This window comes from Streptomyces sp. NPDC048275 (assembly GCF_040652275.1).
Taxonomy (GTDB): Bacteria; Actinomycetota; Actinomycetes; order Streptomycetales; family Streptomycetaceae; genus Streptomyces.
Genome location: NZ_JBEZLR010000060.1, coordinates 1 through 56614, shown reverse-complemented (window position 1 = coordinate 56614; position 56614 = coordinate 1). Strand labels below are relative to the sequence as shown.

Sequence of the window (56614 nt, the reverse complement as noted above, 5' to 3'; positions counted from 1 at the left end):
GATCTTGCCCAGTGGCCGGCCGGGTCCGGGGTGGAGGTAGTGCGTCAACAGCAAACGAGGTGTGCCCTGGCCGAGTTCGAGTCCGGTCTCCTCGGTCGCTTCGCGGCGGGCGGTCTCCAGCGGGTCTTCCCCGGCGTCGGTGTTGCCTCCGGGGAACTGCCACAGCCGGTTGCCGTAGACCGAGCGCAGCTGGACGGGCCGATCGTCCTCGTCGCGGACGTACAGGCAGCCGTACGCCGTATGGTGGGGCACCGTCTGCGCATACTCCGCAGGCGTCATGGGCAGGGGGTGGCCGGGCCGCCCGGGACGGTGGTCGAACTCGAACGCCAGGGGGCCAAGTGCCTCCTTGTCCGGCGGGTAGATGCGGCGCAGGTCGGCGAGCTGCTCCGCGGGTGCGGCGTCAGGATTGATGCGTGCCGGATCCTCCGCGTCAAGAAGCTCGTCGAATGAGGCGTACGAAGTGGCCCGCTTCACGATGATGTCGAGTTCCCGACCGCTGCCCTCTTCGTGGAAGACGATCGTGTCCCCGGCTTTGACGTCGGCCTTCTTGGGCGTGCCGACGCGTACCTCTGTCGTCTTGCGTCCCGACTCTACCTGGACGTAGTAGCGCTCCAGCAGGTTGAAGTGGTGCTGCCGTGACGCGGCGGTCGCGGCGGGGCCAGTGCTCCGGGTGTCGGCCGGGGTGTGCTGGGTGCTTTCGGTCGGGTGGCTGCCCTGTGGCGCGGCCTCATAGAGGTGCGGGCCACGCAGGACCACGAAGGCCAGGCCCTCGGCGTCGTGGCGTTCGGCGGTGGACCAGCCGGCCTGTAGCTGGAGCAGTTCTTCCTCGTCGAGCGCGATGCCGCGCCGCTCGGCCGGAGTGTCAGCAGCGAGCGGCGTGATGACCACGAGGGCGCCGCCCAGTCGCAGGCGATGGCCGAGGGCGCGCAGGGTCTGGTCGCGGGTGTTCAGGAACGGGTACACGAACCGGAGGGTGATCAAGTCGTAGCCGTCGGCGTGCAGCGGCGCACAGTCGTCGCCCTCAACGTCGAGACACAGCCACCGGATTGCCTCCCCGTGTCGGGTGGTGGCCTCGGCGAGGGCGGTTTCGGACCAGTCCACGGCGTCAACGGAGTAGCCGAGCGAGGACAGGTGGGCCGCGAGTTCACCGACCCCGCACCCGACGTCGAGGGCCCTGCCCTCAGCTGGTGCCGGCACCAGCGTGGCCAGCAGCGACCTTTCGTCGTTGCTGAGTTGGCGATAGCGGCGGCCGTCGGTGTAGCCGCGGTCCCATTCTCCCTGTGTGGTGAACATGTGCGGGGGACGTCCTTCCCGGAAGCGGTGGACTCAAGGAAGCAGCGCAGAGGGGCCTGGCCGAGGCCGGCGAAAGGGAGGCGGCCCGGCGTTTCCCAGCGCGCGGGGTGGCTGGCGTGAAGCCCAGCCCATCGCGGTGTAGGGCGTGCCGGGGGAGTTGGCCTCCAGAGCGGCTCGGGTGTAGTCCACGGTCGGATCGGGCAGTGCGGTCAGCGGCCACCAGCGCCACTCGGTACAGCGATCCGGTTCGAGGACGGTCGGCTCGCCGTTCCACCGGGACGCGGCGAAGAAAAGCTGGATGCGAGGAATCGGACTGCCAGGGTCGAGCAGGTCGAGGGTGTGCACGAGCGACAAGTCGCCCTCGGCGATGGTGAGTCCGATCTCCTCCTCTGTCTCCCGGATCATGCAGGCCATCGCGGACTCGTTCTGTTCGCGGTGTCCGGCCAGGAAGTGGTGCTCCAGGGGCGCGTAGGCGGAGTCGGGATGCCGCAGCCCGAGCAGGATCTCGCCGTCCCGTTCCAGATACAGGTGGACGCCGATGACCTTCGGGACCGTCTTCGTGCCGGTGTTGCGCATGCGCAGCACTGGCAACTGCCCGGCGGCACCGTCGCCTGTGCGCGGGCCGTCCTGGTGGTGGCGGATGACGGCCGTGGCCTTGGGGTCCATGGTCAGATACGGGATCTGCACGGGATCGGTCCAGCGCAGCATCATGCCCTCGGTGAGGGGTAGCAGCGCGGGGTCGCCGTTCCACGTCCCGGCGTACACCTGGATCCGGCTGATGAGCCGGTCGTCCGCGTGGGTGTTCTCGATGACGGCGAGCGGGACGAGGCCGGGGATGTGCAGCCCGGCCTCTTCCAGCAGTTCGCGGGCGATCGTGTCGTCGAGACTCTCGCCGGGTTCGGGATGGACGCTGGGCAGGGACCACAGTCCGGCGCTGCAGTTCTTGTTGGCGTCCCGCAGGTGCAGCGTGCGGTCACGGAATCCTCCATCTGTACAACGGGCGAGGGGTGTGGCCGCCGCGCCCCGGGGACGGGGCGCGGCAAGTGGTTTGGTCAGCGGTCGGTGGACAGGGCCAGGAGTTCGGCGAACAGGCCGCCGCCGTGAGCGAGTTCGTCGTACGTTCCGTGTTCGGCGATCCGGCCGTGTTCCATCACGATGATCCGGTCGGCGATCTTGGTGTTGACCAGCTGGTGGGTCACTACGATCGTGATCCGGCCTGCCGCGATGGTCTTGATCTCTTCGAGGATGGCGTGCTCGCCGCGGGCGTCCATCTGGCTGGTCGGCTCGTCCAGGATCAGCAGGCTTGATCTGCGGTACAGGGCCCGCGCGCACGCCAGACGCTGCCACTGCCCGCCGGACAGTTCCGTCCCGCCCCACAGCTCCCGGGCCAGCAGCGTATCGAGACCGTCGGGCAGCTCCTCGACAGCCTCGCGTAGCCCGACCTCCTCCAGAGCCCGCCACACCAGGTCATCGCCCAGTTCGCGGGGCTGGCCGAGGGTGACGTTGTCGCGGACGGACAGCGGCCACTGCGCGAAGTTCTGCGGCACCAGCCCGGACAGGTCCCACAGGCTGTCGGGGTCGAGGTCGGCGACGTCGCGTCCGTTCCAGGAGACGCTGCCCTTGTCGGCCAGGAAGATGGCGGCGAGCAGCCGGGTGAGAGTGGACTTCCCGGAGCCGTTCTCGCCGACCACGGCGAGGATCTCGCCGCTGCGCACCGCCAGCGACACCCCTGCCACTGCCGGGGTGTCCTTGCCTGGATACCGGTAGACGACCTCGTCGAGGCGGATCTCCTCCACCGGCCGGCTCGGCGTGAACTCGCCGCGGTTGGGGGCGCGTTCAGCGGCGTAGTCGAGGAAACCGCCCATGTCCGCGAGGTAGAGGGAGGTGTGGAACATGGCTGCGCCGTAGATGACGAGCTGGTTGAGGGCGGCGAGCGCGGTCTGCACGGCGACGACCGCGGTCGCGGCGATCGACGGCTCGATCCGTCCGCTCCCCGCCAGCCAGGCCAGCGCCGCCCAGGTGGCGACGAGGAAGATGCCGCCGATCGACGAACTGACCAGCACGATCCGCAGCATCCGGGGGGCAGCGGCGAGTGTGCGCGCGTCGATCCGCTCGGAGATCGACCGGTACCAGAACACCAGATACGAGGTCATGCCGTTGGCGCGGATCTCGTCGGTGAACTTCACGCTGGTCGCCCAGCCGCGCAGGTTCTGCCGGACGTTGCGGTCGCCCACGTTGGCGTAGTGGGTCTCGTAGTTGACGCGGGCGTGCAGGACGGCGCCCACGCCGGCGGGGACGACGGCGAGCAGCAACAGCGGCAGCAGCAGTGGGTGCAGCACCGACAGCACCCCGCTCGCGCTGACCATACGCACGACGGCGGCGGTGAACCGGGTGGCGTCCTGCACCATCACGTGGCTGCGGACCACCCCCATCTCCGCCGCCTCCTGCCGGTCCGCGCAGCCGTCCTCCGCCCGCGCGGCGGCCTCCATCCGGCACACCGCCGCCACCAGGGCGCAGTCGGACTCGGTCGTCAGCCGCGGGGTGATCCGGCCGTCCGCGTACGAGGACAGCGCGGTCGCCACCCGCCCCACCGCCGACGCGCAGGCGATGACCAGCAGGGCTGGCAGCGCCTGGTGGAGCCGGTCGGCCACCTTGCCGTCGGCCAGGATCCAGTGCATCGCGCGGGAGGTGGCGGTGAGCAGAACGGCGGCACTGACGCCGATGGCCAGCTGGCAGCCCGCCAGCAGCTGCACTGCCCGCCAGTCGATCGCCCACGCCATCCGCGCGGTCTGCGCCAGCACCGACGGAAGCCGTCGGCACATCTTCGCAAACGACGCATCGGTCAGAGGATTCTTGGCGTACCGGCCGCCGTAGCGCAGCTCGGCAGGCGGCGGAGGCGGCAACCGGCGCGGTGCCGCTGCGTCAGGCGCCTGGGATGTGGGCTCGGCGCTCACCGGCCACCTCCCCTCGCCCTGTCCCTAAAACGGAAAGCAAACACAAACGGCCATGGGGCCGTCGGGGATCATTCGGAGCAGCCTGAACTACGGGCAACTGGGCACCTCCAGCACCGACTTGGGAGGATGGTTGATGATGACCGGAACAACGACGCGACGTCCGGCTTCGAACGCACGTGTTTGAGTCGTATCCCCAGCCGCCCAATCTCGCGGCACGCAAGCCACTGGCCGTTGATTCAGGCGGGCCTACCAGACGGTAGCGGTGGCCGAAACGCCGACAACCGATACGGATGCGGCCGATGAGGCGGGTGGGATGACGGCACGTTCGGGACGCGGTCGAGCTCGGAGCGGCTTGATCAGCGCGACCGGGCGGCGGGTTAGGCACCGGTGAACCCGCGTCGGAGGTCTTGGCCTGTGTGGTGTTTGGCGGAGGCTGCCCGCCTGCGTCGAGGCGCGATGCCGTGCGCTCGCTCCAGCCAGCGCAGCAGCTCCTGCAACTGGCTGACCAGCACCAGCAGGTGTTCGTACGCCAGGTCTGCCCGCGGCCGGCAGCTAGCCCGGTGCGCGGCCCGTTCGATCAGCTCGTGGAGTTCGGAACGCTCCCTCTCACCGAGCCGGGCGGCGAGAGCCCGGGCGTGCAGGATCAGGGTGGGGGCGAGCGCCTCCACTGTGGTGAGCGTGTCGGCGACGGCACGTGGGGCGGAGACGATGCCCCGGTTTGCGATGCTGTCCAGCTCCCGCCGCGCATCAATCAACGAAGCGGACACATCCGTGTCTGCCGTACGCGTAGCGGGAGTTGTGCTTGTCATGGAGGTGCTCCGTGTCGGTTTGGTAGGGGGTAGGGGACGGAAGGCCGTTGCGAGTGACCTTTTCCACGGCCTGCCGCGCTGTCTGCAGGCCCCGCACGACGCGTGAGGCTTGGACCGGGTGGCAGGGTCGTGGAGGTAGGCCGTCGGGGCCTTTCTCGGCGGGTTGTCGTGCTTCAGGGCGGGGAGTGGGCGCCTGGGGCTAGGTGGCTGTGCTGGTGGGGAGGAAGAGCGAGGTTTTGGCGGCGAGTCGTTCGGACCACTGGATGGGAGGGGCGCCGAGCTCGGTTTCGGCCAGGCGTTGGCGCTGTACCTCACCGGTTCCGGCGGGCGAGTAGGTGTGCTGGACGTCCCGCCACAGCCGCTGGAGGGGGTAGTCCGTTCGCAGGGCGTGGGCGCCGTGCAGTTCCATGGCGTCCTGGCCGGATTCGGCGGCCCACTTGTGGTTGAGGTACTTGGAGTTGATGAGCTTGTCGTCGCAGCTCTGGCCGTGGTCGAGCATGTGCACGGCCCGATGGGCGAGCTCGCGGCAAGCCATCAGCCGGGACTTCATGGCGCCGACCCGGTCGCGGAGGACGGCAAGGTCGGCGAGGGTGCCGTTGTAGCGGCGGCGTCCTTCAAGGAAGCTGGCGGTGCATTCCATGATCGCTTCGTGGATGCCGAGGGACACCGCGGCGAGGTTGGGCCGGCCGTAGAGGATGCTGCTGCTGTAGGCGATGTCCTTGCCGTCGCCTACGTTGCCGATCACGTTGGCCTCGGGTATTCGTACTCCGTCGAAGGTGAGCCGGCCGAAGCTGAAGCCGTGCAGGCCGAGGGCGGGTCTGTGGGGTTCGACGGTAAGTCCCTTGCGGTCGTGTTCGACGAGGAAGGCGGTCAGGGCGCGGGAGCCGGCGGTGTCGGCGGAGGCGGTGCGGGCGACGACGCAGTGGACGTGGGCGATGTGGCTGTTGCCGATGTGGACCTTGCTGCCGTCGATGATCCAGTCGTTGCCGTCGCTGCGGGCGGTGGTCTCCATGCCGAGCACGTGGCTGCCGGTCTCTTCTTCGGTCACCGCGATCGACAGCAGCGTGTCGCCGGAGGCGACCTGGGGCAGCAGCAGGGCCTTCTGCTCGTCGCTTCCGAAGTGGATGATCATCGATACGGGCAGCTGGCTCGCCTGCAGAATGGCGCCGGCCGCGCCCGAGGACCGCGCCATGCTCTGGACCATGAGGGTCTTGGCGAGATGCCCCGCGTGCATGCCGCCGTACTCCCGGGAGATCGTGGCGCCGAACCATCCCTGCTCGGCCATGAGCAGGGCCAGGTCGCGTTCCACGGCGTGAGGGGAGGACTCCATGCGCTGGACTCGAGGGGTGACTTCCGCGGCGGCGAACTCGTCGAAGTGCCGGATCAGAGCTTCGTAGTCGGGCGTGAGATCCGGAGTCGTGGACGACGTCGTGGGCATCGTTGTCTCCCCCTCGGGGTGGTGGTCGCGGGTGGTGCGGCCGGGCGCGCGGGTGCTGCTACGAGCTGGTACGCCGGTAGAACTCGGTCATGAAGAGGTCGCGATAGTGGTCGATGAGCGTCCACAGCGGGCGACCTTCCGAGCGGTCACGCGGCTCGGTGCCGACCACGCAGACCGTGCCCCAGACATGGTTCGTGCGTTCGTCGATGAGAGGGGCTCCTCCATACACGCGGACCCCGATCTCGTCGACGACCGGGTTGCCGGCGAAGTCGTCGAAGTCGAGAACGTCGGTCAGTACCAGCGAGCCTCGGCGCTGGACGACGTGCGGGCAGAAGCCGTGGGTCAGCGGCATGGTCCGGCCCACTACGGGCAGTTCGCCTCCGGTGGGGTTGGCGAGACCGAGGAAGAACTGCTGACTGCCAACCCAGTTGAGCATGGCGTACGGGGTGCCGGCCGCGTTGGCGACCTGCTGGGCGAATGCGTCGAACGCGCCCACAGGCGGAGCCGTGGGGTCGAAGAATTCGGGCAGGTGGCTCTGCCAGTCGACGTCGTGGCCGGTGGTGGACAGGAGATCGGACGGAGCGTGGGGGTTCACAGCGGTGCTCCTTGAAGAATGTTGGCAGGGGCATGTGAGCGGGTGAGCGCGTGGTCGATGAGACGGCCGAGTACGCCGGCCGCATCCGCCCTCTTGCGGGCATCGCACAGCACAACCGGAACCGTGGCCGGCAGGGCGAGAGCTGACGAGACTTCGTCGGGGTCGTAGCGGCTGGCCTCGTCGAACTCGTTCACGGCGACCAGGAAGGGCAGACCGAGCCGCTCGAAGTAGTCGACCGCGGGAAAGCTTTCGTCGAGGCGGCGGGTGTCGACGAGGACAACCGCGGCGAGGGCTCCTCGGGTGAGCTCGTCCCACATGAACCAGAACCGGGTCTGCCCTGGCGTGCCGAACAGCATCAGGACGGTGTTCAGCTGCGGGAACGTGATCCGGCCGAAGTCCATGCCGACAGTGGTCGCCCTTTTGTCGAACAGCAGCGTGAGATCGTCCACGCCCTCGGAGGCCGCGGTGATCACGGCCTCGGTACGCAGCGGGGTGATCTCGGAGACGGCGCCCACAAACGTGGTTTTGCCGACCCCGAACCCGCCAGCGACAACGATCTTGACGGAGGTGGGCTTCGCGCCGCTGAGCCGGCGTGGCAGCCCGAGGTCAGAGCTTGAGGAGTCCATTGCGAAGGGCCTTCAGGAGAGCAACGTCGGGAAGGTCAGTGGAGCCCGTGGCGGTTACGGCGCTCAGCGCACCGATGTCGATCAGCCGGGACATGAGGATCCTGGTGATCTGGAAGGGCAACCCGATCAGGGCGCCGATCTCAGCGACGGCCAGGGGCTGCTCCTGGCACAACGCCATGGCCTGGTCGGCTTCCGGCGGCTGGCCGGAGGGCGGTTCTCCCTCGGCCCACAGCAGCGTCTCGATCTGTAAGTCGTGCGTGGGCTTGGTCTGGCCGCCGGTCAGGACGTAGAGGCTGGGGGCCTCGGTGTCCTCGACGGTCCAGGCCGGGCCGCTTGCGGCCGCCATCTCACTGGCCGTCACCGGAAGAGACCCCGCCCACGCGTGCCGGTGTGGCCAGCAGCTCGCCCATCCGCTTGATCAGGTTGACCATCGCGAAACCGACGGCTCCCTCGTCCGCACGGGTGTTGGTCAGCACGCCCAACACGCTTTCGACCTTGTCCGGGTCGCGTCCCGCGTTCCGCGCCACCACGGCCGGCGGGCTCCCGGCGCTCATGATGAACAGCAGGAAGCTGGTCTTCCTGATAAGGACCTGCTCGACACGGCCCTCGCCGTCGTCGACGCCGTGAGCGATCGAGTACAGGCCGTTGATCACTGCGGCCAGGCGGTCCGCCAGTTTGCCGTCCATGCTCGGTCCCGCATGAGCCAGTCGCAGGCCGTCCTGCGAGCCGAGCAGGACTCCGGTCACGTCGGGCAGCTGGGCCAAGTCGTTGAGGAGCTCGTCCACAACCACTTCCGGCTGGACTGTCGTGGAGTCGGTGGTCATCGCAATTCTCCGTATCTCCGTACGCTGTACGGACTGGTGCTCAGGCGCGAAGCCAGGCACGAAGGATGTGTGGGGCGCGCTGCGGGGGCTAGCTCGCGCTCCCCTCGGGCGGTTGCGCCTCGCTGTCTGCCTCGCCTTGCTCCGCGCGATGCACGCCCTGGGCGAACTTGCTGACGAAGGCCGGATCCGGCGGCGCGAGCGAGACGGGGGCGGCCTCTGGCTCTGCAGGGGCCGCACGCTCATGGACCGTTGCCTGTGGTGTCCGCTGCGGCAACCGGGGGCGATTGTCGGGTGTTGCTCCCGGCGGAGGCGTTGCCATGGTCGCCGCCGAAGCGACGGGTTGCTGAACTGGGGCGCGCTGCGCGTCACGGTATGGCAATGGCGCCATCCGCGCCGGGGCCGGCGGACTGGGCCTGGGACCGCCAGTCGGCCGGGGGCCGGGGCGCCCCGCGAGTTGCGCCGCCGTGCCCGGTATGGCGGCAACGTATGCGTGAGCCTGTGACGGTGCCGCCGGCTCGTTCTGCCAGAGCAGGAGTTTGTCCGGTACCACCACGAGCGCCGTGGTGCCGTGCATGAGATTTTTCTGCAGTTGCACTTGGATGCCGTACCGGCGGGCGAGTTTGGCCACCACGAGCAAGCCGGTCTGGCGCTGGGCTAGTTGCTCAGCCAGGTGCGTGTCCTGGGGATCGGCCAACATCCGGTTGCAGCGATCGAGTTCGCCCTGGGCCATACCTATGCCCCGGTCCTCGATCTCCACGGCCAGACCCGCGGTGACCCTCGTCGCACGCACGGCGACCTTGCTGTCCGGCGGCGAGCAGAGAGTGGCGTTCTCCTCCAACTCGGCCAGCAGGTGGATCAGATCGGGACCGGCGAAGCCTGGTATCTGCACATCCAGGGTGGATGCGTGCATGCGGACCCGGGCGTACTTCTCGATTTCCCCCGACGCGCCGCGCAGCAGGTCCACCAGCCCGATCGGCTGGTTCAGCGTGCGTGCCTTCACACCACCCAGAACCGCCAGCCGTCCAGCCGACCGCCGCATGCGCTTGAGCAGATTGTTGACGTCGAACACGCGATACAGCACGTCCGGGTCCTGGACCTGCTTGGTCAGCTCCGTCACGATGCCGAGCGCGCGTACGAGCAGCAGGGTCAAGCCCCCGGCGAGATAGACGAGCGCTTGTGTCAGTTCGGCCTGCCGGCCGTTCACCACCGCCCGCCAGGCTTCTGCGTGAAGCTGGGCCAGGGCGGCTTCGGCTTCGTTCCACGGGTTGCCGTCGGAGTTCGCCTGTGCCGCGCTGAAAACGGGAGCGGAGGGCCGCTCGCCCCGGTCGAGCTGCTCCAGGGCGCCGCTGATGTTCTTGCGTCCCTCGTCCACACCGGATTTGAAGTGCTGCAGCCAGCCATGCACTGAATCGCTGTACTCGCTGCGCTGCCGGTGTAGCTCAGCCGCAGTGCGAACTGCCAGCCAGTCTGCGGTGATCAGCACGGTCAGACCAGCCGCTGCTACCGCCGCCACTATGGGCCAGTCATCCACATGGAGGCGGGCCACTGTGCCGACGGCAGCCGCCATGCACAAGATCGCTGAGGTCAAGAGGGTGGGCATGAGCACCAGAAACCGCAGCCGCAGGCGCAACCCCTTCTCGGTGCGTAGCGGCTCGGCACCGTGCGCGCGCCGTCGCTGGCCACGTCGGCGACCACTTGGACGCGGGCATGACAGATCAGACATTGGTGGCCTCGCGGAACGTGGTCCGGACACGGGGGACGGGATGGCGGGCGGGGATCGGAGGAGCAGTGCACCGGCGCAGGGCGCGGGAACAGCGGCGACCATGCCGGGACTCGGGTGGGAGTGACCGCCGGGGCACGCGTACCAGACCGCAGCCGACGGGGGAGGCGGCGTACGGTCCGGGTCCACGGGGGTGCCCCGGCGGCCGGTCTATATACGGATCCCGCTGATCGTCTCGGCCACGCTCTCCATGACGCGGCTGATGGACGGAGCGAGGGAGCTGTCGTGGAGATAGAAGCCGAGGAGTACGGCCGCCACTGCGTGGCCGGCCTTGAGGCCGCCTTTGCGGATCAGCAGCCACCCCACCACGGCCAGCACAAGGATCAAGGAGACAGTGATGCTCACGGAAGTGGGTCTCTGCTGAGGGTGTGTTCCCGAGGAGCCCCGCGAGGCCAATCGGCTTAGCGGCGATGACCGGCGAGGGTACGGGAGTTGAGGCGGCTGCGCAGCTGGTGGCCGCGATGGCCCAGGTGCGGCCGAGACGGGCCGTTTTGCCGGCTGAGGCGGGAAACAGGGCGGGCACGGTGTCCTCCGGGTGCGCAGACTTGTCGTCTTGCGTCTTGTCCGCGACGCCCGGGTGACCGTTTCCGGCCTTCGTTGATTTTACAGGTAAACCAGGGAGGTAATCGATGGTCTCAGATCAAAAGCCTGTGAAAAATCCATGATGGACGCGGGTGATGGCACCCAGAGCCGGAAATACCACTGCGCTGCGAACTCGATGGCGTTGGTCAACCGGGCGGAAATTCACGCCTTGCCGTGATGGCATCGGAATCCGCTGCCGGCAAGTTCTTCGTGACCTGGTGCTGCCGCCAGTTCGGCACGGCATTCAGGTCGGGCATCCCGGCGTTGGAGGCATTTAGCGCGGCGCAGTTGAGGACCCCGCAGGCGCGGGCCCAACAGATCGTGGTCGCTCACGCCGGCGGGCTCGACGGCCAGCTTGGGGAGCCAAGGCATGTGTTTATCCAGCGGTGATGCAGGTGCCTTGGCGCGGTGGACCATCGGGACGTTGCGGGCTATTGCGGGCGTCATCGGATCAATTCCTGCGCGGCCAGTCGACGATGAGTCGGCTATTGGGCTTGTCGATTACGAAGCGCGGTTCGGATGACGTCAGTTGGTCGCGGGCGTCGCCGACGGCCATGCGGAAGCCGGGTTCAGGTGCGTTGTTGCCCCAGCGTTGGTCCCACTCGTTGATCTCAGAGGCAACCTGGTCGGCAAGCTCGGCGGCGCGCGGGCCGTGGCCGATAACGCCGATCTGCCAGAACGTGCCGTGCTCGTCCTCGCCTTCCTGCTTCGTGAGGTAGGCCAAGGAGTCATTGTCGAGGGCGGCCATAGAGCCCCAGCCGAAGTTCGGGATGAGGCTGGAGCGGGACCCCGGCATCCGGGACAGGCCGTTCGGCAGCACGTATGCCAGATACAGGTAGAGCCACTGGTAGGAGTCGCCCTTGCGGAACTTCACGTTGGTGTAGATCTCGGCCGGGGGCTGGTCCAGGACGGTGCGGATCGCCTCGCGGTCGACGTTCTGCTCGCTGTAGGTCTCCAAGCGCACGTCGCCTTCACCTGCCATGTCGACCATGGTTCGGACGTCGTCGCAGACGCCCTTGCGCAGGGGGACGAACGTCATCATCTCGGTTGAGGCCGTCCGCCAGGTCTGGCCGTCGCGTTCAAACGCGAAGCTGCGGGAGATGCTGCCGCGAATCCGCATCGGGATGACGAGGCGCCCACCGGGGGCGAGCTGGTCGAGAATCCGCACAGGGATGTCCCCGGCGCCGACCGTGAACTGGATGCGTTCGAAGGGCGCATGCTCGGGCAGACCGGCGGCGCCGTCGCACAGTGCGACGGTGACGTTTGCGGCCCCGGCCTGAGCGAGGTTCTTCCGCGCGCCGTCGACGAGGTCCTGGTCGACATCCACGGTCCACACATGGCCTTCGAGAGCCACGAGTTCTGACAGCAGCCGGGCGTTGTAGCCGGTGCCGGCCCCGGCTTCGAGGATCTTGTGGCCGGGCTGGGCGCCCAGTTGTTCGAGCTGGGCGGCGACGATGGAGGGTGCGGAGATACAGGAAAGCATCGCGCCCGTCGCGTCGTGCTTGATCGCCACGGCGTCGTCGACGCAGGCGCTCTGAAGGTCGACACCGGGGAGGAACCGATGGCGATCGGTACCCCGGAATGCGGCGATAACTTCCGGGGTGCGTAGGTGGCCGCTGTCGACGAGGCGGCTCACGAGCTCGTCGCGCCATACGGCGGGATCGGTGACGGGCGTCAAGGGTGGTCTCCATTCGAGCGAGGTCATGGGCTGGAACGTCTTCCGATCAGCGATTGCGACAAAGTCCCTGCGTACGTCGATCGACGCCACAAGAAACCCGTGGTCGACCAGCACGTCCTCCTGCAGGTGCGGCGTAAGATCCATTCAATCGAGGCTAGGAAGAGTGCTGGCCAACGAGGTGTTGCATAGCTGCCGTCGTGCTCACCTCCACGGCATCGAGGAGATCCCGTTCCAGCTTGTGCGGCATTGCGCCGCATCCCAGCCCAGCGGAGGCGACCGCCTCGGTCAGCCTGCGTTGTTCTCTTGCGGTCATCTCTCTGGAACAAGCGGCGTGCGAGAGGACGTCTCGCGCGACGTACCCGTCTCCGAAACGCACCGCGTCGTTCAAGAGGCGACGGGCGACCTCGGCCTGGCTGGAATGCGGGGAGAGGTCGAGGACGGTCAGCCCAACGCGTGTGCGGAAGACGGCTAGTTCGGACCCGGCGTCGAGGCTCAGGCACTCCGCTGTCATCTTCTCGCCCGCGCCTTCCGACGCCCCTCCGCCGACCATGAGGCAGAGCACCGTAAGACACGCCGCAACGGGGTGTTCCCAGGCTTCGGTTAGCGTGCTCTCGTCGATGATCCGTCGTGCCGAGGCGGGGTCTCCACCGAGGCAGCGCGTCACGATTTCCACCTGGCGGCCGTCGAAGAGGCGACGGCCAATTCCTTTGTGCTGCACAGCATGCGCCCGTGCGCGGTCCCATTGATTGGCTGCGACGAGCGCACGCGTTCCATCGCCCAGCAGCACCGTCCACAGCCACTGGCACACGGCCCGGTGATCCTCTGCTGTGGCCGTGAGATTCCGGAACGATACAGGGTGATCCTCAAAGATCAGATCAGTCTTGCTCCTTACCGCTCGGTTCAGGGTGTCGAGCAGTCGGTAGGCACGTTCCCCTTCACCGTCTCGGATGTGCAGACGGGCAAGGTTCACAAGGGGTTCCAGGGCATACCGGGCTTCCTGCGCGCCCAACGGCAGGGCGCGCAGGTAGATCTCGGCGTGGCGCCAGCACAGTCTGCGTGCCAGGCTCGGAAGACCGCAGTCACTGGCGATCAGGGCCGACTTGTTCATCGCTGTGGCCGCCTGGCTGAGACCGCCTTCTTGGTGAGCGGTCTCAGCCAGGGTGCTGATCTCCTTGACGCGCTCGGAGAGCGGCGGGCACGCGGGGCGCGGACGAGCGACCAGCGGGAACCGCTGTGCTACCCGGTTGGCGTCCATCTCACTGCCACTCGATGATCAGGCCGTTGAGCGCGTTGTCGAGCGCGAAGCGACCAGGCTTCGGTGCGAGTGCAGCGGTGCCGACCGGTTGGATCTCGAACCGCACCAGGCGGCTGCGGTAGTCGCGGTCCCAGGCGCGGATCTGCTCGGCGACCTGGCTGGCGAGGGTCTGCGCCTCGGGCCCGTGGCCGATGACACCGAACTCGTACAGCGTGGCGCCGTCCGGGGCTTTCTCGGCGGCCGTACGGCGGGTGAGGTACGTCAGCGTGCCACCTTCAAACACGGCGGTGGAGCTTGCGTATGGGGCGGTGACCACACCCCGGTCGATGGCCTCTCGGGTTGCGGGCATCCGGCTGAGGCCGTTCGGCATTGTGCAGGTCAGCCACAGCTCCAGCCACTCGGCCGACTCCGGCCCCCGGAAGTTCACGCCGGTCCATGCCTCGGTGCGGGTCTGACCCAGTACGCCGGCCAAGGCGTCGGCGTCGACAACCTGGTCGCCGTTGGTCACGAGGGTCACAGAGCCGTCTTCCGTGAGCTGCACGAAGCGGCGCGGGTCGTCCGCGATGCCGCGTCGGAGCGGCATGAAGGTGTTCATCTCGGAGCCGACGCTGCGCCAGGCGCCGTCCTCGGCCCGCTCGAAGGCGATCGAACGCGAGACGCTGCCGCGAAGGCGAAGCGGGGTGAGGAGTCGTCCGCCGGGGGCGAGTTGGTCGAGCCAGGAGTGCGGGACGCCGTGGGCGCCGACCGTAGCGACAATTCGATCGTAGGGAGCGCTCGGCGCGTAACCGAGTGCGCCGTCGCCGAGGATGACCTCGACGTTGTTGATGCCCGCAGCAACGAGTCCTGCGCGGGCGCCTTCGACCAGGTCATCGTCCACATCGACGGTGGTGACGTGGCCCTTCTCGCCGACCAGGTAGCCGAGGAGTCCCGCGTTGAAGCCGGTGCCGGCGCCCAGTTCCAGCACCCTGTGCCCCGGCTCCGCCTCCAGCTGTTCGAGCATGATCGCCACGATGTCCGGCTGGGAGGCGCAGCTGATGGATGTGCCGCTGTCGTCGGACTTGATGTTGACGGGCGCGTTGTTGTACGCCGCCTCCAGTGGGGCGTCGGGGACGAAGAGGTGGCGGGGTACCGTCCGCATTGCCTCCTCTACGCGGGGCGTGCGAACCGAGCCCTCTGTGACCAACCGGTCGATGAGCTGAGTACGCAGGTGGTCGGCGGCGCTGGCTTCAATGGTGTCACTGTTCACGTCGCTGACCGTAGTGCTCGGTGACGTGGTGCTGTGGGTGGACGCGGCGCTGTCGCTCGTTCCCATGACTACCTCTTTCGCGAGTGTTGACAAGGTGTGCTGTTCCTCCCGGAGGAGGCCCAGTCGGTTGCAGTGGAAGATGGCGTGGTGGGCGAGTACGGCCCGCAGGCCGCGTTGGAGCTCCCCACCGTGGTGGAGGTCGGCGAGTCGGCGGCCGAGGGCGTCGAACGCGTTGATCCAGTCGGTCAGCGTCTCCAGTCGGCCGTCGCGGGCGAGGCTGCTGGACGGGCCGACATCGACGGTCATGAGTCGCTGCACGGCGGCCCTCACCCGGTCGGATGCTGTTGTGCCGCCGGCTCGCTCAGCCGCGACCTTCGCCCACACGTCGCCCTGTTCGTACCAGTCGAGGCCAGCAGCGCGCATCGCCACGCTGAGCATCAAGACGGCCAGCTCCCGTCGGCCGAGTGGGTCGGGCGTTCCAGACTGCTGGCGGGCGAGGTGTTCGAGGATGTGGCGGCTGTCCTCGTGGAAGTGGAGGTGCGCGGCGGCCATGGCGGCCGGACCTCCGAAGACTGTTTCCTCCGGCTCGTAGATCTGCGGCTTCCAGGAGGCGAGGACGCCGGCCGAGACCAGCTCATCCAGCGCGAGGTCCACGCGCTTGACCGCGGCCGGACCAGCGGGGCGGTATCGAAGCCGCCAGGTGGGGAACTTCCGCAGGAACGACCAGAGGGCCAGCTCGGCGTTGTTGGCGGCCAGCAGGGGCAGCAGGCGCTGTGCGGCCGTTGTCTCCGCTTGGTCCCATGCCGTGAAGGTCAGGACGCGCTGCGGCCATTCTTCCGGAGCCATGTGTGTCTCTCCAGGTCAGTTGGTCAGGAAACAGCTGTCCCAGCCGGACAGGGAGGGGCCTTCGATGGAGAAGGCGTGGAGCGCGAGCGCCGTGCCTGCGGCCCCTTCGAGGAGTCCGATGTCTCCGCCGTCGGCCAGGCTGCACAGCGTGTGGACGAGGGCGTCGGGGGCGGTGTCGGTGATCGGCGCGAGCAGGCTGGGCAGGCATTCGGTGAGGCCGGGGGTGATCGCATCGGCGGCGGCGAGTTGCGTGATGTGCGCGAGTCCCGCGAAGCCGTGGCAAAGGGATAGGTCGACGGTGGCGTTGCGTTGGCCCGGGTCGGTCATGGCTTGCTGGAGGGCCGTTTCGGCAAGGTGTTGGCGGTGGGTGTCGCCGGTGGCGAGGGCGGCGAGCTGCTGGGCACGTGCGAAGCCTGCGGTGCCGTAGCACCAGGATGGGCGGGAGGGACCGGGGCCGGGTTTGCCGTTCCGCAGTTGGTCGCGGGTGATCCAGTACGGCCACCACGGTCCGACTGATCCGTCCTGCTGCCATCGGTCCAGCCAGTTGAGGATGCGTGTGATCGCTTCGTTCTGGTTGGGCACGGTGATGCCCTGGCGGGCGGTGAGGGCCAAGAGTGTGAGGGGGCCGGCAATGCCGTGGGCCACGCCGTTGTTGGCGTGGCCCTCCGGGTAGTCAGGGGAACGTTTGCCAGAGGGGGCAAGGTGGCTCCACCAGCCGGGGAGGAGTTCGCCGTCGTGTTTGACCGGCTCGGTGAGCCGCACCAGGTAGGTGAGGACGTTCCGCAGGAGATCGGGGTTGGTGCCGCGATGCAGCAGCAGCGCGCCCAGGCCGCTGAGTCCGCGGATCGTGTCGTACTCCGCCAGCTCGGGGGACTCGCCGTGGTCCATGCGGTCGTGGGCGGCGCGAAGTCGCGTGCGGACGAGGTTCGTGACGTGTGTATCGAGTGTGCTCAGGGCGCGGGCGTACCGTCCGGGGCGGTCGGCGGCGGAGTGGAGGGTGAAGGCGAGCGCGGGCGCTCCGTAGTAGAGGTGGGCGTCCGCTCCGCCGACGGCTCCGCCGTCGACCGCGCAGGCGAGCCAGTCGTGTACGCGCTGCCAAGGGCCCTGCTCGGCGCGGGCGCGCTCGATGTGCAGCAGAGCTACGCCGACGGCGCCGTACGCGAGGGATTGTGGCCACCAGCCCTGCTTGAGGTCGAGGTCGCGCACGTCGTCCGGGGAGGCGAGCCGGTCGGCGATGGCTCCGGCCGCAAGGCGGGCGGTCTCACGCAGATCCATGGTTGTTCCCCCTCCGTGCCGTCCAGGCCAGGGCTACGGCGCGGGCCAGCCGGACGCACATGCGCTCGTCGTCCCTGTCGATGCCAGTGGCCCGGATGTGGTGGGCGTGCAGGAGCGAATCGAGCACGAGGTGGGGATCGAGGTCGGATTCGCGCAGCCGGGACCGATACCGCGCGATGGCTTCGTCTCGCTGCGCCCAGGCCGCAGTGATGGCCTCCCCGCCGGCACGAGCCCGCAAGGCCGCCCAGTCGTCGGTCGGGTCAGCCAGGTGGACCGCTTCGGGAAGGACCTGCCGGTCGACGGGGCGCGGATCTGTGATCTTCCCGTATCTGGACAGCCACTCCATCGCTTCATCCACGCTGCGGGTGAAGGCGGTGGCGAGGGACACGAAGTTCGCTGTGGCAAGGACTCGCGGGTGTGGGCGGCTCGGCTGGGCGAACTGCACAGCGAGAGCACGGGAGTCGGCGGCGAAGACGTCTTCGGCGAGGCTCATCAGCGGCCCGGTGCCCCAGCGCCCGGTTTCGGTGTAGTTGGTAGCGAACTGCATGTCGTTCACGAGGCCGGCGCGGCGCAGATGTGCGGCCCAGTCGCTGATTCGCGTGACGGCCTGCCCCACATTCGTGGGTGCGGGGATGGCGATCCGCAGCCGCAGGTGCGGACGAGGGTCTTGGTAGCGCATGAACCACCATGTCGGTGGGGTCTCCCAGTGGGCGAGGAGGCCGGGTAGGTGCTGGGACAGGATCTCGGCGTGTCGTTCCGGGTGTCCGTAGAGCTTGACCAGGAGCCAGGGGCTGGTGCCGGGTAGGTGTCCGTGGTCGCGGGTGAGCAGGCGGTCTGCGGTGACGGGGGGAACCGTTGGCCACTGCGGGGCGCGGGTGGCCGTCATGGGGATGACGATCTCGTGGGCGCGGCCGGCGAACCAACCGCCTCCGTCGGGGGAAGTCTCCGTCAGCACGGCCGTCTCGGCCGTCGCGAGGTGGGCGCGCAGTACGGCGCGGTGGGCGCTTTCGGAGAGGTCCAGCGGGAGAAGCTGATCGCCTTCGGTCAGGGCAACAGTTTCGGGCACGCGGCGTTGCGTGCGCCACTGACCAACTGCCGTGTGCCACTCGTCCCATGACGCGGCTTGGTCGGGTACGTCGCAGGCGTGCATCAGCCAGCGGGCGTGCGCGAGGACAGCGCGCCCGTATCGCACGCGCGGGAGGTAGGGCAGGGCTGTGGCGGCTCCCCACGAGAAGTCGGTGACGACGGCGGACTGGGAGCGGCTGATCTCGGCGAGGAATCGGACGAGGGGCGGTGTGTGGGCCCTCAGGTCCAGGGCGTGCACCACGTGCGGTTCCACCAGGCACTTGCGTGAGAGGGAGGCGAGGTAGAGCCTGCGCCGATCGCAGCCGACGGCCAGGTCGTCAAGATCGATGGTGCGTTCATCCGTGGTCCGGTGCTCAGCCATGCTGATGACGGCTGGCAGCATCTCGGGAACGCGGCTGACGTTGGAGTCCGCTCGGTCAAGCGGGGCAAAGGAGAGTTGCGCGGGCAGCGCCCCAGGTGCGTTGACTGGGAGCCCTTCCAGCACTGCAGCGGCGCGAGCTCGGTCGTCGGCGTTCAAGAGCGCGAGGAACCTGCCGCTCGTGGTGCCGATGCCGCGGGACGGGTGGATCGCGCAGAGCGTGAAATCACCGCGGGCGAGGGCGTCGGCGGAAGCAGCCTCGACGTGAAAGCAGACCTCCATATGCGGCGGTACCTGCATGCCGTCCTGGTCCCCGACCTGAAGGCGGCTGATCAGGTCCTCGTCCAGCACGATCTCGTCACGGCCCTCAAGAGCGGCGGCCTGGGCGAGCCCAAGAAGCCGCTGCTCCCGTTTGGACAGCGTCTCGCGCGCCTCCGGCTCGCCGTCCATATAGCCGGCGGGGAAGCCGAGCCCGGCATCGGGGTCTGTCACGTCCCGCAGCGGCACCAGGGAACCGATGCCGTACTTCTCGAAGAAGCGGGTGTGGTACTCCTTCCAGCCAGGTGTGCCGAACGGCGCTGGCGTGAGGCGGGCCAATACGGTGGCCGCCCGCTCCGCCTCGCGTGCGACCTGGGTGGGCAGCACGAGCGAGCAGTCCATGCGCAGGTCCAGCGCCACCGGGTGATCTACGGCGGCGACCTCCGTCATCTTCTGGCGGAGCGCGCGGCGCAGGCGCCGTCCGTCCATTGGCGAGAGGGCTTGGTTGTGCTGGGCCACGCTGTCGCGCACCGCTCGCAGGTCGGAGAGCAGGTCCGCCACGGGCGGTACGTCGTCGGCGCGGACGGCGCCCATCTGCCGCACGAGGTGGTCGAGAGGATCAAGTACGGCGGAAGGGGCGTGCAGGCTGCTGACGAGTGCGCCGTTCCGGATCAGGCTCGTGACCAGCTCCCTGACCCGCGACTCCGGAACCTGGGAGAACCCGGCTTGCACCTTGTCCGCGAGGAGGTCGTACCTGATCGGGGATCGCGCAGCGTCCAGAGCGGCCCGCACCGCAGAGGTGAACCTGATTGACACCTCTGCCGTCGGCTTGCCGGTGCTTCGAGACCCGGCAGGGTAGGGGACGATCAATCGGTCCCCTCGGACGAACGAGGCGTTGCTAGCCACCACGGGGAGACGTCGTAGCAGTTCGGGGCACGCTTCCAGGCGACGGATCACCTCGGTGATCCAGGCGGCGTCCGTGCGGGCCACGGCCCGGTGCCACTGGCCCCAGTGCACGTCCGGTCGCTCCCCGAGTGTGGCCAGCGCGATCCCGGCGAACAGGCCGTTCGGTGTCGCGCGGCCGGTCATCCGTTGCACATACCGGATCACCGACACCAGCGTCCGGCGGACCTGTCGGGCCTGCGGGACGGCGGTCGTCGCGCACAGTGCTTCCATGTGTCGTGCGAGCGAGGGACTGGCCTGCTCAACGGCATCCGAGACCTCGTCGAGGGCCCACACCGCACGGAGCCACGTAAGCCACTGCTGCACTTGGCCCGGAGAGTCGCCAGTGACGTCCGGCCACGGTGGCAGCGGCAACCGCGTGTGGCGGGCGACCCTGACGAGTACCACGTCCGCGCACTGGTAGAGCACCTCATGCCTCGAGTTCATGAGCCCTTCCTGTTCCGTGTCCGTGCGGTGCCGGCCCGCACGACGAACCCGCATTGTGCGGACCGGCACCGGTTGATGCGACGGGGTCAGGCCACGTTGGTGGCGCAGGACCCCTTGCAGGTGGGCTTGCAGCCGTCGTCGGTCAGGTTGATCAGGACGGCGGACCCATCGCCGGACTCCAGGACGCTGATGTCCAGGTCGAACGGGTCACCGACCGGTGCAGCAGGCGGGCTAGCCTGCTGCTTGACCGTGCTTGCCTCCATGTGGGTCTCCCTACTCGTCGATCCACGGAGGGTGCTCAGGCGACGGCGGTGGCGCACGGGCTGGAGCAGGTGCTGCCACAGCCGTCGTCGGTGAGGTTGACCAGCGTGGCCGAGCCGTCGCCGGACTCCAGGACGCTGATGTCGAGGTCGAACTCGTCGGTCTCCATGTGCGTGTCTCCTTCTGAGGCTGTGCGGTCAAAGTTGCTGTGTGTGCCGCCTGTTGGCGGGCATCCGGCACGGCTGGGTCACCGTGTCGGGGGTCTGGTGGGGTGATCAGGCGCCGCTGGAGGTACAGGCGCCGCTGCCGCACGTGGCCTGGCAGCCGCCATCAGAAGCGGCCACCGTGCCGACCAGTTGGCTGGATTCGACGACGATGACGTCCAGATCGAAGGGATCTCCCGACACCGCCGCCACATGCGCGGGCCGAGACGTCGTCACAGCAGATGTCACAGCAAGTCCTCCTGTTCAGTGGGATGTTGCTGGTCGGATGTTGCAGGACGTCCTGGCACCCAGCGGCTACGCCGGATGCCAGGAGATCGAAATCCGGCTGTGCCTCTTGTCGATGATCCGGTCGCCGGTGATCCGGTCATCGGGCGTGCCCGCCGGGTAGACGGCGATGCGCGGGCCGTCAGCGCCGCGGACCTTTTCGCCCCAGGTGCGGAGGATGTCGGCGATTCGCTCAGCGAACTCGGCCGCGTCGGGCCCGAAGGCGTGGACGCCGTACTCTGCGGTCTTCTTCTCGGTGTCGCGGCGCACGACGGTGTAGGCGAAGTGCGGCCCGTCGATGGTGACCATGGACCAGCTGCTGCCCGTGGGGCCGATCTTGCCGGTGGTCAACTCGGGGTTGGTGGACATGAAGCAGTACGTCGGGACCTGCGTGGACAGGTACATCTGGAGGGGTGCCGATGGGCTCCTGGCTGGCGACGATCACCCCGGTCCACGTCTCGGCGCGGGCGCTGTTCAGGACGCCGTCCAGCAGAGAGGGGTTGGCGGGCAAGCCCTCGTCGAAGCGCAGCGTGACGCCCTCCTCTCCGGGGAGCTGCATGACCTGCTGTGTGTGGGAGCCGGCGCCCTGTGCCGCCACGAAACCGCAGACGTGGGCGCTGGTGGCGACGAGGTGGTCAGCCTGCCGGACGAACCCGTAGGTGCGGGTCAGGCCGTTGATGCGGAGCGGCACGACGAGCCGACCGTCGTCCTTGAGCTGGTCGATCCAGGCGGGCGGGATGTCCCAGGCGCCGACCGTCACCACGATCGCGTCGTAGGGGGCGTGCTCGGGAAGGCCGTTCTCGGCGTCGGCGACGACGACGTTGACGCCCGTGTAGCCGGTCTCGCTGAGGAACCGCTTGGCTCGGTCGGCGGGCGCGGGTTCGATGTCGACGGTGGTGACCTGACCGGTGGGGCCCACCAGTTCCGCGAGGTAGGCAGCGTTCGGCCCGTTGGTGCCGATCTCCAGCACGTTGGCGCCGGGGCGGATGCCTGCCTGCTCCAGCTGCATCGCCTGAATTTGGGGAGCGGACACCGAGCTGGTGTGATTGCCGTGCTCGTCCTCCTGCGTGATCACGGCGTTGTACGTGCTGTATGCGTCCTCCAGCGACGCCTCCGGTACGGCAAGGTGCCGGGGCACCTTGCGCATGGCTGCCTCGACCGCGGGCGACACGATCGTGCCGTCCTCCTTGAGCTGGTCGACGACCCTACTGCGGAGCTGGGTGGCCTCGTCGGGGTCCACGGTCACATCGGTCATAGAGGGGTTCCTTACGTGGTGTCTTGCGCAACTGCGCGGGCTGACCTGCGCCCTGGTCTGTGGTCGGCTGCGACGCTAGCCAGGTCGCCGTCCCTTGAAGGTGGCTACGCGCCGCAGGGTGGGATAGCTGCTGGAGATCGGCTGGAACTGCACTTTCGTCCTTATCTCGGACGCTCGTGCTGGGACCGGTTCACCGCTGTTCGGATCTGCTCCTCCAGCAAGTCCAGGTGGGTGAGCACGCGGCGGGTCATGATGTGCCGCTGCTCCCAGTAGCGAAGGGCGTCGCCGACCTCGTACGCCTCAGGGGTGACGTAGTGCTCGTACAGGCCGAACAGCGAATGCAGCGCGTGCACCAGGGCGATGCGGACGCTCGCGACCAGGTCCGTGCCGGGAAGGTATGGGTTTTCCTCGTGGTAGGCGGCGATCAACGCGAGGGTGACGGGCATCCAGTTCGTCTCGCTGGCCACGGTCCGCGGGTCGAGGGCGATCCGTCCGACCTCCCACGCCGCCGGGCCAGTGCGGGCGTAGAAGTCGATCACAGCCGCCACGTGGTTGGCGCGATTCATCAGCACGTTGGGCGTGGTCAGATCGGCATGCAGCGGCTGACGCGCAGGTGCGGCAGGAAAGCCGGCGCGCAGGGCAGCAGCGTGGATGAGCAGATCGTCCCGCCGCTGCTCCAGCATCTCCCCATGGGCTGCGGCCGTCTCGCTGCCGTGCTGGGCGAGGGCTGGCCGAAGCTGCTGATAGTCGTTGTCGAACCGGCTCTTGCCCTCGGCAGTCCACCAGCGGGCGGACAGGACCGGCAGCGTGCCCGGGTAGCAGGCCAGTCGGCGGTGAAGGCGCCCGATCACGTGTCCGAGCTCCTCGGCCTGCGCGACGGTGAGGGGCCCGGTCGAGGCAGGCGTACCGTCGACGTACTCCTGCACCGTGAGGACGCGGTCGTCGTAGTGGACGAGAGGCACACCGTCGCGGGCGAGCCAAATGCGGGGCACCGGCAGGCCCCCGCTGCGGGCGAAGCAGGCCAGGTGCACCGTTGCGCGTACATCCCGTTCGTCGGTACCCGGGCGCATCACTTTGACGAAGACCTGCCGCTCGTCGTCGAGCACGACGCGGTGGTTGACCGTGTCCGTTCCGGCCCGCACACGCGTCACCTGCACCGCGTGTAACCCGTACCCGTTGAGCAGCGCGGCGCGCACGAACTCGGTCTCGTCTCGCGCGTCATCACCGAGAGTCGGGCTTGTCAGCCCGCTCACTGCCGACCCGAAATGAGGTGGTGCTGCGGCAACACGGGCGCGGTGTCGTACGAGCCGGCGGTCAAGTGCCGCACGGGAGCGGGCGGATGATCGCGGTGAAGCGTGAAGGGCTTGGGCACAGTGTTCTCCGGGGGCGCAGACATGACGTCCAGCGTCAGTGACCGCGACGCCCGGGTGTCCGTTTCCGGACGTGATCAAGTCTACCGAGGGCACGGCCAGTTGCCGAATGGTCACCGCTAGGAACGCGCCAGGCATCGGCTTGCACAGTTCAGCCATGCACAGCCTCCTTCCGGGCCATGCCCGCGTACGACGCGGCCTGCGGGTGGACCGGGTGTTCCAGGGCCATCACCTGGGGCTCGGCCAGTCCCGGGGCGACCAGACGCCAGTCGTCGAACAACGGGGTGATTTGCTCTTTCGTCCGCGGATAGACAGGGCAGCCCGCGGCCGTCATAGCCTTGGCCGCCTTACGAGCGGGCTTGCCGGCGAAGTCGGCCGTGGCATGAGTGACCACGAGGGCACTGCCCGGGGCGGCGACCTTCTTGTACTGGTCGACGAGCACCGTAAGGGGGCGAGTGGGTGTGTCGTCGATGTGGTGGAGCACGCTGCCGAACAGCAGGATCACGGGTTCTCGCCAGTTGATCGTCTCCAGGGTCTCTCGCGACGCCAGGACGGACTCGGGCTCGCCGATGTCGGCACGCAGGTGTGCGACCGCGGCTGGCGCGCCGGCCTTCAACAGGGCGCTGGTGTGGGCGTGGACCACGGCGTCGTTGTCGATGCACACCGAGCGCGCGTTCGGGTGGACGCGGGTGATGACGTCCACGGGGTTGGGGGAGTGGGGCATGCCGCAGCCGAAGTCGACCAGCTGCCTGATGCCGGCGATCGCCAGGGCCTGCACCATCAAGAGCACGTACATGCGCTCGTGGTGCACGGCGCTCCCCAAGAGCGACAGCTTGTCGGCCGCTTGGTGAGCCGCGTCACGGTCCTTGGCGTAGTTGTCCCGCCCGCCGAGAAGGTAGTTGCGGATCCGGGCGCTCGACGGCCCAGTCAGAGAGTTGGTCGGCATCACATCGGGTACGTCGGGGCGGGTGAGGAGCATCGGGTGGTCAGGTCGCATGATGCTCCGCCCCGTCGGTGGGCGTGGGGACGGCGGGCAGGTGCCAGGACGGGCCGTCGGGTGCGCCCAGCCACAGGGTGTGTTCGGTTTCCGTGATCGTCACACCCAGCTGCTGAAGCTCCGGTTCCCCGGCCGCATGCCATTGAGTGAGCGCGTCGAACAAGACGGTGCCGAGATGACGTGGCCCCCACTCGTAGACGCTGCCGGGGCCGCAGAGGAAGACCACTGCCCGCGACGCCTGATGGTCATGAATCCGGAGACGGTCGGCGACCTCCCCTTCAAACTGCGCGGTACCACGCACTACCTGCATCCGCAGGTCTGGACGAAGGAGACCGGCGAACAGTCGCGCCGCGGGCCATAGCGGCGCCCGCGTCGCGCCCTGGGCCGCCGAGGCCCGCGGGGACTCCTGTGAATCGATGGGAGTCCCTTCGCCGGGGCGCTGCTCGCGCAGCCACAACGCCTGCGGAGCCGGTCCGGCAAGGAAACGACCACTGGCCGACAGTCCGTCCCGCGCCACCCTCAAGGTGAGCAGCGTGCTGGAGCCGCCGAGGCCAGTGCGGAGCGGTAGACACAGCCGGCCACCTGGGCGAACTCGGGTGACCCATCCCCACGGAACACGGCTTACGGCGCGATGGGAAAGGAGCCCGTCGAACGATCCCGCAGGCCCCAGAGCCCCGGCCTCCAGTCCGCGCAGCACCTGCACCTGCGGGTAGCGTTCCAGGCCCTGCCGTGCGACATCGGCGAGGCGCTCGGTGTCTGCGACCGTGACGACTCGACCGCCCTGGAGGTGATGGTCCAGCAAGGCCGCCGTCCAACCGCAGTCCGCTCCGATCTCGGCGATGGCCATCCCCGGCGCTGGAGCGAGCGCGGCCAGACGCGCGGCGACATCCTGCTCTGCAGGGATCACGCCCGTAACGATGCCGGGGCCGCCCTCCTGACCGTCATCAATATCGAGGACGACCATCTCGGCGCGATGGACGAACTTCCCCCACTCGCCAGCGTTCTTACGCCGATCCACCCTGCGCCAGCGACCACCACGGTGGGTGCGGATCACGGCGGGCGCGAAGTCCTGACGGCGGTCGCAGGTGAACCCGTCGCCCCCGTGCTGGTGGACACCGCCGCTGCTCGGCCGCAGACTGCCAGCCTCCACGTGGGTTTTCATGCCGTTCCTGCCACGGCAGCGACGGCTCGGGACGCATCAGGGTCGGCCGTAGGACCGAGGAGACTGAGCTGCCAGCCCCGCGTGACCGCATGCGCGGCCGAGGAGGCGCCCAGCGCTCGCAGCATGCGCCGAGCGTCCTTGCGCACGTCGGCCAGCGGGCGCCGCTCGCCGGCCGCAATCTGCTCGACGGTCTTGTCACCTGCGAGCCTTTCCAGGACCGAGCGCTGTTCAACAGACAGATGGACCATGTGATCCAAGGGCACAGGGACGTCCAGGTGGTGGTGCCGGTAGGCGAGTTCCACCATGGCGGCGCGTTCCAGGACGCCAAGTTTCCCGCCGATCCGGAGGACGTACGTCTTGACGGTGCTCTCGGACACGCCCATGTCAGCTGCCGTCTCCGCGGTCGTCTTTCCCTGCGCGATGCCCAGCAGGGCCTCCCGTTCCTGAGGGGAAAGCGGCTGCGTGATGGTCCGGTCCGGGGCCGGCATGGTCATACTCCTTTGGCGTTCTGGTGCGGCACGGTCTTCGTCTCAGCGGGGTCCCTGCATTCCCCCGGTCGTTCGGTTCGGGGCGTGAACTACGACCCGGCGTAGAGCTGCAGGGCGAGATCGGTGAGGATGCACAGGGTGGGCAGGCTGATGGCGGCAGCGAGAAAGAGGGCGCCGCCGTGCGTGCGCGCCTGCCGCAGGCCACGCCGGATACGACCCGGAGCTGGCCCGTCCACCGGGCGTGTTTCCTGCGTTGGTGGAGAAACAGAAGTACGGCGAATCCGCTCAGGGTGAGCACCGAGATAGGACCGGGTCATGTCACACCCCGCTCTGCTCGCTGTGCTGCTCCGCGTAGCGAAGGAGCACTTCTGTGTGGACCGCGAGGCGGAATGCGCGGTCTTTCGCAGCCTTCAGACCCTCGCCCGGGGCAGCATCGCGCGCCTCTTGCGAGCGCTCGATCGCCTTACGGCACGAGACCCGTGCCTGGCTCCCGACGGTGAGCGTGTCCAGGTGGATCGAGACGTACGGGACGAGCGATGTGACATAGCCGCTGAGAGCTCGCGTGACGACCGCGAGAGTGCGGGGGTGCGGGTACACCCCTGCCTGCTTCCAGGACTTCGCCGTCCGGATGCCTTCACGGATGCGCGTCGAGTCGAACCCAGCGTGCACCGTTCTGCCCCAGACCACGGCAACCTCGTCAGAGACATCGGTGTCAGGAAGGGCGGCGAGTAGATCCTGCGCGGCCTTGGCCATGTCCCGGTGCAACGACGCCGAACCCACGGAGTCTCCGGGAATTTCCTCACCAAGCAGGGCACGTACGCGTACGACCAGCTCATCCTCGTCAAAAGATCGGTCGTTCTCGTCGACCGGACGTGCCGCTGCGAGCAACGTCATCAGATGCCCCCGCATGAGGAGCAGCTGGTGGTGGCGCTCGTCCGGGTCCTCGCTAAGGGAGGCGTTCCCAGCGAAGACCTGTTCGGTCACGTCACGGAGAAAGGCTGCTTGCGACGCGAGGTGCGGTGGTTCGGACGCGAAGGTCGACAGAACGGCTCTCAGGTCGCCGGCGAGTTCAGGGAGAGGACCCTCCGGCCAGGACACATTGCACGCCTGCTCACCGCTCGTTCTAGTGGCTGAGGTCGTGGTGCGAGGCATCGGGGCAACTCCATCGTCTGGAACCGAGGCTGGCGAGGGGTGGTGCTCTGCCTCGACGGCACCCACAAGGGAGCCGCCGAGGCAGTTCGAGCCGCCACTCGCCGACAAGGGCGGTTCGTCCAGGTGAGGCACGCCGCGGCGTGCTACATGGGAATCGTCCAAGGAGCGCGGAGACACCGGTACCGCCCCGCAGGACCCGGTCGGGACGTCCTGGGACGTCCCGCTGTTCGGGTCAGCGTGAGGACTGAACGTCCGCACTGCGATGGGTTGTTGAGGCGGAGCCGTCCTGTCGCACCCACCGGTCGACTCTGGGTTTTGGGAAGGGGACGAGGAAACTGGTAATGGATGAGGCATCGTGATCTCGATCGGGGAGGATGAGTAGGGCCGTGTGCTGACGGTGATTTACGGGGTGCTGGAGTGCGACAGCGTGAACCACACCTGTTTGCCGCTGCCGTCTTGAGTGAGATCAGCGCCCCACCGGTCGCTGAGCGCCTCGACGAGTGCCAGGCCGCGCCCACCGACGGCGAAGCCACTAGCTACCCGAGGTCTCGGCAGCGAGCGTGACGAGTCGGTGATGGCGACGCGAAGTGTGTCCGCTGTGCAGTCGACCTCCACCGATACGGTGTCGGTCTCGCGCTGGCTGCCGTGCTCCACGGCATTCACGAAGACCTCGTTGGCCACGAGTAGCGTGTCGTTGATCACGTCCAGCCAGTCCCACCTGGCGAGATGCTTCATCAGCAGCCGCCTGACGTCACCAGCGTGTTTCCCCAATGCGGGGAAGTTCGCGTGCATGGTGCGAGATTCCTGCTCCCGTGCGGCGAGCCTCATGCCCGCCTCCAGGTCCACCTGGCCACGGAGAATCCCAGCAGCACAGCAGTTCCCTGGCTTCGATTCTCGCGAGACTGAGGTCGGGGCTGGGACCGCGGCGACTGGCGCGCACAGGAGTACGCCTCCAATACCGCCCTTATCGACCGACGGCTCAGCCCCTGTCTGCGATGGACGCAGTCGCGGAACACCAACGGCAGGCCGGAGACCGCAGGCAGCTCCATGCGCATGGGGTCGACGCAGCCCTGCAAGAGAGGGGACAACCGGTCCGGGACGGACCTGCGGATGGTGGCGTACAGCTCACCCCGAACCTCGCCGACCAGCCCCGACGCCAGCACGCGTAACCGGCTGACGTTCATGGAGGGGAGGGCTCTGATCGGCTTCGCTGTGGGGTGCATCGCCAGTCCTTATCGCAGGTCGTGGACGGTTGCTCCGCTCGCGCCGTCATCACGCACCGTCGTCCGGTACGTGCTCAGCGTGCAGGATCGCTACGCAAGGATGGCACATGATTTTTCACTATGAAACCCTGTCTATGAAATTTCATGCACGGAGGTGCAGGATGAACTGACGTTCGCAGCCGTCGAGTTGCCGTGAAGCGCTAGGTATCCAGGGCGTCGGCGCGCATACGCGCGTTGCCAACTGCAGCGATGCACCGAGAGACTGGGGGAAACCGGTAGGGGAGGTTCACAGTGGCGGGAGACATCGAGGCGGCATCGCCGGCTCTGTGTCGGCTCTACCTGGGCATTGAACTGCGCAAGCTCCGCAAGGGGAGGGGGCTCGTGGGGCAGCAGGTCGCGACCCTCACCGCGTGGTCGCCAGCGAAGATCACGCGCATTGAGAGCGGAAGTAAGCCAGTCGAGCCCATGGACGTACGTGTCCTGTGTCAGTTGTACGAGGCGGACGCGGAGACCGCGTCGCGGCTGGAGGGCTACGCGTTCGTCACGAAGACGAAGAAGGACTGGTGGCAGTCGCCGCAGTACCGGCCGGTCATGCGACCCGGCTTCGACGCGTTCATCGGTCTTGAAGCCATTGCCGCCGAACTGCACGAATACCAGTCGGAGTTTGTCCCAGGGCTTCTGCAGACCGAGGGCTATGTGCGCACCCTCCACGCCACGGCGTACCAGAGGCTGCCGGAGGACGAGGTGCAGCGCCGCATCGCTATGCGCTTGACGCGTCAAGAAATTCTCACCCGCAAGGATCGGCCTCTGAAGCTCGCTGCGATCGTGAATGAGGCGGTACTGCGGCGAGTCGTGGGGAGTCCTGAAGTAATGGAGAGGCAGCTCACGCACATGCTGGAGGTCGCTCAGCTTCCCAACGTGACACTCCAGGTCGTGCCTTTCAGCGCTGGGAGTCACCCCTGCATGGGCGGCCCGTTCATCGTCCTTGAGTTCCCAGACCCCGTGATCAAGCCCATCGTCTATCTGGAGAACCTGGTCACAACAGCCGTAACCAGCAAAGAGGATGACGTTGAATGGAGCGAGAGCGCCTTCCGTAACCTCGCTGCGATGTCTCTGGGGCACGACGAGTCCCTGAGCATGATCGAGAAAGTACGCAAGGAGTATTAGATGCACATCCGGGCTGCAGTCCCGCCCAATGTCATGTGGTTCAAGTCCAGCTACAGCGACGCTCAGGGAGGCGCTTGCGTCGAGGGGGCCCGTCTGCTGGACGGCATCATGGCTGTACGTGACTCCAAGATCCCGGCTGGCCCCGTGTTTCTCTTCCAGGACGAAGCATGGGCGGCCTTCACTACCGGAGTGAAGGCCGGCGCGTTCGCTCAGCCACGGTTCTAGTCGGTCATCGCTTGCGTCGTCGGCCCGGCACTTCCTTGGGAGGTGCTGGGCCGACGACGTGTTGTCCCTTCGGGGCATGCCGATGCACCGAGCCGCGTCGGGCACGGCGTAGCGCATCGGAGTCCTCCCGGGGCCGTCGTGAGCGGAACCGAAGAACTTCGGCTGCCCGGTGGGGTATTGAAATGGTGAGACTATTCAGCCGGTACCGGAGTGCCGGGATCCATAGGGGCAATCGGACAGTCGCGTGTCGCGGCATCTTGTCCGATTCCGGAGTGGGGAGGCGAGGCCGTGGCGCGTCAGCCGAAGCCGCTGGATGACAGCGAGTCGATGCTCGGCTGGTTCGGCGTCGAGCTACGGAACTGGCGTACGGAGCGGCGACTCACGCAGGACGCCCTCGGGCTTAAGGTGCACGTCAGCGGCAACTACATCGGGAAGATCGAGAAGGCAGACAGACTCTGCAACCCGCAGCTGGCCGCGGCCCTTGACGACACCTTGAACGCCGGTGGTGCCTTGCGCCGGCTGTGGGCCCGGGTCGAGAAGGACTTGGAACGGCGGCGTCTTGAATCGGACAAGGCGTGTACGGTCGACGAGCTTCCCACAGTAGGAACCGTCGATAGGAGCGAGCCGGCGGCTCCCGCTCTCTACGATCGTCGCTTGCCGCCCTTCGAGCGCCGATCCTTCCTTGCCTTGGGCGGCGTCGCTGTTCTGGCAGCTGCCTCGCTGACGGATCGGGTGCCCGAACTGGCGAGCACCCCACTCCCCAGTTCGGTTCGGCTGCAGGACGTCGAAGAGGTTCGACTGGCCTCCACCTCCTTTGCGAAGGCGGACAACCTGGCAGGTGGCGGGGGACTTGCCCGCGAGACCGCCATCAGCCAGCTGAAGTGGGCCGCCGGGCTCTTGAGGGTGAACCGACCTCCGGAGTTGGAGGGGCCGCTGTTCACCGCAGTCGGGAGACTGGCCACGGCCCTCGGCGCATCTGCGTTCGACGCCTACGAACACGATGAGGCACGTGGGCTGTTGGAGTTCGGCACGGCTTGTGCGGAGGCCAGCGGCGACTGGCATCTCCGGGCTACGTCACTGAACTGGCTTTCACGGCAGGCAACATGGTGCGGGGCGCCTGATGCTGGTCTCACACTCGCTGAACATGGTCTCGTCCGGTCCGACCTGCTGACGCACCGAGAGCAGGCGATGCTGCACAACGCGCGAGCACGGGCTCTCGCCAAGATGGAAAGGGTGCAGGAGACACTTGCCGCCGTGGGCCACTCCGACGACGTGTTCGCAGACGCACGTGACGACGAAGACGTCGTCTGGATGCGGTACTACGACGGGGCTCAGCACCACGGAGACACGGCACATTCCCTATATGACCTCGCACTCTTGGCCGGGCGTTCGCCCCGTCGTGCAGCCGAGCGGTTCCGAATCGCCATCGACGGGCACGCGCCGAGATTTGTTCGCTCGCGTGCGATCTCTGGGACCAAGCTCGCCTCGCTCACCATGGCAACCGGGGATCCGCAGGAGGCGGTGGCGATCGCTCACCGTGCCATGGAGGATGCTGGCCGAGTACGGTCCAGGCGGACCGCCGACGATGTGCAGGAGCTGGTCGACCTCGCCCAGGTCCATGGAGAGAAGCCAGAGGTGGCCGAGCTGATCGAGCGGATCACCACTACCGTCCTCTCATGACCCAAAGCCGTACTGAGGCATCGCGCACCGTCCTCGAGGCAGCAGCCGCCAAGGCGGATCTGTCGACTCGCGGAGCGGAGGTGATTCGCTTGAGCGAGAACGAGTTGTGGCGCTTGCCTAGAGGCGTCGTCGCCCGCATCACTCGCGCTGGACAACAGGCCGCGGCACGGCGGGAGATCGCCATCACGCGATGGCTTGCTGAACGCGATGTGCCCGCTGTGGTGCCGCTCGCCCTGCAGCAGCCCGTCTACGTTGGCGAGCGAGCGGTGACCTTTTGGCAGGAGCTTCCCCCTCATCGGCAGGGCCGTACCGCGGACCTGGCTCCGCTCCTTCGCGGACTGCACGGCCTTCCCATCCCCGCCTTTGAGATTGGTGAGCTCGATCCCTTCGTACGCATCGAGACCCGGCTATCCCAGGCCCGTAGTCTCCCGGACGACGATCGCGCCTGGCTGCTGGCTCGACTTGCCGAGCTTCAGGCGGCTTGGGCCAACCTGCCAACTGGGCATCCCCGGTGCATCGTTCATGGCGATGCCTGGCGAGGCAACGTCGCCGTCATCGCCAACAGAAAGCCCATTCTGATGGATTTCGAGCGCGCCTCTGTCGGCCAGCCGGAATGGGATCTGACCTCGACGGCTGGCACGCTCGACACGTTTGGCTCGATCTCCCGCGGCGAGTATCTGGCCTTCTGCCGCGCGTACGGATACGACGTGAGGACCTGGGACGGCTATCCGGTGCTTCTTGGCACACGTGAGCTTCGCCAGGTCTCCATCGCTGTTCTGCTATCCGAAGGTAACCCGGTGGTTGCCGAACAGGCCCGGTACCGGATCGCATGTGTACGGGGCCAGCGCGGGCCTCGCCCCTGGGAGTGGGAAGCGGTCCCGTAGCCCCGGCGGCGTCGCGATCGGAAGCGCGGGCTGCGCCGAGCCGATGAAGGCGGCAGCCCCGCGTCGAGATGAGCTACTCGCCGTATGCGGCACGGATCCGGGCTTCATTCTCGGCCTGCGGCTCGAGGCCGACAGCGGCTCGGCGCGAGTCGAGGTGCTCCAGATCTTCTACAGGGTGCATCCGCCACTGTCCGTCGGTATCCCGGACGTACTGGCTGCCGTACACCTGAGGGAGTCCTTCGCTGACGCGGCACCGGTCGGTGAGGAGAGCCAAGTGGGCCGGGTCGGCATCGCCCGCGTCGACGGCTGCGGCCAGGAGATTGAGGGCTCGGTGCTGGAAGACCGGATTGGCATCCGCGTGTTGGGCAAGCAACCAGGCGGCTGTGGCGGCCTTTTCTCCCACCAGGGCGAATCCTGGCCATCCGTATTCATCGACGATGCGCGAGAGCGCGGCCGTGTTGTCGGCGTCGACGGCGCGCCACTGATCGACGTAGTCCGGTGGCCGCTCGTCATCGGACAGCATTCGAATGCGCTGGTCTTCGGCCATGCGTGCGCACAGCTCGGCAGTAAGCCGCGGACGGAGAGGGCTCAAAGCGTGTTCCCATCGTCACTGGAGTGATTGCCGGCGGCGCAGGTGATCACGTTGGTGATTCGACGCGCCGAAGGTTCTCCGCGAACGAACAACTCCGCCTCCACGAAGCCCTCGCCCGGTACATCAGCGGCCTCCCCACCCCGCTGACCGGCCCCAGCGGAACACCGTACGGACCCGTCTGGCCGCTGGACACCGTCCCGCTGGCCCGCTGGCGCGCCCACCTGATCGTTCGCCTCCAACAACACCCGTACTCCTACCTCTACGCCCCTGATCCGCAGATCGCCGCCGATCTCATCACAGGGGAGTACGTGTGACGCAGACGCCCGCCGCGATCCTGCCCAGCCGCGACGAACCCGCCACCATCACCGCCGTCACCACAGCTGTCGACACCGCGCTGAGCGACCCGCGCGTGGTCGTCATCCACGCCGACTCCTCCAACTGCTCGACGACCGGTGACCAGTTCACCGCCACCCCCACCAGGGCCCGCAAGATCAGCCTCACCAGCCTCCCCCGGGGTATGGGCGCCCAGATCTGGCAGCGCTCGCGAACCTGCCCAACACGGACGGACCCGTCCTCATTGCGGACACCGACACCCGCAACCCCGACCCAGCCCTCTACCGCGAGCTCCTCACACACGGAGAACACGAGTACGCCATCGCCGTCTACCCGCGCTACTGGGACGAGGCGAAGCTGACCTCAAACCTGGCCCGCCCACTGATCGCCGCCACCACCGGACACGACGTCCCCCAGCCCCTCGCCGGCGACCTGGCCCTCTCGGCCCGCGCCGTACGGACCGCCGCCGACAGGCTGGACCCCCAACTACGCACGGCTGTTGACGGATACGGCATCGACGCCTTCCTCTCGCTGACCGCCGCCCCCACTGGCCGCCTCACCTCCGTCGCCGTGCACCACCCGAAGGCGCACGCCGCATCGTTTTTCCACCTGCCACAGATCTACGACCAGGCCGTGCAGGTCCTCCTGGCCCCCACCGCCAACTGGCCCCACCGACTTGCGCCGGCCGCGAGCGCCCCGTCCTATCGCCCCTCACCGCAACCTCGACCCAGGCCGCCACGCCGCGATGCTGGCCACGCTCGATGAGCTCACACCCCCGGACCCTCGATACGATGCGTATCCGTGGCCGGTGGCTGTAGCCGACGCCTGGCACATCGTCAGCAACGGCGCCGCCCCTCACAAGGCGGCCCGCCGATTGTGGCCGCACTACGTCCACCGCGTCCGCACCTGGCTCACCGCCGCGACCCCGCCGAGCGAGAGAGCGGCGGTACTCGCCACCACCCACACCCGACTGTTCGGCGCTCTGACCGACCACACCGCACGGAGCCGCATCTCATGAGCACCCCGACCGGCGCCTTCTTCGCGTTCGCCCTGGAGCCCTTCCCCACCATCGCCCGCGGTGACGACCTCCCGTCCGTGATCACAGGGGTCCTGGCCCACCAGGCAACGAAGCTCCAGGACGGAGACGTGATCGTCGTCGCCTCGAAGGTCGTCTCGATCGCTGAGAGCCGGTTCGTCGATCTCGCGGGCGTGACCCCCAGCCCGGCCGCTCTCGACTTGTCCGCGCGCACCGGGAAGCCGGCCGAGATCGTGGAACTGATCCTCGGCGAATCCCGGGAGCACTTCGTGGCCGGCCCCCGCGGGCCGATCATCGCCCGACACCACCTCGGGTATCAGCTGACGTCGGCCGGCATTGACCGGGCCGGGGCCGACGGTGCGTGGCTGCTTCCCAAGGACCCCGACGCGTCCGCCCGCGCACTGCGCGACGCGATCACTGCCTTCAGCGGCGCCACCGTCGCCGTGGTGATCGCCGACTCCGACGGACGCGCGGACCGGCGCGGCGCCACCGTCATCAGCATCGGCGCTGCCGGCATCGCACCCCTGCGCGTCACCGAGCACACCGAGCCCGGCCAGAAGACCAAGCGGCAGGAGGAGACGATGACCGACCTGGTGGCCGCAGCAGCCGGCCTGATCCTCGGACAACGCGGGCGCGGCGCCCCCGTCGCCGTGCTGCGCGGCATCGCCTACCAAGGCAGCGACGAAGGAGTTGCCGCGATGCTCCACCACGCCCGATGACACGGCTGGCCCTGCTCGGTTCACCAGTCGACGGCGCCCTGTCGCCCGTCCTGCACCAGGCGGCCTACACCGCAATGGGGCTGCCCTGGACCTGCCACCAATGCAGTCCCCCAGACCTGCCACGCTTCCTAGGCACCCTCGACGGCAGCTGGCGCGGCTTCTCGCTCACCATGCCGCTCAAGCGCACGGTCGTTCCGCTCCTGGACGTGTCGCGTTCATTGGGGGCGCGCGGTGTCGGATTTGCGAGGGGGTGAGACCCGGTGTGTGACGACCAGGATAGGCGGGCACTTCAGGTGACCCAGTCGCCCAGAAGTGCCCGGTCGGTTATTCCTGCTGCGATGTCAACACGGTGGATCTGAAGCATCCGTCGCCCCACGGCCTCGAGGCGGCGATAAGTGTCTGGCCAGCTGCGGTGCTGTCTGTCACCTGCCTGAGTTAGACGGCTGCGAGGAAGTCGATGGCACGTTCATCGAGTTCGGCCGCGCACCGCAGGCCACGGGTCTTGAACGGGGCGAGGTTGCCGCGCATGTTCTTGACAGCCTTGCGGGTGCGGACGGACCGGACGCCGTCCATGTGGTCCATCGCCTGGCCCCAGGTCGAGCACGCCTGCTCGATGCTGCCGCGCTTCAGTTGCATCTCTGCACCGGCCACCAGGTCGAGGGCGACGATGCGGGCGTAGGTTCCGGCGGGGCGCGTGGCGGCGGCGCGGGCGTATTCGTTGGCGGCGGCCCGGTGGTCGCCGAGGGTTTCGTAGACCTTCGCGGTGCGGGAGTACACGGACGCGGCGGGCGGGCCCCAGGTCAGGGCCCAGAAGGGCACGTCGTCACCCGGGGCAGCAGCCAGCAGGACACGGGCTTGCTCAGCTTCGGCGAGGGCGGCCTGCCGGAGCCCGGTCTTGGCCAGGGTGTGGGCATGGACGACTCGGAACAGGGCCTCGGTCTGGGCGTCGACCTTGCCCTTCGCTCGGTTCAGGCCGGTCTCCGCGAGGCCCTGGCAGTGCTCGGGCCGGTGGAGCTTGAGGCCCTGCATGGCCATCGTGCGCATCACGAATCCGTCGTGGCCGGTGATACCGGACTCCGTGGCGAGGGCGTACGACTGGAGGTAGTAGCGCTGGGCGAGTCCTTGCTGACCGGCGTCATAGGACTTCCAGCCGAGCAGGTGCACGCCCCGGCTCGCGGCCGACAGCATGTGCTGGCGGACCTCGGCGCTGCGGAAACGGCCCCGGCACAGCGGAGCTACATCGTCCCGCAGATAGGTGACCAGCGCGCTGCGGCCGTGCTGTCCGCCGTGGCGTTCGTCCATCTCAGAGAACGCGGTGATCATGTCGCGGACGGCGGCGACCTCGGCCATGCCAATGGTCTGGCCGGTGCGGGCGGCAGCGGTGCGGACGGCGATGTCGCTGACGTAGGAGAGCGGCAGGGCGGCGGCAGCCACCGAGTAGGCGGAGGTTGTGACGAAGCGGCGACGGTCCAACTCGTACCTCCACATCGGAATTAAGGAGTCGATCGGGTCGGCCCCGAGGGTCAGTCCGATGCTGTCATGCCCGTCCTCGCCGACGGTGGCCAGCCCGAGGTCGGCGGGCGTCAGGATGCGGCCAACGCGGCGGGACAGAGCTACGGCCAGGTAGCGGCCGGTGTCGGCGCGCGGCCTGGCTCCGGCGATCCAGTGCTCGACGGCGGACTTGTTGGTCCGCAGGGTGACACCGCATTCGCCTGCCACCGTGCGGACCGCTTTGGCCAGTGCCTCGTAGGTCCAGCCAGATTCGGCGACGAGGTCACGGAGCTTGTCGTTCGGCGTGCGCGTGGTCATGAGCACCTGCCCGTATACCCGATATACCGCTTGGCTTGTCCGACACCGTACTGCGGTTCGGTCAACGGGAGTTGAATATCCCTCACGCCGATCGGGGCGGGGCCAGATGCGGCCCGCATCCTGCCTCGGGGTTCGCCGCACGTGGGCGTCCGCGCCGGTCGGCCGCACAGCACCTCGCCAGCGCGCGTGCTCCCGCTCACCTTGCTCCATGTGCGCCCGTCCATTCGCGACGAAGGGAAAGCCATGCCGAAGCACTCCGTGGTGTTGGACTGCTACACCGTTGAGCCCAGCGGACTCGGGGTTCCCCCGTACGTCTCCACCTACGTGCGGGCCGCCTGGTCAGCCTTGAGGCGGGCGAAGCCCGGGGCGGAGGTGAAGTACCTGACGATCGACGATGTCCGCTGGTGCCTGTCGGGAGGGAAGGCCGCCGTCGCTGAGCCGTTCAGCGACCCGCTGACGTACTCGGCGACCGTGAACCGCGCCGACGCCGTCCAGCTGCTGCGGGACGCGGACAGCGTCGTCGTGATCGCCGGGGACAAGGTGCCCTCGGTGCACCTGCACGCCGTCAACGCGAGCCTGGAAGAGATCGCGCGCGCGATGGCCTGCGTGCGGGGCCGCCGCTACCTGCTGGGCCCGATGGCGACCTACGCCAAGGGCAACGCCGAGTACGCGGGCCTCTTCGACGCCGTCCACACCCACACCATCACCTCGGGCGACCTCGCCATCGGCAGTAGCACCGGCGCCCCGTACGGGCAGCTGCGGGCCGACCGGGACTCCTTCAACGGGCTCATCGAGCAGATGCCGTGGAAGCCGATCGCCGAGCTGGAGCTGTACCGGGGCTGTACCCGCCGGGTGTTCTGCGACTTCTGCAACGAGCCGGAGAAGTCTCCGATCGTCGCCTTCCGCAATGTCGATGACGTTCTCGAGGAGACCGACCAGCTGTATGCGGCTGGGGTCCGCAATTTCCGCCTCGGGCAGCAGACCTGCTTCTTCTCCTACCAGAACCGGGACGCCGAGGTGATCCAGAGTCTGCTGGCCGGCATCAGGGAGCGGTGCCCGGAGCTGGAGGTCCTGCACATCGACAACGCCGACCCGCTCGCCGTCGCCTCCCCCTCGGGCAAGCGCATCGCCCACCTCGTCGCCGAATACTGCACCGAGGGCAACTGCGCGCCCATGGGCATCGAGTCCTTTGACACGAAGGTCATCGACACGAACCACCTCACCTGCACGCCGGAGATCCTGATGCGGGCCGTCGAGCATGTGAACGAGGCGGGCGCCGCCCGTGGCCCCGGCGGGCTGCCCAAGCTGCTGCCTGGCCTGAACCTGATCTACGGCCTGCCCGGCGAGAGCCACGCCACCCACATCGCCAACCTGCACTGGCTCGGCCGCATACTCGATGCGGGGCTGCTGTGCCACCGCACCAACGTCCGCCAGGCCCGCGCCTTCCCCGGCACGCCTCTCGCGAAAATGGGCGAGCTGGGCCCGCTGCCCTCCGCCGAGCACTTCGCCTCGTGGAAGGCCGACATCGACTTCGGCTGGGACCAGCCGATGAAGGAACGCGTCTACCCCACCGGGCTCCTCATCCCCGGTCTGCACTCCTACTTCGTCGGCCACGACGGGACCTGGTGGCGACGGCTCGGCTCCTACTCCATCCAGATCGTGGAGGAGTTCTCGGCCACCCCCGTCGGCACGGAGGCGGGCCTCACGGTCACCGGGCACGCCCCCGCATGATCTTCGGGAAGCAGGTGGACTGCTGGTTCGCTCCGCCCTGCGCGACCTCGCCGTCGCTCCGGGCACGGTCGAGGTAACGACGTTCGGGCCGGACCACCCTGGCCGGGACGCCCGCGGCTTTTACGAACACCTCGGCTTCGCACCTGTCCTGCCCCTGTCGGCGGGCGGCACGCGCCAGACCTACCGACTCCGCCTGTCGGATGGGTGACGTCCGCTCCCGGGCCGTGCCCACGGACTGCCGCCTGCATCAACTCCAAGAGGACAACAGGCCGAGAGGCAAGCACCGACTGAGTTCCGGCCGCGCGAGGAGGAGAGTGTCGTGAAGAGCACCAGAGCACGCATCGCCATCCCGGTGGTGATCTTGGGTGGGGGACCCTGCGGACTCGCATGCGCTCACGAACTCCAGCGCCTCGGTCACCGCGACTGGGTACTGCTGGAGGCCGCGCAGACGGTCGGGGGCTTAGGATCCTCGGTCGTCGACGAGGCCGGCTTCACCTGGGATCTCGGCGGTCACGTCGTGTTCTCCACGATGAAGAGCTTCGACGCGTTACTGGACGAGCTGTTCGCGCCGCATGACCTGCTGCGCCACGAGCGCTCCTCGTTCGTCCGGCACAGCGAACAGTGGGTGCCCTACCCCTTCCAGCAGCACCTGCACCACCTCCCCGTGGCCCAAGCCCAGAAGTGCCTGGACGATCTGGCCATGGCCCAGGCCCGCGGCCCGGCCTCTTCGGGAACGGACTTCGGCGTGTGGCTGGAGGCCACCTACGGTCCGGCCCTGGTGAAGGAGTTCTTCGCCCCGTACAACCACAAGATATGGGCCACCGCCCTGAGCGAGATGTCCTCCTCCTGGATAGCGGAGCGGGTCGCACCCGCCGACACCAGTGCGCCGCGAAGGAGGGTGGCGTCGGGAACGACGTCAACGAGCCGGTGGGGCCCCAACTCACAGTTCGCCTTCCCGGCGTCGGGCGGCACCGGCGCGATCTGGAAGCGGCTGGCCTCCCGCCTGCGCGGCGACGTCCGAACGGGGCAGGCCGTCCTGCGCATCGATGAGGCGGCGAAAACCCTGCTGACCTCTGACGGCAGCACCCTCTCCTACGGGAGCCTGGTGGCCACCGGCGCGCTCGATCAGCTCGTCGCGATGACGGCCGGGGCACCCGCGCACGTACGCCAGGCCGCCACGACCCTGAAACACACCACCGTGGCCATGGTGGGCCTCGGCTACAAGTCACCGACCACCGACCGGCGTTCGTGGCTGTACTTTCCCGGCCGTGAGGCGCCGTTCTACCGGGCGACGAACTTCTCCCGGTACGCACCGGCCAATGTCCCTCACTCCGACCCCAGCCGGTACTCGGCCTGGATGACCGAGACGTCGCTGCCCGCCGGAACCCTCCTCGACGAGGCCGCCCTGGTCGAGGAGTGCGACACAGCTCTGCGGCACTGCGGTCTGGTTCCCGACGGCGCCCAGCGCGTCAGCGGCCACCTGGAACTGATCCCGTACGCCTACCCGGTCCCGACCACCGGCCGGGACACGGCCCTCGACCGCATCCAGCCATGGCTGGAGAGCCACGAGATCTACTCGCGCGGACGCTTCGGCACATGGCGCTACGAGATCGGCAACATGGACCACGCCGTCACCATGGGCCAGGACATCGCCCGGCGGCTCGTCCACGGCACCGCCGAGAGGATCTACACGGCTCCCCGCCCGGCTGCCCGGGAGGCGGTTCATGGGCGCTGAACTCCGCCTCGATGCCCATCCGGTCACGAGCTGGCTCCTGCTCGGCGCCGCGCCCGACAGCACACGCGCCGTGGACGAGCTCCTCGACCGGGGCGTCACACACGTCCTGGACTGCCGGACCCCGCGCCCGATGCCACCGCCCGCGGCCATCTGCCCCGGCCTGGTGTGGTGTTCGGCGCCCACCGAGGACGAAGGCGCCTCGCGCGGCACCGACTGGTACGCCGCCTGCCTGGCCTTCGCCGAACGGGCGGCACGCGAGGAGAACGCCCTGCTGTACGTCCACTGCGCGGCCGGAGTGAACCGCTCCCCGGCCGCCGCGTACACGATTCTGCGCTCGCGCGGATGGACAGCCTCCGCCGCGCGGTCCCGCATCCTGGCCTGCCGTGCCCAAGCCCGCCCCCGCTATTTCGAGGACGCCGAACAGTGCCTGGCCGAACTGGGCCTCGTCGAACAGGAGAGAGCGTGATCCGCGCCAGCCGGCTGCTCGCCGCCGCCTACACCGCCAGGGCCCTGTATATGACGGCCTCCCTGGCCCTGTCCTACCGGTCCCTGCGCACCGAGGCCGATCGCCCCGAGGAGGAACTTCCTGAGGAGACGCCGACCCTGACGGTGATCATTCCTGCGCTGCGGGAACAGGCAGTGATGCCCCGCTCGCTGGAGCACTTCGCGGCTCTCGCCGCCCGGTGGCCGACGTTGCGCGTCCTGGTCGTCACCGCGGCACGCGAGGCTGCCGAGACCCCCAGCGGCCGGCCAACCACCGAAGACGTGTGCCGGAACCTGGCTCACCAGCACAACACCAGGCTCGGCAGGGAGGTCTTCGTCGTCGTGTCCTACCCGGGGCAGGGCCGCCGGGCCTCCCAGCTCAACTACGCCGTGGCGGCGTTGGACAAGCTGTCCCCGCCCGCCGGGGACTACGTTGCGGTGTTCGACGCCGACGCGGTCCCCGATGCCCGGCTTGCCTCCCAGTTCGCCCGCGCTGCGAAGGGGCGGCCCGCGATGATCCAGCAGCCGATGCTGCCCGCCTTCCCCGGCAGCAGCAGCGGGCGGCGCTCGGCGGTGATGTCCGGCCAGGATCTTGCCGCGTTCCGCCGCACCCTGGGCATCGAGTACCGCCGTATCCAAGTGGCCCGCTGGTGTGCTCCCGGCAGGTGCCCCCGGCTGCTGGCCGCGCTCGCGCGCCCGATGGTCTACGGGGTGGGCTCCGGGCTCATCGTGCGCCGAGACAAGATCGAGGACATCGGGTTCTTCCAGGAACCGCACGATGACCTCGCCGTCGGTCACCGCTTGAGCATGGCCGGCGAGCCGATCGCGGTTCTGCCCTCGGTCAACATCGTCGAGCCGTACCAGAGCGTGGGGGCGATGGCGCGGGCGTTCAGCAGCGTGGCCTTCGCGAACGCCGCGACCCGCCACGACTACCGCTTCGCCAAAGCGCACCCCACCCGTCTCTCGGCTGCCGGGCAGCGGCTCCTGGCGGCCCGCGCTCTGGCCGATGGTGCGGCCTGGGCGCTGGGACCGGCGGTGATGGGCGCCGCCGCCACCCACCTGGTGGTGAGGCGGCGGTACGGGCCGCTGGTGGCCGCCGCTCTGGCAGCGGGCCTCCTCGAGCCGGTTGTGGCCTACCGGCTGCGCGGACGCGTCCTCGACGACTTCCGAGCGGCCAGCCCTGCCGACGGGACCTGGCGGCAGCCGCCCCCCGCCGCGGCCGTCGCCACCTACATGCTGCAGCCCGCGGTGAGCGCGCTGGGTCCGTGGTTGCTGGGCGTGCGCGCGAGTTTCGCCCAACTGACCGGCCGGGAACTGAGGTTCACCAAGACCGAGCACCTGGGCGAGATCGCCCCCGAAACCCGAGGAGGCACCGTTCATGGGTGATCTGGACATCGGCTGGGCCGTGCCCACCGCGTTCCCCGAAACCGGCTGGAGCCGCGCGTTGGTCGACGAGCACCTCGAACAGGCCCGGCGCGAAATACCGGCGTGGGACGACCCCGAGCAGACCCGGCTCGGCTTCGCGATGGCCGCCCCGCATCCGGAGGCGGTACGTGTCCTGGGCGACTGGTCCGCGCTCAACACCAACAACGTTGGCACCCACACCCGCTTCGGGGAGGGCAAGGCGGGCACCCGGCGACTGGAGAAGGAAGCCCTGGCCGTCCTCGCCGGCCTCTATCGCGGCGGCGCCCTCGACGGACATCTCACCGGCGGCGCCAGCGAAGCGACCCTCGCCGCCCTGCGGATCGCCCGCAACCTGCTGCGCGCCGACGGCCACCAGGTCCGCGTGATCACCTCCGACCTGTGCCACGCCTCGGTCGGCAAGGCCGCCGAGATCCTCGACCTCGACCTGGTCCGCCTGCCTGCCGGGCCCGCCTGGACCCTGACCCGCGAGCAGGTCCGCCACGCCGCGCAGGAGGCGATGGCGGCCGGGATCACCGGCATCATCGTGGTGGCCACCGCCGGCTACTACAACAGCGGCTTCGCCGACCCCGTCGACGAGATCGCCGCCGATCTGCGCGACCTCGCCTTCCAGCACCCCGGACAGGCGGGATGCTTCCTGCACGTCGATGCCGCCCACGGCGGATTCGTCTTCCCCTTCACCGCCCCCGATCTGCCCTTCGACTTCCGCAGCCCTGGTGTGCACTCCATGGCCGTCGATCCCCACAAGGCCGGCCTCATGCCCTACTCGTGCGGGGCCCTGCTCGTGCGCAAGGGACTGCTCGAACACGTCACCCGCATCGACCCGCACACCCGGATCCCCGACGAGACCGTGCTGGGCTCCCGCCCCGGCGCCACCGCGGCAGCCCTGTGGGCCACGCTGCACACGCTGGGCCGTACCGGCTACACCGCCCTGACCACCCGCTGCCTCGAACACCGCGACCAGCTCACCGCCGCCGTACGGGCCGCCGACCCCGACGCCCTGCTGGTGCCCGCCCCGCACGCGCCCGTCGTCTCCGCCGCCTTCAGCCACCCCGGCGGACGGCTGCCGCCGGAATTGTGCGACCGCTACCGGCTCGTCCCCCTCAGCCTCCCGGACCCGGACGGGGGCGGCGAGACCCACCTCTTCTACCACTTCTACGCCTCCGCCTCCCTGACCGATGCCCAGATCACCGCGTTCGCCGGGCACCTGGCCGATGCCACCGCCCAAGCCCGCGCGACGGCTTCCGACGGCCGCGGCAGCGGCAGCGGGCGGAGCATCACCTCCGAGGTGGTCGCGGACACCCGCACCCACACCGACTGCTTCCGTCACTTCGTCGTCCACCCCGAAGGACGACGCGATCCGCAGGTGCCGGGCTACTCCTTCCACACCTTCGCCCACCGGCGCGCCACCGGCGAGCAGATGCAGGACATCCGCTGGGGTGAGGCGCGGGCCGGCGGCGACCTGTGGATCTACGCTCCCGACCTGAAGAATCCCTTCGCCAATGAGCTGATGGGCGTACGCACCGAGCGCTATTTCCTCGAAGTCCTCGACCTCCACCAGCAGCAGTTGTCCCTGGTCGGCGCGATCCACGCCACCATGCTGCTGCCGGACTCCCTGCGTGTCCTGCTGAACTTCGAGGCGGACGGCACCTTCCGCTCCGCCGAGTACAAGGCCCTCGGTGAAAACGGAGCCGACGAGCTGCAGATCTTCCCCGACGCCATCACCGCCAAGATCGGCAAGGACGCGGCGGGATTCCTCCGCCCCCACAGCGACGACTACTCCTTCTCCATCGACACCTCGGCCGAGATCAGGGTGCGCCGCACCGACGGCGCCGCCGCCCCCGTCGTCCAGACCGCCCGTCACAACGCCGATGTGCTGCTGCCGCGCCGCCGGCACCTTCGGCGCGAGCAGTTCCGGCGCTTCCCGAACCGGTTCTTCGACACCGAGCTGGACATCGAGGCCGGCTGGACCTGGACCGGCACCGCCTACCTGGCGGAACTTCTCGCCCCCACCAGCATCGGCACCGTACTGGCGGCACGCTCCGCGACCGCCGGACTGTGCACCGTGGACGGCAGGGTCAGCGACAGCGGCCTGCACCTGGCGCTCACCGCGCTGTCCGAGCCCAGGACCTGTGCCATCGAGCTCGCCGCGCCCTTCGACCTCGGCCGTCATCTGCACGACGCACTGCCCCGCCTGGACGTTCGCGACCCGGACCAGCTCGGCGTCGAGCAGGTCATCGACTTCGCCGAGGACGTCCACGAGGTGTTCATGCGCGACGGACTGCCCACCAGCCTCGTCATCGCGGGAGCCGGCCGATGACCACAACCACGCTCGACCACACGGCCCTCAGCCGTCTCCTGCCCGGCGCCAAAACCCTCAGCGCCCTGCCCTTGCCTCAGGGCCGCTTCAACACCTGCTGGCACCTTGCCGACTCCGACCGCGCCTATCTCCTCAAGCTCAACGACCGTGAGGGCGAAGCCCATCTGCGCCAGATGGCCGCGGCCATGAGCGACGCGAGGGCGGGCGGCGTCGCGGTCCCGCAGGTCCTGCGCGTGGGCGCCGACCCTGACCTTGGCCCCTTCCTGCTCCAGGAATGGCTGGATGGCCGCACCTTCGCCGAAGCCCGCCAGGACAACGCCATCACGGCGGACCTGTGGCCGCGGCTCGGGCACCAGATCGCCCTGCTGCACTCCATCCAGCCACCACGTCCCCTCGTGGCGACACCGGCCTCCCGTGCCCGCCATCTTTCCGACCTCCTGGACGGCTTGCGCCGGCACCGGCTGATTCCCACCGCGCTCGCCGAGGCAGCCCGCCAGCGCGGTCTGCCTTTGGCCGAAACACTCGGCGACCACGAGTGCGTGAATACCCATCAGGACATCCACCCGGATAACATCCTCATCCGTCCCGGCGGCAAGATCGCCCTGCTCGACTTCGACCACGCCACCACAGCGGAATACGCCAGCGACTTCGTCAAACTCGACCGCTGGTGCCTGCCCTCCGGCCACGACCGGCGACAGATGCTGGACGCCTACTGGCAGCAACGGGGGGAAGTGGCCGACCCGTTGTTCGAGCAGCGCCTCGCCTTCCACCGCCTGGTCATCACCCTGTCGTACTTCCTGTACTGGCACGGCCGTGACCCCACCCAGCTCCCCGGGTGCACCGCGGCCCTGCGAACCGAACTGGAGCGAACATGACCGCCAACGACACCGCCACCACCGCCGTTCCGGCTCCCGCACCGGTCACCGGGCCCGGTGTCCAGGTCGTCGCCGCACTGCTGCGCCGCGACGACCACATCGTCCTCGTCCAGGAACAGCGTGACGGAAAGGAGATGTGGTCCGTCCCCGGCGGCGGCGTCGAGCGCGGCGAACTCCTCACCGAGGCCCTCGTCCGCGAGGTCAAGGAAGAGACCGGCCTGAACCTGAGGGCGGTGGGCCCGCTGGCCTACCTGGTCAACACCACGACCGACAGGTACCCCTCCACCGTGGTGTTGACCTTCGACTGCACCGAGTGGGACGGCGAGATCGCGGTGCACGACCCGGACGGCAAAGTGACCGGCGCGGTCCTGCTGCCGCTGACCGAGGCCAAGGCCGTCCTGGCCTCTTCTACCGCGACCCGACCCGAGATCGAACCCCTGCTGGACTACCTCGACAGCCTCAGCGCCGGCCGCGTGTGGTCCTACCGGGACGACCTGCCCATCGAATGACCGCGCCCGGGACACCGGGAGCCGGGAGAGGACTTATGACGCTCACCCACGACCTCGACTCGATCACGGCCACGCTCGACCCGCTCGGCGCCGACGCGGTGATGAGGGCCTTGCCCCAGGCCAACATCGCGGCCGACACCACCTGGCTGCGGACCCGAGCCGAGCTCCTCTCCCGGCACGCCGCCTCGATCCGTGACGTCGCCCCCGCCCGGGCGGCGTTACGGGACCTGGGCATGATCACCGCCTCCCTCGCGCGCCACACCTCCCGCCAGGTCCCGCCGCCCGCCGTCGAAGCGGCCATGCTCCACCTGGGCGCCACAGCCGACGAGGTCCCCCGGGAGACCGTGTACTCCTACGCGACCCGCAACCCCCGTGGTCCCCGAAGGCGCTCCTTCACCGACACCCCAGGCGAGCACGTCTTCATCGACGAGGTCACCGACGCCAGCCACGCCCTCGACGACGCGATCCGGCACTGCGCGGGCATGCCCGAGGCGGCCAACCAGAAAGCGGCCGATACTCTCGCCGCGACCGTCCACGAGCGGCTGCGAGCCTTTGCTGCACATCTGCTGACGGTCAAACGCACGCTGACACCGGAGTACTTCACCGGTCTCCTGCGTCCGTACTACCCGCCCCTGGACATCGACGGGACCACCTACTACGCGCCGGGCGGCGCTCAGATGCCACTGCTCGTCCTCGACGTGCTGATCCTCAGCCAGGCCGCCACCGGCAACCTCGCTGCCTGGTACGAGCAGTACCTCACCGACAACGTCCTTTACCTGCCGCCGCACCACCGTGCCATGGTCGACGCAGCTCGCCGGACTCCGGGTCTTGCCCGTCTCGCCCGCCACCGCCCGCACCTGCGGCCGGCCGTCGCCCTGCTCATCGATGACCTGCTGCGCTTTCGCCTGCCCCACCGCCAACTCGCACGGGACAACATGGCCGTCCGGGCTGACGGGGCCCTCGGCAGCGGCGGCTACACCACCAGCGCTCTCGACCGCCTGCTCGACGTCACCGAAAGTGCCCGCGCCCTTCTCAGCCCCGGGAGTCCCGTATGAGCGCCTCCATCGACAGCGACTTTCCGCCCTTCCCGCTCGGCGCCCCACGCTCCCCGCTCGCGCTCGACCCCAGGGCCAGCAACCCGCCGCAGCCGGTTGCGGGTCACGTACGCCTGGACTACCCCAGCCGCATCAACGCCATGGCCCTGGACTCCAGCAAGATCGTTCCCAGTCAGGGCGCCTACCTCGCGGGCGAACTCCTCCTCGCCTGCGACCTCATGCGCCGTGTCGAGGTCGAGATCGTCGGCGACGGGCCCGCCGTCCAGACCACCCCTGACTGCGACCACCCGGTCCTTGCCCGGCACGCCGCGCTGCTGATGCGCACGGTACTCGGCACCCGAGAGCGGCTGCGGGTACGGGTGAGCGCCCCGGACCTGCCCGCGCACCTCGGACTCGGCTCGAGCAGCGGGCAGATCGCCGCCGTGGCCGCGGCCGTCAACGAGCTCTACGGACATCCCGTCTCCGCCCGACGGCTCGTCAAGTTCCTGGCACTCAACCACGGTGAGGAGATCGACCACGACGACGCTCACCTTCTGCCGGTCCAGTGTCTGGGCGGATCCGCGACGGCCGGGCTCATACCCGGCGCGGTCCAGGTGATCGCCGGCGCGCAAGTTCCGCTGCTGCAGGCCGACCTGCCCGAGGACATGCGCATCGTGCTCGGCATGCCCCACGACCCGGTGATCTGGGACGCCCGCGACAGCCTCGCCGCCGAGGCCCGCCACTTCGACGCCTTCACCACCACCGGCCGCACGTACGGCCCCGAGATCGCCTACCGGCTCCTGCACGACGCCTGGCCCGCCCTGCTCGACGGCGACCTCCGGCCGCTCGGCAGCTTGCTCTTCGACTATCGCTTCCGGATGGGGAGCCTCGCCAACTGCGCCTTCTCCCACCCCGAGTTGCTGGCCACCGGCGAGAAGGTCGAACACATCTTCACCGAGCACCTCGCCGAGGTTCTCACCCTATCCTCCGTCGGTCCCACCTTCGCCGTCCTCACCCGCACGCCCGTACGGTGCGAGCAGGCGTTCGCCGACGCGGGACTGCGGACCGTTCGCTGTCAACCGTGGAACAGCGGCTACACCCTCCACGGCCAGGAGGAACAGTGACCCACACTGAACCAGCACCCACCGGCACCTACTGGAACGACCGCGCCACGGTCGCCGCCTTCGCCGAGCTGCCCACGCCGCCCTACCTCGCGGATCTGCTCACCGCCCCGGTGCCCGACGCCGCCCTCGCGCTCGACGCGGGCTGCGGTGCCGGCCGGAACGTACCCGCCCTGGCTGCCGCGGGCTACCGGGTCCTCGCGATCGACCTGCACCCCGGCATGCTGCACCAGGCCCGCCGCCACGCCGGACCCCGGACCGTCTTCGCCGAAGCCGACGTCACCCGCCTCCCTCTGGTCGACCAGCGGGTGTCCCTCGTCGTGTGCCACGGCGTCCTGCACAACCTCCACCACCGTGACGCTCTCGCCGCGGCGCTGCGCGAGCTGCACCGGGTCCTTCGCCCCGGCGGAACGCTGTCGCTGAACCTCTTCACCGCCCATCACCTCGACCCGTGCCTCACTCCCCTCGGCGACGACCGGTACGCACTGCCGAATGGCCAGCACATGACGCTCCTTTCCCCCGAGGACCTGCTCGGATTCATCCATGACGCAGGACTCGTCCCGAGCGGGGAAGCCGTGCAGTACCTCCGCCCGGGAGACCCGGGGCAGCGCTCGGTATGGCGCGCGATCCTCACCCGGCCGTAGCCCATTCCGAAGGGACCACTCGTGCTTCTCGTCGCGGCCACCACCGATTCGCCGACCGACCCCGGTGTCGCCTACGCCCATCTCAGCGTTCCCGTGTCCGGCCCCGCTCTCGTACTTGACGGGCCGACCCTGCGCCGTCAGCGGTGGCTTGGGCCCAACGGCGGCCCGCCGAAGGAGGCCGTCCCCGGGGTGGTCCGCGTCCCCTTATGGGCTTGCCATGTCGACGAATCCACCGGTGAGGCCGCCTTCTTCGTCACCGTGGAATGGCGTCCGGACGCCGTCGTCCTGGCAGCCTTCCACCGCACCACCGTGTCCGCCGACGCGTCCGGAGATCTCACGGCGTGGGCCTGCCGCATCGCAGATGAGCGTGCTGCGGTGAACTTCCCGCTGCCCCGCCCCGGGCAGCGCTCCGGACAGGGCCCGGAGGCCGAGGAGAAGATCACCCTCACCGTCCCGGCCAATCCCGCCGCGGTCGCCCGACTGCTGCGCGATCACCTGCCCGCTACCGGTGTGCCGGTCTGCGGCCCCACCATCCACCGGCGGGTCCTGCGCTCGGACATCTATCTGCCGCCCGGTCCCGGACGGCGCGAATACGCCGCCCTCACACCCCGTTCCGATGGAACCTGGTGGGCCAAAGCCAAAGTCCTCAAGGACGGCCGTCTCAACAAGATCATCCGCCCCGCCGCCACCCGTGAGGAGGCCCTGGCCCAGGTGGCAGAAGTCCTCGGTCACCCACGCCTCATGCATGCCGGCCTGCTCCAGCGCGCCACCTGGGACCTGTCCTCGCCGGCCGACACGGACGGCCACTGGTCCACCGTCACCGTCGACACCACTACCCTCGCTCCGCGTCCCGGCACCCTGCAGCAGGTCGAGATCGAGTACGGGGCCTGCTTCACCGCCGCTCCCTTCACTGCGACCGCCTCCCAGATACGGCAGTCCGTGGCCCAGACCGCCGACACCGTCGCCGCCGTCCTGACGGCTCACGACATCCCGCACGCCCGCAACGGCCAGAGCAAGATCGAACACTTCCTCGCAGCCGGAGATGCCGATGCCCGCCGCTGATCAGGTCATATCCATGCTCGACGCCTTCCTCGACGGCGACACCCCTGCGGCCTCCCTCGACGCGTGGTGCGCCGAGAAGATCACCGTCCAGCTCAGCGGTCTCACGATCGAGGTGCTCGCATCTACCAGCACCGCGACGACCTACGTACAGCGCCTGTTCACGCCGCCCAGCAACCTGTGGAACGTCGTACGCCCCGACGCCGCAGCCACCGGCGTCACCGAGACGATGCGCTGTCTCGCCCTGCCCCGTGCTCACGTCTCGGCCCTTGCCGAGCGTGTCCGTTCACGGGGCACCGGAGCACCACGCCCTGCACTGATGCACGTCGGTGCCCCGGCATCATGGCACCAGATGCCCGGCGGCCCGGTACTCCTGACCGATCCCGATGCCGGGATCGCGCCGCAGCTCATCGTCCGCCACCCCGACAGCTTCACCGTCATCACCTGCGACGACACCGACGCCACGATGAACGCCGCCCGGCATCTCCGGGAGATCGGCTACCGGCGGGCCGAGGACGACGGCTGGGTGTGCCTGCACGCCTCGGCCGCCACTATGGACGGCCGCGGCATCCTGGCCGTCGGCGACTCCGGCGCCGGCAAGTCCACGCTCGCGCTCGCGCTGGCCACGACCGCGAAGGGCGCCTTCCTTTCCAACGACCGCACCATGATTGCCACTTGCTCAGGCGTGGCTCCGCAGGCTGTCGCCATGCCCGGCCCGGTCCGGCTCAACGGCGGCACCCTGCAAGCACTCGGATACGCGAGCGCCGAGCTGTGGGACCTCACGCGTCCCCAGTCCACGATGAACACCGACTGGCAGAACTTCCGCGGCTCCAACAAACTGCACATCCTCCCCTCCGAATGGCATGAGCGCACCGGCACTCCATTGGCCACGACCTCAACCGTGGATCTCGTCGTCTTCCCGCAGGTAGTCCAGGGCTCCCAGGAGCTACATCTGCAGGCGATGCACCCAGAGTCGGCCCGGGAGCTGCTGGGCGCTCAGTGCATGTCGCCGGGCGACAACATCTACGTCAGCGACTGGCTCGGCATCCGGACGAGCAGCCCCGACGACCTGGCGCGCAAGGGAGCCCGCGTTGTCGACGCCCTCGCCGACCTGCCGGCTGTCAGCCTGCGATTTGGCACCCGTACCCCGTACGCCGCCGTCACCGAGACCGTGCGCGCGGCCTTCAGCAGCCCCGCTTCAAGCCGATGAGCGCCACAGTGATTCCCCCGAGCAACCGGCTCCTCCGCCTGCCCGGCGCCGTGGCCAAGGTCTACCGCGAACCCTGGCGCGCGCACACCGAGAAGGCAGCTCTGCAGAGGCTTTCCGAGGCCGGCATACGAGCCCCGTCCGTACTCGCGGGCGGTTCCGTCCGGGGCCGCCGACTGCTGATCCAGCGACGTCTGCACGGCACGCCGCCAGGCCGTGGTGAGGAGGCTCTGCGGCGGGTCATCCCCTACCTACATCGCGTCCACCACATCACCGGCCCCGGCTTCGGCCGTCTCTTCGACCCGGTGGCCGCAAGCTGGGGGGACTACCTGCGCGAGCGGCTCGTCTCATATCAGGCCGCGCTCGCCCGCCACGGATTCCACGATGCCGCTGCCACAGCCGAGGCACTGGCGAGTGCGCCCCCGCCCGAGCCGGACGCGCCTCGTCTCTTGCACAACGATCCGGAACCCGGGAACTTCCTGTTCGGGCCAGCCGGTACCGCGGGCCTCGACTGGGAGCTGGCAATCTACGGGCATCCAAGCCTCGACTACGCCCGGGCCGCTCATGCCTTCGCCGTCCATCCGGTCCAGATGAGCCGACTCCTTACTGACCACGGCATTCCGCACTCAGAGGAGACCTTGGCCGCCTACCGCTCCGTTCACCTGCTCGGACGTCTCATGTCAGCGGTCACCGCCACCCCGCCCGACCACGTAGCTGCCCAGCGCCACGCACGAGACCTGATCACAAAAAACACCTGACGACGCGACAGCGAGGCCCCCATGCAGGCACGTCACCCCCGCATCGGCCCCCCGGCCGACCATCACTCGTCCACCTCACCACACGAACGCGACCCGCTCGGCGCCGCTTCACCACCCGGCTCCAGCTGCCTGACACCCGGCACCTGCGACCACGGGAATCCTCCGGACCCGGACCGCTACGACGCGGTGCTCTTCGACTGGGACGGAACGCTTGTCAACAGCCATCCCCTCAACTTCCGCGGCCTCTCCCGCGCCTGCGCCAGCTGGGGTCTCACGCTGAACGAGTCGTTCTACACGTCCAGGATCGGGACCTCCGGTGCAGAGCTGATCAGCGAACTGGCAGCCGCCACGGGGACCCACGTGCCGATCGACGAGGTTGTCGCCGAGTGTCTCGACCTGATCCTCGACGAGATCGCCAAACTGCAGGCATACCAGCCGGTGGTCCAGCTTGCCGAGACTCTGCACGGCCGCCTGCCCCTGGCCATCGCCTCGGGCGGTGCACGCCGAGCCGTCCACGCCGGCCTCGACGCCACCGGCCTACGCCCCCTATTCACCGACGTCATCACCGGTGAAGACGCCCCTCGGGGAAAACCGGACCCGGGACTGTTCCTCCTCACCTCGGCACGCCTCGCCGTCGCACCAGCACGCTGCCTGGTCTACGAAGACTCGACCGAAGGCGTGCAGGCAGCCAAGGCCGCAGGCATGGACGTCGTGGACGTTCGGTGCTTCCGAACATAATCCAGCCGAGCCCCCAAGGAGTGCACTGACGGCACTCGAACGCGCAGAACCGGCACGGGCCTCTTCGCATGCAAAGGATCCGTGCCTGTAGGGCATCGCCGGCATCAGTAGGCACTGCTGCTCGCGTAGCGTGACGCGGGTGATGGTGGGCACCGAAGAGACACGGCTGGTGATCGTACGAGGCAATAGCGGCTCGGGAAAATCGAGCATCGCGGTCGGCATGCGTGAGAGGTTCGGGCGCGGACTAGCTTTGGTCAGCCAGGACAACATCCGCTGTGTGGTTCTGTGCGAGCACGACCGGCCCGGGGCGGCGAACATCGGCCTGATCGACGCCGTCGCCCGCTACGCCCTCAATGCGGGCTATCACGCGGTGATTGAGGGCGTCCTCTACGCCGAACACTACAGCGACATACTGGCCCAACTACGTGCCGACCACCGTGGCGTGAGCCACGGCTACTACCTGGACATGCCTTTCGAGGAAACCCTGGCCCGCCACGCCACCAAGCCCGATCTCGCCCACATCAGCGAGGCGCAGCTACGCTCCTGGTACCGGGAACATGACCTGCTGCCCCGCGCTATGGAGACGGTCATTGGTGCCGACAGCACTCTGGCCGAGACAATCGACCGCATCATGCGTGATACCGGACTGGCAGACCTTACGGCTCCGGAGTAGCTGGCGTAGGAAGGTGTCAAGCCCCCTCTCTGTCAGCCTTGGGTGAGACGTCCCGATTGATGTTCAGTCTCTACAACTTGTCATTTAACCTCTGACCTCGAACGTCGCCTCGTACGTGCTCACTCGTTGGGGAGTTCGCCGGGCACGCTGACGGCCCTCGCATGAGCATGCGTTCCGCCACGGAAACACGTTCATACGAAGGCCGCAGAGGTGAGCTTGCTGCACGACGACGCCCGGCGCGACGCGTTCGACTTCACGTCACACTTCCGGGAAGACCTCTACGCGTGTCTCACTCGCCGCGGGGACACTCTGTTCGAGCTGGTCGACGCGATGCTCTGCGAGAACGGGCCGGTGACCTCGCCGGTGGAGCTGACGTTGTTGGCCGAACACCGGCGCGGTCACAGCGCGTTGTACGACGCTTTGAACTGCGGACACATCGATACGGACGGGTTGCGGCACGCTCTGGCGGTGCTGCCACAGCCCAAGGCCGCGGACAACCGGATCGTCCTCGCGGTCGACGTGACCCACTGGCTGCGTCCGGATGCCTCGTGCAGCCCAGGCCGCCTGTTCTGCCATGTCTACGGACGCAGCGGGCGCGCCAGCGACCAGCTCGTGCCCGGCTGGCCGTACTCGTTCGTCGCCGCCCTGGAGACGGGCCGCACCTCCTGGTGCCAGCTTCTGGACGCAAGGCGGCTCGGCCCCGACGACGACGTCGCCGAGATCACCGCGGCCCAGGTCTGCCATGTGGTCACGGACCTGATCGACGCAGGCCAGTGGGAGCCCGGTGATCCGGACATCCTGATCGTGCTCGATGCCGGCTACGACGCCCCGCGCCTGGCCCACCTCCTCGCAGGTCTGCCCGTCGAGGTGCTGGGCCGGATGCGCTCCGACCGTGTCATGCGACGCCCGGCACCTCCCCGCACCCGCAGGGCCGGCCGCCCGACCCGGCACGGAGCGGTGTTCCGCTTCGCCGATCCGGACACCTGGGGCGCCCCGGACGTGGAAACCGTGCAGGTGACCGACCGCTACGGCACCGCGCGGGCCGTGGCCTTCGACCGCCTCCATCCGCATCTGACCACCCGCTGCGCATGGATCGACCACATCGGTGAGCTCCCCATCATCGAGGGCACCCAGATCCGTCTGACGGTCGACCGGCTGCCCAGTGGCCAGGACCCGCAGCCGGTCTGGCTGTGGTCCTCGAAGACCGGCATGACCGGCAAGGATGTCGATCTGCGCTGGCAGGCGTTTCTCCGCCGCTTCGACATCGAGTACACCTTCCGCATGATCAAGCAGACGCTCGGCTGGACCCGCCCCAAGCTCCGCACCCCCGAGGCTGCGGACCGCTGGACGTGGCTCGTGATCGCGGCCCACACCCAGCTGAGGCTCCTCCGTGAAGCCGCCGCGGACCTCCGCCGCCCGTGGGAGAAACGAGCGGAGCCCACCCGGCTCACCCCGGCCCGCGTCCGCCGGGGATTTCGCAACCTACGCCCGCACCTGCACCGCCCTGCCCGTGCACCAAAATCCTCAACACCCGGACCAGGACGCCCAGTTGGCTCGAAGAACCGCCATCCCACCCCCCGCCACGACGTCGGCAAAACGACCAGACGCCCCGAAAGCATCGCTGAACGTAATCACCTCAAAGCTCGCAAAGGTTAAATTTTAAGCCACAAAGGGGGCACCATGCTGTCTCTGCTATTCGGAGAGTTCCGATACCCGACTGCACCATTACGCTCCGGAAATGTGCACGATGCCGAATTCAACCGTCGCCTGCGGGGCATACGGCCAGCCCGCGTCGAGATCAGCGTCAGCCGCCTGCACGCCGCGTATATGCGGCAGGACGTCGACCGCGGCTACTACACGTGGGATCACCTCGCGGCCCTGCCGATGTGCGGCACGCCGAAACTCACGGTCCGCGAGCGCCTGGACGAGCTGGCCCTCCAAGCGGACAGGGAGGGCGGCGAGCTATGGCGTGACGCATGGGACCGGGCGCGTGCCTTGGTCTTTCCCGATCTCGGCGATATGGAGATCAGCGTGACGGGCTACAGCACCTCCGGTGAGGAGTACGTAGACGGCGCCGGGGCCCTGGCCATCGCCTTCTACGTGCTGGCTCGGGAGCGTGCCAGCACCCCGGAATCCGTCACCCGGCAGGACGTCGAGGAATTTCTCGGCCCGTGGGGATACGAGCGGATCCAGGCTGGGCTGCCCCGGCTGGAGGAAGTGTGGACCGGCCGACTGGAGTCCCTGGGTCACCGGATCGACGACCCCGACGACCCGGTCACGGTCCGGTGGCGTGCCTTGTGCTACGACCACCCGGAGCCCGAACACGACATCGACGGCAGCCTGTACCGCGTCGGCCACGCTGGCGAGACCGGGCTGCGCCCGCTGCTGTCGGAGCTCCACCGCGATCACATCCGCTTCTAAACCGCGGGGCCTTCGGGCCCAGGGTGGTACCGCGAGGAGCGTCGGGCTGCCTCCAGGGTGAAGCTGGGGGAAGTTGCGACAACACGGCCTTACCCAACGCCCTTACTGCGCAGGCTAGATAGACTCCTCGCAGTCCGGCAACGGGCACCCGGGTCGCTGCGGTCACAAGCGGCAGGTGGATTGGATTCCTCATGCCCCGGGAGGCTCCGTTATGCCGTTTGCGTCCGCTGCTGCGCTCCGACCACGCGACGGAACCCCCTCCATTCCTGCGTCGACCGAACAGGCGCCCCAGCCCGTCACGGGGCCGCACGTTCTCCAGCGGTCCCGATCTGGGAAGCCCCTTCGCTCGCTTCGCTGCTGTCGCTGCCAGCTGTCTTCAGCCTGTTGCGGCATGCCGGGAAGGAGAAGCCGTTGCCGTATCGCTCCGTGATCGGACTGCATTTGGTGCTGTTCCAGGAGGATCGGGTACTGCTCGGCCTGCGCAAGGGCACGGCGTGGTGCGACGGCTGGTGGCACGTCCCAGCTGGCCACCTGGAGGACGGTGAGTCCTTCCTTGCGGGCATGGTGCGCGAGGCCCGTGAGGAGCTGGGCATCGCCATCTCCGAAGAGGACCTAGTGTCTCGTGATCCTGATTGCGTTACTTCGAGTTGTTATTGACGAGTTTCTTCACGCTGGTCTGGACGAGCCGGACCTTGGCGAGGATCTCGTCGGCGGTGGCGGTCCAGGTGAAGGGGCTCGGGTTCTCGTTCCA

56 protein-coding genes and 2 pseudogenes (1 of these 58 cut by a window edge) are annotated in these 56614 nt (G+C 68.6%); 28 read left to right on the top strand and 30 right to left on the bottom strand.

Annotation, left to right across the window (positions count from 1 at the left end; all coding sequences use genetic code 11):
- The 11 genes from AB0D57_RS29920 to AB0D57_RS29870 all read right to left on the bottom strand — a co-directional run.
- Positions 1–1293, bottom strand: partial view of an NUDIX domain-containing protein gene (locus AB0D57_RS29920; protein ID WP_362079731.1) — the 5' portion only. Its footprint begins 201 nt before the window's first position; 1293 of the gene's 1494 nt are visible here — the first part of the coding sequence; the start codon lies at positions 1291–1293; its stop codon lies off the left edge, out of view.
- Positions 1294–1326: 33 nt separating this feature from the next.
- On the bottom strand, positions 1327–2253 hold the full coding sequence (locus AB0D57_RS29915) for an NUDIX hydrolase (RefSeq protein ID WP_362079752.1): 927 nt from the start codon (positions 2251–2253) through the stop codon (positions 1327–1329).
- A gap of 92 nt (positions 2254–2345) precedes the next feature.
- Complete coding sequence (locus AB0D57_RS29910; RefSeq protein WP_362079728.1) at positions 2346–4247, bottom strand: ABC transporter ATP-binding protein; 1902 nt, start codon at positions 4245–4247, stop codon at positions 2346–2348.
- Positions 4248–4624: 377 nt separating this feature from the next.
- Positions 4625–5056, bottom strand: a complete 432-nt coding sequence (locus AB0D57_RS29905) for a hypothetical protein (RefSeq protein WP_362079725.1) — start codon at positions 5054–5056, stop codon at positions 4625–4627.
- A gap of 199 nt (positions 5057–5255) precedes the next feature.
- Positions 5256–6494 carry an acyl-CoA dehydrogenase family protein gene (locus AB0D57_RS29900; RefSeq protein ID WP_362079722.1) on the bottom strand — a complete coding sequence of 413 codons (1239 nt, stop codon included), beginning with the start codon at positions 6492–6494 and terminating at the stop codon, positions 5256–5258.
- Positions 6495–6552: 58 nt separating this feature from the next.
- Entirely contained in the window at positions 6553–7089 is a 537-nt protein-coding gene (locus tag AB0D57_RS29895; protein WP_362079719.1) for a GAF domain-containing protein, read from the bottom strand.
- Positions 7086–7715: an ATP/GTP-binding protein gene (locus AB0D57_RS29890; protein ID WP_362079716.1), complete on the bottom strand. Its 630-nt coding sequence runs from the start codon at positions 7713–7715 to the stop codon at positions 7086–7088. The genes AB0D57_RS29895 and AB0D57_RS29890 overlap by 4 nt, the downstream gene beginning before the upstream one ends.
- Entirely contained in the window at positions 7696–8061 is a 366-nt protein-coding gene (locus AB0D57_RS29885; RefSeq protein ID WP_362079713.1) for a DUF742 domain-containing protein, read from the bottom strand. The genes AB0D57_RS29890 and AB0D57_RS29885 overlap by 20 nt, the downstream gene beginning before the upstream one ends.
- A gap of 1 nt (position 8062) precedes the next feature.
- Complete coding sequence (locus AB0D57_RS29880) at positions 8063–8539, bottom strand: roadblock/LC7 domain-containing protein (protein ID WP_351653200.1); 477 nt, start codon at positions 8537–8539, stop codon at positions 8063–8065.
- Positions 8540–8627: 88 nt separating this feature from the next.
- Positions 8628–10106, bottom strand: a complete 1479-nt coding sequence (locus tag AB0D57_RS29875) for an ATP-binding protein (protein WP_362079709.1) — start codon at positions 10104–10106, stop codon at positions 8628–8630.
- A gap of 363 nt (positions 10107–10469) precedes the next feature.
- Positions 10470–10664, bottom strand: a complete 195-nt coding sequence (locus AB0D57_RS29870; RefSeq protein WP_362079706.1) for a hypothetical protein — start codon at positions 10662–10664, stop codon at positions 10470–10472.
- Positions 10665–11078: 414 nt separating this feature from the next.
- On the opposite strand from AB0D57_RS29870, the gene AB0D57_RS29865 reads away from it, so the two are divergent.
- Positions 11079–11291, top strand: a complete 213-nt coding sequence (locus tag AB0D57_RS29865) for a hypothetical protein (protein WP_362079703.1) — start codon at positions 11079–11081, stop codon at positions 11289–11291.
- Between the two features lie 61 nt (positions 11292–11352).
- Here the strand turns inward: AB0D57_RS29865 and fxlM (AB0D57_RS29860) are convergent, their stop codons facing one another.
- From fxlM (AB0D57_RS29860) to AB0D57_RS29785, 16 genes and pseudogenes are all read right to left on the bottom strand, one after another.
- The gene (fxlM, locus tag AB0D57_RS29860; protein WP_362079700.1) at positions 11353–12693 is read right to left on the bottom strand and encodes a methyltransferase, FxLD system; all 1341 of its coding nucleotides are present in this window, start codon (positions 12691–12693) and stop codon (positions 11353–11355) included.
- 40 nt (positions 12694–12733) lie between these two features.
- Positions 12734–13834, bottom strand: coding sequence for a hypothetical protein (locus AB0D57_RS29855; RefSeq protein WP_362079697.1), 1101 nt, complete (start codon positions 13832–13834; stop codon positions 12734–12736).
- Between the two features lies 1 nt (position 13835).
- On the bottom strand, positions 13836–15926 hold the full coding sequence (gene fxlM, locus AB0D57_RS29850) for a methyltransferase, FxLD system (RefSeq protein ID WP_362079694.1): 2091 nt from the start codon (positions 15924–15926) through the stop codon (positions 13836–13838).
- 15 nt (positions 15927–15941) lie between these two features.
- Positions 15942–17201 carry a lanthionine synthetase C family protein gene (locus tag AB0D57_RS29845; protein ID WP_362079691.1) on the bottom strand — a complete coding sequence of 420 codons (1260 nt, stop codon included), beginning with the start codon at positions 17199–17201 and terminating at the stop codon, positions 15942–15944.
- Positions 17188–20292: a lantibiotic dehydratase gene (locus AB0D57_RS29840; RefSeq protein ID WP_362079688.1), complete on the bottom strand. Its 3105-nt coding sequence runs from the start codon at positions 20290–20292 to the stop codon at positions 17188–17190. Before AB0D57_RS29840 ends, AB0D57_RS29845 begins: the two co-directional genes overlap by 14 nt.
- Positions 20293–20378: 86 nt before the next feature.
- On the bottom strand, positions 20379–20555 hold the full coding sequence (locus AB0D57_RS29835; RefSeq protein WP_185006854.1) for an FxLD family lanthipeptide: 177 nt from the start codon (positions 20553–20555) through the stop codon (positions 20379–20381).
- A 35-nt stretch (positions 20556–20590) separates the two neighbouring features.
- Positions 20591–20722, bottom strand: coding sequence for an FxLD family lanthipeptide (locus AB0D57_RS29830; RefSeq protein WP_078935889.1), 132 nt, complete (start codon positions 20720–20722; stop codon positions 20591–20593).
- Positions 20723–20828: 106 nt separating this feature from the next.
- Positions 20829–21005: an FxLD family lanthipeptide gene (gene fxlA, locus AB0D57_RS29825; protein ID WP_351653217.1), complete on the bottom strand. Its 177-nt coding sequence runs from the start codon at positions 21003–21005 to the stop codon at positions 20829–20831.
- A 66-nt stretch (positions 21006–21071) separates the two neighbouring features.
- Positions 21072–22296 (bottom strand): annotated as a pseudogene (gene fxlM, locus AB0D57_RS29820) (methyltransferase, FxLD system).
- 161 nt (positions 22297–22457) lie between these two features.
- Complete coding sequence (locus AB0D57_RS29815; protein ID WP_362079682.1) at positions 22458–23549, bottom strand: phosphotransferase; 1092 nt, start codon at positions 23547–23549, stop codon at positions 22458–22460.
- A gap of 268 nt (positions 23550–23817) precedes the next feature.
- On the bottom strand, positions 23818–24663 hold the full coding sequence (locus tag AB0D57_RS29810) for an SAM-dependent methyltransferase (protein WP_362079679.1): 846 nt from the start codon (positions 24661–24663) through the stop codon (positions 23818–23820).
- The gene (locus tag AB0D57_RS29805) at positions 24653–25825 is read right to left on the bottom strand and encodes a methyltransferase (protein ID WP_362079676.1); all 1173 of its coding nucleotides are present in this window, start codon (positions 25823–25825) and stop codon (positions 24653–24655) included. The genes AB0D57_RS29810 and AB0D57_RS29805 overlap by 11 nt, the downstream gene beginning before the upstream one ends.
- A complete protein-coding gene (locus AB0D57_RS29800; protein ID WP_362079673.1) occupies positions 25822–26313 on the bottom strand; it encodes a helix-turn-helix transcriptional regulator in 492 nt (163 codons plus the stop codon). The genes AB0D57_RS29805 and AB0D57_RS29800 overlap by 4 nt, the downstream gene beginning before the upstream one ends.
- A gap of 89 nt (positions 26314–26402) precedes the next feature.
- A complete protein-coding gene (locus AB0D57_RS29795) occupies positions 26403–26549 on the bottom strand; it encodes a hypothetical protein (protein ID WP_362079670.1) in 147 nt (48 codons plus the stop codon).
- An 82-nt stretch (positions 26550–26631) separates the two neighbouring features.
- Entirely contained in the window at positions 26632–27297 is a 666-nt protein-coding gene (locus AB0D57_RS29790) for a DUF6415 family natural product biosynthesis protein (protein ID WP_362079667.1), read from the bottom strand.
- 570 nt (positions 27298–27867) lie between these two features.
- On the bottom strand, positions 27868–28293 hold the full coding sequence (locus AB0D57_RS29785; RefSeq protein ID WP_362079664.1) for an ATP-binding protein: 426 nt from the start codon (positions 28291–28293) through the stop codon (positions 27868–27870).
- A 686-nt stretch (positions 28294–28979) separates the two neighbouring features.
- Between AB0D57_RS29785 and AB0D57_RS29780 the strand changes: the two genes are divergently transcribed.
- The 4 genes from AB0D57_RS29780 to AB0D57_RS29765 all read left to right on the top strand — a co-directional run bounded on the left by AB0D57_RS29780 (position 28980) and on the right by AB0D57_RS29765 (position 32644).
- Positions 28980–29855, top strand: a complete 876-nt coding sequence (locus AB0D57_RS29780; protein ID WP_362079661.1) for a helix-turn-helix transcriptional regulator — start codon at positions 28980–28982, stop codon at positions 29853–29855.
- Entirely contained in the window at positions 29856–30080 is a 225-nt protein-coding gene (locus AB0D57_RS29775; RefSeq protein ID WP_362079658.1) for a DUF397 domain-containing protein, read from the top strand. It abuts the gene before it with no gap.
- A gap of 288 nt (positions 30081–30368) precedes the next feature.
- Positions 30369–31760, top strand: coding sequence for a helix-turn-helix transcriptional regulator (locus AB0D57_RS29770; protein ID WP_362079655.1), 1392 nt, complete (start codon positions 30369–30371; stop codon positions 31758–31760).
- Complete coding sequence (locus tag AB0D57_RS29765; RefSeq protein ID WP_362079652.1) at positions 31757–32644, top strand: aminoglycoside phosphotransferase family protein; 888 nt, start codon at positions 31757–31759, stop codon at positions 32642–32644. Before AB0D57_RS29770 ends, AB0D57_RS29765 begins: the two co-directional genes overlap by 4 nt.
- Positions 32645–32717: 73 nt before the next feature.
- Here the strand turns inward: AB0D57_RS29765 and AB0D57_RS29760 are convergent, their stop codons facing one another.
- On the bottom strand, positions 32718–33236 hold the full coding sequence (locus tag AB0D57_RS29760) for a DUF6624 domain-containing protein (protein ID WP_362079649.1): 519 nt from the start codon (positions 33234–33236) through the stop codon (positions 32718–32720).
- Positions 33237–33259: 23 nt separating this feature from the next.
- On the opposite strand from AB0D57_RS29760, the gene AB0D57_RS29755 reads away from it, so the two are divergent.
- Complete coding sequence (locus AB0D57_RS29755; RefSeq protein WP_362079646.1) at positions 33260–33550, top strand: hypothetical protein; 291 nt, start codon at positions 33260–33262, stop codon at positions 33548–33550.
- Here the strand turns inward: AB0D57_RS29755 and AB0D57_RS29750 are convergent.
- On the bottom strand, positions 33531–33737 hold the full coding sequence (locus AB0D57_RS29750; protein WP_351654710.1) for a hypothetical protein: 207 nt from the start codon (positions 33735–33737) through the stop codon (positions 33531–33533). The genes AB0D57_RS29755 and AB0D57_RS29750 overlap by 20 nt on opposite strands.
- Before the next feature lie 640 nt (positions 33738–34377).
- On the opposite strand from AB0D57_RS29750, the gene AB0D57_RS29745 reads away from it, so the two are divergent.
- Genes AB0D57_RS29745 through AB0D57_RS29735 form a run of 3 tightly spaced genes read left to right on the top strand, consistent with a single transcriptional unit; the run spans position 34378 to position 35578 of the window.
- Positions 34378–34587: a hypothetical protein gene (locus AB0D57_RS29745; protein WP_362079642.1), complete on the top strand. Its 210-nt coding sequence runs from the start codon at positions 34378–34380 to the stop codon at positions 34585–34587.
- Entirely contained in the window at positions 34584–35324 is a 741-nt protein-coding gene (locus tag AB0D57_RS29740; RefSeq protein ID WP_362079639.1) for a coenzyme F420-0:L-glutamate ligase, read from the top strand. The genes AB0D57_RS29745 and AB0D57_RS29740 overlap by 4 nt, the downstream gene beginning before the upstream one ends.
- Positions 35321–35578: a hypothetical protein gene (locus AB0D57_RS29735; RefSeq protein ID WP_362079636.1), complete on the top strand. Its 258-nt coding sequence runs from the start codon at positions 35321–35323 to the stop codon at positions 35576–35578. The genes AB0D57_RS29740 and AB0D57_RS29735 overlap by 4 nt, the downstream gene beginning before the upstream one ends.
- Positions 35579–35759: 181 nt before the next feature.
- Here the strand turns inward: AB0D57_RS29735 and AB0D57_RS29730 are convergent, their stop codons facing one another.
- Positions 35760–37133, bottom strand: a complete 1374-nt coding sequence (locus tag AB0D57_RS29730) for a hypothetical protein (RefSeq protein ID WP_362079633.1) — start codon at positions 37131–37133, stop codon at positions 35760–35762.
- 243 nt (positions 37134–37376) lie between these two features.
- On the opposite strand from AB0D57_RS29730, the gene AB0D57_RS29725 reads away from it, so the two are divergent.
- From AB0D57_RS29725 to AB0D57_RS29635, 19 genes and pseudogenes are all read left to right on the top strand, one after another.
- The gene (locus tag AB0D57_RS29725) at positions 37377–38864 is read left to right on the top strand and encodes a radical SAM protein (protein ID WP_362079630.1); all 1488 of its coding nucleotides are present in this window, start codon (positions 37377–37379) and stop codon (positions 38862–38864) included.
- A 58-nt stretch (positions 38865–38922) separates the two neighbouring features.
- A pseudogene (locus AB0D57_RS29720) lies at positions 38923–39072 on the top strand (N-acetyltransferase); the annotation flags it as partial.
- A gap of 111 nt (positions 39073–39183) precedes the next feature.
- On the top strand, positions 39184–40599 hold the full coding sequence (locus tag AB0D57_RS29715) for an FAD-dependent oxidoreductase (protein WP_362079627.1): 1416 nt from the start codon (positions 39184–39186) through the stop codon (positions 40597–40599).
- Complete coding sequence (locus tag AB0D57_RS29710; protein WP_362079624.1) at positions 40589–41065, top strand: dual specificity protein phosphatase; 477 nt, start codon at positions 40589–40591, stop codon at positions 41063–41065. Before AB0D57_RS29715 ends, AB0D57_RS29710 begins: the two co-directional genes overlap by 11 nt.
- A complete protein-coding gene (locus tag AB0D57_RS29705) occupies positions 41062–42468 on the top strand; it encodes a glycosyltransferase (protein ID WP_362079621.1) in 1407 nt (468 codons plus the stop codon). The genes AB0D57_RS29710 and AB0D57_RS29705 overlap by 4 nt, the downstream gene beginning before the upstream one ends.
- Positions 42461–44824 carry a pyridoxal-dependent decarboxylase gene (locus AB0D57_RS29700; protein WP_362079618.1) on the top strand — a complete coding sequence of 788 codons (2364 nt, stop codon included), beginning with the start codon at positions 42461–42463 and terminating at the stop codon, positions 44822–44824. The genes AB0D57_RS29705 and AB0D57_RS29700 overlap by 8 nt, the downstream gene beginning before the upstream one ends.
- Positions 44821–45699 carry an aminoglycoside phosphotransferase family protein gene (locus AB0D57_RS29695; protein WP_362079615.1) on the top strand — a complete coding sequence of 293 codons (879 nt, stop codon included), beginning with the start codon at positions 44821–44823 and terminating at the stop codon, positions 45697–45699. Before AB0D57_RS29700 ends, AB0D57_RS29695 begins: the two co-directional genes overlap by 4 nt.
- On the top strand, positions 45696–46208 hold the full coding sequence (locus tag AB0D57_RS29690) for an NUDIX hydrolase (protein ID WP_362079612.1): 513 nt from the start codon (positions 45696–45698) through the stop codon (positions 46206–46208). The genes AB0D57_RS29695 and AB0D57_RS29690 overlap by 4 nt, the downstream gene beginning before the upstream one ends.
- Before the next feature lie 35 nt (positions 46209–46243).
- A complete protein-coding gene (locus AB0D57_RS29685; RefSeq protein ID WP_362079609.1) occupies positions 46244–47263 on the top strand; it encodes a monodechloroaminopyrrolnitrin synthase PrnB family protein in 1020 nt (339 codons plus the stop codon).
- Positions 47260–48366 carry a hypothetical protein gene (locus tag AB0D57_RS29680; protein ID WP_362079606.1) on the top strand — a complete coding sequence of 369 codons (1107 nt, stop codon included), beginning with the start codon at positions 47260–47262 and terminating at the stop codon, positions 48364–48366. Before AB0D57_RS29685 ends, AB0D57_RS29680 begins: the two co-directional genes overlap by 4 nt.
- On the top strand, positions 48363–49007 hold the full coding sequence (locus AB0D57_RS29675) for a class I SAM-dependent methyltransferase (RefSeq protein WP_362079603.1): 645 nt from the start codon (positions 48363–48365) through the stop codon (positions 49005–49007). The genes AB0D57_RS29680 and AB0D57_RS29675 overlap by 4 nt, the downstream gene beginning before the upstream one ends.
- A 21-nt stretch (positions 49008–49028) precedes the next feature.
- Complete coding sequence (locus tag AB0D57_RS29670; RefSeq protein ID WP_362079600.1) at positions 49029–50069, top strand: hypothetical protein; 1041 nt, start codon at positions 49029–49031, stop codon at positions 50067–50069.
- On the top strand, positions 50056–51276 hold the full coding sequence (locus tag AB0D57_RS29665; RefSeq protein WP_362079597.1) for a hypothetical protein: 1221 nt from the start codon (positions 50056–50058) through the stop codon (positions 51274–51276). Before AB0D57_RS29670 ends, AB0D57_RS29665 begins: the two co-directional genes overlap by 14 nt.
- Positions 51273–52031 (top strand): phosphotransferase, encoded by a 759-nt coding sequence (locus tag AB0D57_RS29660; RefSeq protein WP_362079594.1) that lies wholly within the window; start codon positions 51273–51275, stop codon positions 52029–52031. Before AB0D57_RS29665 ends, AB0D57_RS29660 begins: the two co-directional genes overlap by 4 nt.
- 21 nt (positions 52032–52052) lie before the next feature.
- A complete protein-coding gene (locus AB0D57_RS29655) occupies positions 52053–52769 on the top strand; it encodes an HAD family phosphatase (RefSeq protein ID WP_362079591.1) in 717 nt (238 codons plus the stop codon).
- 142 nt (positions 52770–52911) lie between these two features.
- The gene (locus tag AB0D57_RS29650; RefSeq protein WP_362079749.1) at positions 52912–53442 is read left to right on the top strand and encodes a kinase; all 531 of its coding nucleotides are present in this window, start codon (positions 52912–52914) and stop codon (positions 53440–53442) included.
- A gap of 210 nt (positions 53443–53652) precedes the next feature.
- Complete coding sequence (locus AB0D57_RS29645; RefSeq protein ID WP_362079588.1) at positions 53653–55098, top strand: NF041680 family putative transposase; 1446 nt, start codon at positions 53653–53655, stop codon at positions 55096–55098.
- A gap of 84 nt (positions 55099–55182) precedes the next feature.
- Positions 55183–55863: a hypothetical protein gene (locus tag AB0D57_RS29640; protein ID WP_362079585.1), complete on the top strand. Its 681-nt coding sequence runs from the start codon at positions 55183–55185 to the stop codon at positions 55861–55863.
- Positions 55864–56274: 411 nt separating this feature from the next.
- Positions 56275–56520 (top strand): NUDIX domain-containing protein, encoded by a 246-nt coding sequence (locus AB0D57_RS29635; protein WP_362079583.1) that lies wholly within the window; start codon positions 56275–56277, stop codon positions 56518–56520.
- The last annotated feature ends 94 nt before the right edge of the window (positions 56521–56614 follow it).

What these genes read in the sequence shown, in the direction of transcription:
- AB0D57_RS29905 (WP_362079725.1), bottom strand. Translation starts at nt 5,056, where the DNA reads ATGACAAGCACAACTCCCGCTACGCGTACGGCAGACACGGATGTGTCC.
- AB0D57_RS29900 (WP_362079722.1), bottom strand. Translation starts at nt 6,494, where the DNA reads ATGCCCACGACGTCGTCCACGACTCCGGATCTCACGCCCGACTACGAA.
- AB0D57_RS29890 (WP_362079716.1), bottom strand. Translation starts at nt 7,715, where the DNA reads ATGGACTCCTCAAGCTCTGACCTCGGGCTGCCACGCCGGCTCAGCGGC.
- AB0D57_RS29885 (WP_362079713.1), bottom strand. Translation starts at nt 8,061, where the DNA reads ATGGCGGCCGCAAGCGGCCCGGCCTGGACCGTCGAGGACACCGAGGCC.
- AB0D57_RS29880 (WP_351653200.1), bottom strand. Translation starts at nt 8,539, where the DNA reads ATGACCACCGACTCCACGACAGTCCAGCCGGAAGTGGTTGTGGACGAG.
- AB0D57_RS29875 (WP_362079709.1), bottom strand. Translation starts at nt 10,106, where the DNA reads ATGGCGGCTGCCGTCGGCACAGTGGCCCGCCTCCATGTGGATGACTGG.
- AB0D57_RS29865 (WP_362079703.1), top strand. Translation starts at nt 11,079, where the DNA reads ATGGCATCGGAATCCGCTGCCGGCAAGTTCTTCGTGACCTGGTGCTGC.
- AB0D57_RS29855 (WP_362079697.1), bottom strand. Translation starts at nt 13,834, where the DNA reads ATGGACGCCAACCGGGTAGCACAGCGGTTCCCGCTGGTCGCTCGTCCG.
- fxlM (WP_362079694.1), bottom strand. Translation starts at nt 15,926, where the DNA reads ATGGCTCCGGAAGAATGGCCGCAGCGCGTCCTGACCTTCACGGCATGG.
- AB0D57_RS29845 (WP_362079691.1), bottom strand. Translation starts at nt 17,201, where the DNA reads ATGGATCTGCGTGAGACCGCCCGCCTTGCGGCCGGAGCCATCGCCGAC.
- AB0D57_RS29840 (WP_362079688.1), bottom strand. Translation starts at nt 20,292, where the DNA reads ATGAACTCGAGGCATGAGGTGCTCTACCAGTGCGCGGACGTGGTACTC.
- AB0D57_RS29835 (WP_185006854.1), bottom strand. Translation starts at nt 20,555, where the DNA reads ATGGAGGCAAGCACGGTCAAGCAGCAGGCTAGCCCGCCTGCTGCACCG.
- AB0D57_RS29830 (WP_078935889.1), bottom strand. Translation starts at nt 20,722, where the DNA reads ATGGAGACCGACGAGTTCGACCTCGACATCAGCGTCCTGGAGTCCGGC.
- AB0D57_RS29810 (WP_362079679.1), bottom strand. Translation starts at nt 24,663, where the DNA reads ATGCGACCTGACCACCCGATGCTCCTCACCCGCCCCGACGTACCCGAT.
- AB0D57_RS29805 (WP_362079676.1), bottom strand. Translation starts at nt 25,825, where the DNA reads ATGAAAACCCACGTGGAGGCTGGCAGTCTGCGGCCGAGCAGCGGCGGT.
- AB0D57_RS29800 (WP_362079673.1), bottom strand. Translation starts at nt 26,313, where the DNA reads ATGCCGGCCCCGGACCGGACCATCACGCAGCCGCTTTCCCCTCAGGAA.
- AB0D57_RS29785 (WP_362079664.1), bottom strand. Translation starts at nt 28,293, where the DNA reads ATGAGGCTCGCCGCACGGGAGCAGGAATCTCGCACCATGCACGCGAAC.
- AB0D57_RS29775 (WP_362079658.1), top strand. Translation starts at nt 29,856, where the DNA reads ATGCACATCCGGGCTGCAGTCCCGCCCAATGTCATGTGGTTCAAGTCC.
- AB0D57_RS29765 (WP_362079652.1), top strand. Translation starts at nt 31,757, where the DNA reads ATGACCCAAAGCCGTACTGAGGCATCGCGCACCGTCCTCGAGGCAGCA.
- AB0D57_RS29740 (WP_362079639.1), top strand. Translation starts at nt 34,584, where the DNA reads ATGAGCACCCCGACCGGCGCCTTCTTCGCGTTCGCCCTGGAGCCCTTC.
- AB0D57_RS29735 (WP_362079636.1), top strand. Translation starts at nt 35,321, where the DNA reads ATGACACGGCTGGCCCTGCTCGGTTCACCAGTCGACGGCGCCCTGTCG.
- AB0D57_RS29730 (WP_362079633.1), bottom strand. Translation starts at nt 37,133, where the DNA reads ATGACCACGCGCACGCCGAACGACAAGCTCCGTGACCTCGTCGCCGAA.
- AB0D57_RS29725 (WP_362079630.1), top strand. Translation starts at nt 37,377, where the DNA reads ATGCCGAAGCACTCCGTGGTGTTGGACTGCTACACCGTTGAGCCCAGC.
- AB0D57_RS29710 (WP_362079624.1), top strand. Translation starts at nt 40,589, where the DNA reads ATGGGCGCTGAACTCCGCCTCGATGCCCATCCGGTCACGAGCTGGCTC.
- AB0D57_RS29700 (WP_362079618.1), top strand. Translation starts at nt 42,461, where the DNA reads ATGGGTGATCTGGACATCGGCTGGGCCGTGCCCACCGCGTTCCCCGAA.
- AB0D57_RS29695 (WP_362079615.1), top strand. Translation starts at nt 44,821, where the DNA reads ATGACCACAACCACGCTCGACCACACGGCCCTCAGCCGTCTCCTGCCC.
- AB0D57_RS29690 (WP_362079612.1), top strand. Translation starts at nt 45,696, where the DNA reads ATGACCGCCAACGACACCGCCACCACCGCCGTTCCGGCTCCCGCACCG.
- AB0D57_RS29685 (WP_362079609.1), top strand. Translation starts at nt 46,244, where the DNA reads ATGACGCTCACCCACGACCTCGACTCGATCACGGCCACGCTCGACCCG.
- AB0D57_RS29680 (WP_362079606.1), top strand. Translation starts at nt 47,260, where the DNA reads ATGAGCGCCTCCATCGACAGCGACTTTCCGCCCTTCCCGCTCGGCGCC.
- AB0D57_RS29665 (WP_362079597.1), top strand. Translation starts at nt 50,056, where the DNA reads ATGCCCGCCGCTGATCAGGTCATATCCATGCTCGACGCCTTCCTCGAC.
- AB0D57_RS29660 (WP_362079594.1), top strand. Translation starts at nt 51,273, where the DNA reads ATGAGCGCCACAGTGATTCCCCCGAGCAACCGGCTCCTCCGCCTGCCC.
- AB0D57_RS29655 (WP_362079591.1), top strand. Translation starts at nt 52,053, where the DNA reads ATGCAGGCACGTCACCCCCGCATCGGCCCCCCGGCCGACCATCACTCG.
- AB0D57_RS29650 (WP_362079749.1), top strand. Translation starts at nt 52,912, where the DNA reads ATGGTGGGCACCGAAGAGACACGGCTGGTGATCGTACGAGGCAATAGC.